The following is a 57,239-nucleotide window of genomic DNA, read 5'->3' as shown; positions in this document are numbered from 1 at the left end:
CAGCGGACCGCCCGCGGGTGGCGCACCTCCGCCGCAGCCGGGCGCCGTTCCACCGTCGATCGGCGGGCAGCCCGGCGGGTTCGGTCCGCAGCCGGCACCGCCACCGGCCGCCGGTCCCATGGCGGGTGGCGGCCCCGTGCCCGGTCCGGTCGCCGGTGGCGGCGCTGCAGCGGGCGGACCGGTGCCACCCGCGGCGGGCCAGCCGGGTGGCGCGGCCCCGTACAGGCAGCACGGCCAGGGCCAGAATCCGTACGGCAGGCCGCAGCCGGGCCAGCCGTATCAGGGGCAGCAGCCGCAGGGACAGCAGCCACAGGGACAGCAGCCACAGGGACAGAGCCCGTACGGCAGGCCGCCCGGGGGACAGCAGTACCCACCGCAGGCACCGGCGGGTCAGCCGCCGCAGCTGCGGAACGCACCACCGGGGCCGGGCGCCGGGCCCTACGCTGCCGCGCCGGGCGCACCGCAGCAGTACGCAGCGCCGCAGCAGTACGCACCGCAACCGGCCGCGCCGCCACACCAGGCGCCGGCACCGCCGCCACAGCAGGCTCCGCAACAGCAGGCTCCGGCGTTGGGCTCGCCGCGGCAGGAGCGGGAGAGCGTCGTCGCGCTGTTCCTGGTGCACATGTTCCCGATCGGACACCTGCCGGTCGCCTCCGACCGTCCCGCGCGGCAGCTGCCCGCGCCCGAGCCGGACCCCGCTGTTCCCGCCGTGGCACGGTTCGAACCGCACGACCATCCGAACTCGGACATCATCGAGCCGGACCAGGCCCTCGAACTGCTACGGCAGGGAGCCCGGCAACCTGCGCCGCCGCCCGTGTCCGTGCTGCCGTGCCCGCCACCCGGTGTCCGCGACGGCTACGATCCGCTCGGCGGGATGCACGAGCGCGAATGGGACGCCCGGTTCCTGGCTCCCGAAGCAGCCGCCGGTGAGGCCGCCGCTGTTGGTGAGACCGACGCCGGTGGTGTCGCCGACGGCGATGCCGGGGCCGCGGCTGCGGCGGGGTTCGACGGTCCGGCAGGGGACGGTCGCGGCCCTGCCGACGGCGATCCGGCCGGTGACGACGCGACGTCCGGCGCCGCGACCTCCGAGGGTGCGACCTCCGAGGGTGAGGCGACGTCCGAGGGTGAAGCGACGTCTGAGGGTGAGGCGACGTCCGAGGGTGAGGCGACCGGGGACGACGACGGTTCCGCCGGTGACAACCGGGCTGTCGGCGCTCCGGCCGGTGACGCGGTACCTGCGTACGTGTGGCCACCCGCCGACGAATTCCCCGAAGGCTGCTCCGCCGAGGGAGAGCCGGAACTGCTCGCGGCCGGCACGATGCTGGACCGGTTCGGCACCGCTCACGGGCGAGTGTTCGCCGCCGCAGGCACCCCGTTCGAGCAGCGCTCGCAGCCGCCGTCCGATCTGGACGCGGGCTACCGGCGCTACCGCGTGCTGCGGGAGGTGCCGATGTGGCGCGGCGTGTCGGCCCCCTGGTTCGGACAACCCGGTGGCGGCGCGCGGTATCGGGCCGTCTGCAATGCCGCCGAACTCGTGACTCTCGGATACCTGGCCGACGCGACGTTCGAAGCCGTCGACTCCACCCCTGCCGTCCCGGACGGGGATACCCCGGCGGTAGCCGACGGCCTGGCCGCTCCGGACGCGACAGTCACCGCCACATCGGACACCGAGGATTTTCGGGACACATCGGACGGTGGTGCCACCGTCAGCGCCGTACTCGACGGCCGCGACAGTGACAGCGACAGCCCGGCCAGCGACAGCCCGGCCAGCGACAGCTCGGACAGCGCTGCCGGCACCGACGGCCGCGACAGCCCCGACACCGACACCGACACCGACGGCCACGGCGGTGCGGCCGCCGAGCGTGCAGGCAGGAACCCGAGGGAGGACGCGCCGTGAACACCGAGTCGATCATGCGCTGGCTCGAGTCCGTCGGCGTGCCGCCCGAGGTGGTGTCGCTGGGCACCGAGGTCGACAACGCCTGGTGTGTGTTGCGGGAAGAGGACGTCGACGACGCGGGCGGGGTCGCGTGGGAGGTGTTCTGGAGCGAGCGGGGCAACCGTTACGACTGGGCGAGGTTCACCAACGAACAGGTCGCCTGCTACTACCTCTTCGGCAGGCTGACCTGGGCGCAGGTCGCCAGGGGAGCGGTCGGCGTGCTGCCCTGAACCCTCCCGCGTGTCCTGCACTCAGACCCGCGTGTCCTGCGTTCAGACCCGCGTGTCCTGCACTCGGTCCCGCGTGTTCTGCGCTCAGGCCGGTCGTGATGCGACCCCGGCCGCACGAATGCATGACACGCGCGGGAGTTGTCGCGCGGCGGCGTGCCAGTACGTGCACGAATGCAGGACACGCGTGCGCGGGTGCAGGACACGCGAGAAGGTGCAGTCGCGCGTCGGCGCGTCGATGAGGGATGGCGATCGGGCGGGTGGGTGCAGGACACGCGTGCACGAATGCAGGACACGCGTGCACCGGTGCAGGACATGCGCGGGTGCAGGACATGCACGGGTGCAGGACACGCGTGCGCGGGTGCAGGACATGCGCGCACGCGTGACGGTCAGCGGCGGCGGAGGTGGGCCAGCGCGGCGTCGTGGACCAGGCCGTTGGTCGACAGTGCCGAACCGCGGTCGAACCGGGCCGCACCGTCGAGGTCGGTGAATCGCCCGCCCGCCTCGGTGACGAGCACCTGAGCCGCGGCGACGTCCCACGGGTTCACCACGGGCTCGGCCGCGACTTCCAGCGCACCCTCGGCCACGAGACAGTGCTGCCAGAAGTCGCCGAACGCGCGGGTCTCCCAGCACGCCCTGGTCAGCGACAGGTAGGCCTCCTGGGTGCGGTGCTCGGACCAGCTGTTCAGGTCCGTTGTGGACACGTAGGCGTCGGCGAGCTGCGGCACCTGCGAGACGGCAAGCCTGCGCTCACCGGCCGAGTCCCGCAGCCACGCGCCGCCGCCCTGGCTCGCCCACCAGCGGCGGCCCAGCAGCGGAGCGGTGATCATGCCGACGACCGGGACACCGCCGTCGAGCAGTGCGATCAGGGTCGCCCAGATCGGTACACCGCGGAGGAAGTTCTTCGTGCCGTCGATCGGATCCAGCACCCACACGCGGCCGGGGGCGGCGATCGACCCGCCGCGTTCCTCGCCCGCCACGCCGTCGCCGGGTCGCCTGGCGGTGAGGACGCGACGGATCGCGTCCTCGACGTCGGTATCGGCGTCGGTCACGGGCGTACGGTCGGGCTTGGCCGTCACCTGCAGATTCTGGGTGCGGAAGCGTTCGACGGTGATCGCATCGGCCGCGTCGGCGAGCTCGGCCGCCAACGCTGCATCGTCGGAGTAACGGGACACATAACGATGGTTCCACGTGCCCCCGCCGTAAGGTTGACCAGGTGAGCATGGTCCTACTCGCCGAAGACGATCCAGCGATCGCGCAGCCGCTGTCTCGCGCGCTGGAACGTGAGGGGTACGAGGTCGTCGCCGTCGCGGACGGTTCGGCGGCGCTCGAAGCCACGGCGTCCGAACGTGTCGACCTGCTGGTACTCGATCTCGGTCTGCCCGAGATGGACGGACTGGAGGTGTGCCGCAGACTGCGGGCGTCGGGCGCACAGACACCGGTGCTGATGCTGACGGCCCGCACCGACGAGGTCGACTTCGTCGTCGGTCTCGACGCGGGCGCCGACGACTACGTCGCGAAGCCGTTCCGTCTCGCCGAGCTGCTCGCACGGATCCGCGCGCTGCTGCGCAGGCGGTCGCCGGGCGCGCTCGACGCCAGTGGCGTGCGCATGGACGTCGCCGCGCGGCTGGTGACCGTCGAAGGTGAGGAGGTGCAGCTCGCGAACAAGGAGTTCGAGCTGCTGCGGGTGCTGATGAGCAGGGCCGGTCAGGTCGTGAGCCGCGAGGAGATCCTCGCCGAGGTGTGGAACGACCTGGACACCGAGGCGCTCAAGACGTCGAAGACGCTCGACATGCACATGTCGTGGTTGCGCAGGAAACTCGCGGTGGCGGCGGGCCGGGATCCGCGGAAGTCGAACGAGGAGCACATCGCGACGGTGCGCGGCGTCGGATTCCGGTTCAACGTCGAATGACGGCGAGCCGGGCGACGGCGGCGCCTCCCGGCAACGCCCGCGGGGTGCGGTGCCACCGGCAGGCGCGGACTCCGGCCGCACCCGGCCGCGACCCGGCGCGCTGCGGGGCGGAACCGCGGGGCGGAACCGCGACCCGGCGCGCTGCGGGGCGGAACCGCGGGGCGGAACCGCTGGGCACCGGTACAGGCAGCCACCGGCACGGTGGGCGACGGTATAGGCAGGGCGAGGGCATAGGCGGCGTATGCGGCGGCGAATACTCCTGGCGATCCTGTTGGCCGTGCTGGTCACCGGGGTGGCGCTGGGCGCACCGCTCGGGGTGACGGGCGTGCTGCTGGTGGAGAACTTCCACCGGGAGGAACTGACCAACAGCGCGCAGCGGATCGCCGCTGCCCTCGACAACCAGCTCGCCAACCGGCACAACCTCAACCTGCGGCACATCCGCTCCGCGATGCCGCGGGACGCGCACCTGGTCGTTCACCACGACTCGGCGGCGATCATGGAGGCGGGACCGTCGACGGGCGACGACGTGATCAGCGAGCAGCAGCCGATAGCGGGCGGGCACATCGTGATGACGCAACCCGCCGGCGAGATGCGGACGCAGCAGACCCAGGTCGCCGTGGCCGTGGTGTTCGTCGTCGTACTGTCGGTCGGCATCGGCACGTTCGTCGCCACCGTCACGGCGAACCGGCTGGCACGGCCGCTGCGGCACGTCGCCGACCGCGCGGCCCGGCTCGGCGCCGGCGACTTCCGCCCCGACAACAGGCGGTACGCGGTCGCCGAGCTGGACATGGTGGCCGACGCGCTCGACTCGTCGGGCACCGCGCTCGCGCAGTTGGTGCAGCGCGAGCGGCAGCTCGTCGGCGACGTGTCGCACCAGCTACGCAGCAGGCTCACGGCGCTGCAGCTGCGACTGGAGGCGCTGGGACTGCACCAGGACCCCGAGGTCGCCGAGGAGGCGCACGCGGCGCTGGAGCAGTCCGACCGGCTCGCCGGGGCACTCGACGAACTGCTCGCCGCTGCCCGCGCCGCCAGCGAGGTCGGCACCGAACCGGTGTCGCTGACGACGATGCTGCCCGAGGTCAGCGACGAGTGGCGGGACGTACTCAAAGCCGAGGGACGGACGCTCCGGCTGCGGATCGCCGACGGCCTCATGGTGCGCGTCACGCCCGCACGCCTGCGCGAGATCATCAGCGTGCTGCTGGACAACGCGATGCGGCACGGCGCGGGCACGGTCACGCTGGCGGCTCGGCGCGGCGACACCGACGGCACCGTCGTCGTGGAGGTCAGCGACGCGGGACCGGGGGTGCCGGACGAACTGGCTCCGCACGTGTTCGACCGCGGGTTCTCAGGAGCCGGATCGACGGGTGTGGGGCTCGCGCTCGCGCGGGCGCTGGCCGAGGCCGACGGCGGCAGGCTGGAGTTGTCGACCAGGGCGCCCGCGACGTTCAGCCTGTTCCTCCGCGTGCCGACCGCGGGCGACGTCCCCGCCGTCGAGTGGCCCACGGAACGAGTGCCTAGATAGAGAGCCTGTTTCGGGAAGGTTGATCGCCGGGCCGTGTGATGTTGACTGGGTGGCAGGTGCACCGCTGTGTTGGGTGGTGGCGGGCGACGGGTGGGCGAGTGCCTAGGTAGCGGGTTCCGTTTCGGGAGGTTCGACTGCCTGGTCGGGTGGCGCCGGCCGGTCGTGCCTGCCTCCCTGGGCTTGGCGGAGGGTGACGGGTGGGCGTCAGCGGCGGGCGAGGGTTTCGCGCCGGATTCCGCCGAGCTCGTCGGGGAAGACCCACTTCCGGAACCCCCAGAAGCGGAACACCATCGCGAGCAGCATGCCGATCACCGAGCCGCTGATGAAGTCCGCCGTCTCCTGCACGAACAGTGACACTTCCGGTCGCTGCAGGTGGAGTACGTAGCGTGAGATGAGCAGCGGCACCAGGTTCACGGCGACCGCGACGCCGCTGATCACGAAGAACAGCGTCGCCTCGTGGCCGGTCTCCCGGCCGCCGCGGGTGCGGAACGACCATTCGCGGTTCAGCACGTACGACACGATCGTCGCCACCAGGATCGCGATGGCCTTCGCCGTCGTCGGCTTGTCCATCAGGACCGTGAACTTCAGCAGGTACCAGACGCCGTTGTCGACGAGGAAGGTCGTGCCGCCGACGACAGCGAACTTGAGCAGTTCGCGGTGTTTCAGCAGCAGCGAGCGCAGCGGCCCGGGTACGCGCTCCAGCACGGTTTCGACGACGGACACACATCGCAGTGTAGCCATCCGCGTCGGGTGAGTCCGCCGAACGGTGGAACGCCACTCGTCGGACGTCTACACCACAGGACCGCCCACGCGCCGTCGAGAGTGCAGCTCAGCGCAAGTTCGGTGCACCGCACCCGCGACGTACACGTGGGCCGCGGCACATCCGCGATGCGTGGGTCCCGAGACGGGCGTCACGTTCCGGGCAGGGGCGACGCGGTGCGGCTGATCCGTGCTGATCGGCGCGGCTGATCGGCGCGGCTGATCACTGCGGATCGCGGTGCCGCGCGCCCTTGTCGCGGTCCTTGTCGTCGTGCTTGTCGTCGTCGTGCTTGTCGCCGTGGTCCCTGCCGTTCCCGTGCCCCGGCGGCCCGGGCCACGGGTCGGACGGTGGGGCTGGCAGATCCGTGGACTCGGGCTCCGTCGTGGCGGTCGCCGACCCCGATGCCGGGTCCGACGTGGGGTGCGTGGCGGTCGCCGAACCACTCGGCCGCGACCCCGGAGGTGCGGTCGCCGAACCGGAGCCGGTCGGTGGCTCGGTCACCGACGCCGAGCCCGAGGCGGGCGGGGGCGTCGTCGCCTCCGCGGATCCGGATCCGCCGGGCGCCTCGGTGGACGCGCCGCCGAGGCACAGGAACGACGGCGGCCAGCAGTCCGGGAACGACACGGTCGCGCTGTCTGCCGCGTCCCCGAGGGTCGCGGTGAACGTGACGTCGTCGCCGTTGCCCTGGCCGAAGCCATGGCCCTCGCCGCCACCGTTGCCGTTGCCCTGGCCGTTGCCGTTGCCGGGGCCACTGCGGTCGTACACGGTGACGTACACGGTCCTGTCCTCGCCGGGTTTGAGCGCGTCGGTCGAGGTGCACGACAGCGGTTCGGCCCAGCGGTCGGTGCAGTCCATGCCGTGGCCCACACCCGCCGCGGGCCGGTCGGACGTGAGCGTGACGTTGTCGGTGGTGTCGCCGGTGTTACGGATCTCGACGGACGCGGTCGTGCCGAAACCGTTCGCCTGAACCCGGACGCCGTCCTCGGCGGGCGGCGGGGGCGGGGTGGGCTTCGGCTCGACCCTGACCGGCACCTGGAGCGACACGTTGACGGCCCCTCCGCCGCTCAGGTGGCCTGTGACCTGCCCGGATTCGGCGTCGGCGGACGCCTGCAGCCGGAACACGAGCGTCATGGACTCGCCGGGCTGCAGTCCCCGGCCCGTGGAGCACGTGACGGTGCCCGAGCCGCCGGGGCAGGTGATGCGCTCGCCGCCACCGGCCTGGCGGAGCGCCCCGCCGGACGGTGACGCGCCGCCACCCTGCGGCGCCGTGGCAGGGCTCGACTGGTCGGTGCTGCGCGGGGCGCCGGCCGCTCCTGCGGTCGTTCCGCCGCCACCGCCGCCGAGGGCGCTCACGCCGCGTGGCAGGTTCAGCGTCACGTCGATGGGGTCGGACAGCGTCCCGCCGTTGTTGCGCACGGTGATCGGCAGGTCGGCGGGGCCGCCGCCGGCGACGAGCTCGACGTCGTCCTGGGCCACGGTAGCTCCGACCGAGGCCGGTTCCGGCGATTCGGGCTGCGTCACGTCCGGTGCGGGCGGCGGCTGTTGTGGTGCCGGTTCGTTCTGCGCAGGCGGGTTGTCCGGCGCCGATTGCCCGGGAGGCGGGTCGGCGGGTTCGTTCGGCGCCTGCGCGGCCGGTGGCTGCTGCTGCGGCTGCTCGGCGGCCGTCGGGATCTGCTGTCCGCCGCCACCGGCGGTGAGCGCCAGTGCGACGGCCGCGGCCATCGCGACACCGGAGCCCGCCACGCCGACGAACTCCCGGGGCGCGCCCGCCGCGGCTCCCGCGGCGCCTCCGGAACCGCCGGCACCGGCGGCGGCACCTGCGGAACCGGCCGCGGTGCCGGCACCGATCGCGGTCGCCGCCGCGGCCTTGCCCCCGCCCGCGACCGCGAGGTAGCCCAGTACCCCGCCGCCGAGGACGAGCGGAGCGATGACGGCCCGCAACGCACCGTTGACGTCGGCCAGCTCGGCGGCGAGCGCCTGGCAGTCGGAGCAGTCGTCGAGGTGCGCCTCGACCTGCGCGCGTTCCCGTTTCGACAGTCCGTCGCGGGTCCAGGCGCCCAGCTTGTCGGCCGTCGCGTGGCACGTGCTCGCGCTGACCTCGGCGAGATGCACCTGCAGATACGCCTGGCGCAGACCTTCCCTGGCGCGGTAGGCCAGTGCGGACACGCTGTTGGCCGTCAGCCCCAGCAGTGGTGCCACCTCGGCAGGCGTGGCGCCTTCGATCTCGGTGTGCCACAGCACGGCCTGCCAGCGTTCCGGCAGCTTCGCGAACGCCTTCGCGGCGAGCGTGCGCTCCAGCCCCTCGAGTGCCGTATCGGAGAACTCCACGGTCAGTGCCTCGGCGCCGGCGCCGCCGACCGTCGTGACGGTGGTCATGTCCTCGGCGAGGTCGAGCTTCTTGTCGCGCCGCGTCTTGTCGTAGGCGCCGTGGCGCACGGCCGTCAGCAGGTACGCCCGGAACGCGCTGTCGGGGCCCTTCCCGCCGCGGAGTGTGTCGAGGACCTTCGAGAAGGCGTCCGAGACGAGGTCGTCGGCTTCCATCGACGTGCGCGCGAGTTGCCGCGCAAGGTTGTACGCAGCGGATACGTGACGTTCGTACAGCGTCCCGTAGCACTCGAGCTGGCCCGCGCGTACCGAGGCGATGAGTTCGGCGTCGCTCATGCCCTGCGGGTCGGTGGGTGCGGTGCTCACGGCTCTCCTCTCAGGTCGTCCCGGATGGGGGACGCACTGCGGAGCAAAGTGTGACGGACATTCGGGGAAGCGTCACGCCGAGGGTCGCCACTTCACCCGGTTCACTCGCACCGCAACTTTTCGTGTCCGTCACCGTCATGCAGGGCGGCTCCGCACGTCTCACCTCCGACGAGCCGACAAGGAGGCGCGAGTGGACGTGAGTGCTGGCGACATGGAAGGTGTGCCGTTCGCTCTGTCGGACGAACAGGGCGGCGGATCGCCCCCGGGCCGGCAGCCGCACGCCGTGCGGGAGGCGCAGGCCGTGCGGGACCCCCGCGCGGTGCTCCGGCGGCGGTGGCGGACGGCGAGCCTGGCCTGCGGCTGGCGGTTCCCCGACGACTGGGACGTCGCGGAGGTCGACCTCGTGTGCTCGGCCGTGGTGCGCTCCGGTGGCCTCGACGGTGCGGGTGCGGCGCTCGTGGCGTTGGCACACGCCCGCGCGGCCGCGGGCACGGGACTCGAGGAGACCCTCGGCGATCTGGCCGCGCTGCACGCTGTGCTGCAGGTTCCGGCCGGTGAGGCGAGCCATGCCGATGCGCTCGACGCCATCGCCGAGGCCGCCGACGCCGACGCGCTGCCCACGCGGCTGCTGCGGATCACCGCCGTGGCGTGGGCCGAGGTCGCGCTCAACCACGTCGGGGCGACCGAGGTGCACGATTCGCTCACGGGACTGCCGACCCAGGCATACCTGCGGACCCGGCTGTCCGAGCTGTACCGGCAGGCGGCGCGGGACGGCGTGAGCGTGGCCGGCCGGCAGGTGCTGGTGGTGATCTCGCTCGGCTTCGACGACACTGCCGTCTACCTGCGGCCCGCGGGCATGATCCTGGCCGCCGACGTGCTGCGGCAGGTGTTCGACGGCGGTGAGAGTCACGCCGTCCTCGGCGCCTCGACGGTGGTGGCCGTCGTCGCGCGATCCGACGACGTGGCCCACCGCGCGGTGCGGCTGCGACGTGAGCTCACCGAGCGGTTCGCCGTCGACCCGCAGCTGGTCGAGTCCGGATCGGCGCGGGTGAACGTCGTGCGGCTGCCCGCCACCCACGACGACGCGTGCGTGCTGCTCGAGTCGCTCGCGGCGCGTTAGTGGCGCCGCCGTGCGGCGCGGCAGGGGAGTGGCCGACGCCGAACTCACACCCGGTCATGGTTTCCTAGAAAGAGTGAGCACCCCAGACCTGCGCGAGGCCGAGACGCCGGCAGGCTCCCGTCCGGAGCCCGCCGGGGCGGCGGCGTTGCAGCTGCGTGCCTCGGCCGAACGCCTGCTCGCGCGGCCGAGGTCGCTGGCGCTGGTGCTGGCACTGCCGGCGCTGATGATCGTGGCAGGCGTCGTGGGCTGGCTGCTGGACCTGCAGCTCGGCGTCGACTCCGCGGTCTACCGCGCCGGTGCTGTCACGCTGCTGCAGGGCGATCCGCTCTACGAGAGCAACACCCTGGCGCCGGAACCGTTCTGGGCGCTGCTGCCGTTCACCTACCCGCCGACCGCTGCGCTGCTGTTCGTGCCGCTGGCCGTGTTCCCGGTGCAGGTGGCATGGGGCGTGCTGTCGGCGGTGTCGCTGCTGGCGATGACGGTCGTCATCCGGGTGGCGCTCGGTGCGCTGCCGCGCCCGAAGGGTGAGCTGCCCGTGTGGGCCTCGCCCGCGCGCGTCACGCTGTTGTCGGCCGTCCTGTTCTTCGCGCTCGAGCCCGTGTGGCGGACGATCTTCCTCGGCCAGATCAACCTCATCCTGATGGCGTTGATCGTGCTGGACGTGCTGGTGATCAGCGCCCGCGGCAGCCGGTGGGGCGGCATCATGGTGGGCGTCGCGGCCGCGGTGAAGCTGACCCCGCTGATCTTCATCCCGCACCTGCTGTTCACCGGGCGCCGGATGGACGCACTGCGCGCGATGGCCACGTTCTTCGCCCTGCAGGCGCTGCTGTTCGCGCTGATCCCGTCGGACGCGTGGCGGTTCTGGACGCACACCGTGTTCAACGCGGGCCGCATCGGGCCGATGCACTGGGCCGGGAACCAGTCGCTCAACGGCCTGTTCAACCGCATGACCGATCTGGCTCCGTGGGCGTCGAACGCGGCGATCGTCGTCGGGTTGGCACTGGCGCCGCTGGCGGTCTGGCTGATGCTGCGGTTCCACCGCAGTGGCCGCCCGCTCGAAGCGCTACTGGTGACGGCGTTCTACGCGCTGTTGCTCTCTCCGGTGTCGTGGTCGCACCACTGGGTGTGGGCCGTGCCGCTGATCATGGTGCTCGTGTCGAAGCTGCCGCACGCCGATCCGGTGAAGACGCGGAAGCGGTGGATCGCGGCGGGCGCGGTGTTCGTCGTGTTCGTCAGCTGTGTGCTGCTGGTGCTGCCGAACGGCCGCAACCTGGAGCTGCACTGGGCGTTCTGGCAGTACATCCTCGGCAGCGCCTACCTGATGGTGCCGATCGTGCTCGTCGCCGTGCTCGCCGGCCGCTGGCTGTGGCGCAACCGCGAGCCCCTGCGCGGGGCGTTGCACGACCGAGACACGCTGATCGCCGTATTGCGCGGCAGGACTGTGGTGACGGCGCGCGACGACGCTCAGCCGCCGGCGGCCGACTCCGCCGAGTCCAGCCAGGTCGGTTCCGACCAGCGGTAGACCGGAGCCTCGGCGAGGCCGGGATACGCCACGGCCATCCCGCGTTCGGGAAGCATCGACCACAGACGGAGGCGGTCCGACGTCGCGTGCTCCCGCCAGAATGCCGACCACGCGGGTACGTAACGCTCGTAGATCCGGTGGACCCGGGTGAGGTCGCGGGATGCGAGAGCGGCGGGACCGGTCGCTCGGAACTGTCGTACGTCGTGCGGCGGCGAGAACGTGGCGATGAGTACGGACACCTCGCGACCTGCGGCAGCCGCGGCGAGGAACGGTGCCGGCTTGTCGACGGGGCTGTGGAACCACAGGCAACCGTCGGCGAACAGGAACCACATCGTCGCGAGCGCGGGGCGCCCTCGTTCGGTGACCGTCGAGACGGCCGCGGGCCGCCCCGGTTCGTCGAGGAACGAGTGAATGTCGAAGTTCGGCATGCGAGTGGATGCTGCGACCTCGACCGCGATCGAGGTCAAGCGCGAGAGCGGAATGTGTTAATATGCTTTTATGCGCACGACGGTGGAGTTGCCTCCGGAGCTCATGCGGGCGATGAAATCCGAAGCCGCGGCCCGCGGGGAGACTGTGAAAGAGTTCTTGACTCGGGCAGTAAGTCATGAGTTGGGCACAGCGGAGAGCGGTCGGTCGCGTAAACGGGTGAAACTCCCGCTGGTCCCGGCAACGAAGTCGCGCAAAGTCGACATCACGAACGACGACATCGAAGCGATCTTCGCGGCCGAAGATGCCGAGAAGTACCGGGCACAGTAGATGCTGCTGGATGTCAACGTCTGGTTCGCGTCGGTGTGGGAAGAGCACAAGCACTATGCCGAGGTGTCCTCGTGGTTCGATGAACAGGACGGCGAACTCAGGTTGTGCCGAGTGACGCAGATGGGGTTGCTCCGCTTGTTGTCGAACCAGCCGGTTATGGGAGAGGCCGCGTTGAGTCGCGCAGAAGCGTGGCGGGTTCTCGATGAGCTTCGCTCGGACGAACGTGTGGTCTGGACTGCCGAGCCGGCTCACCTTGAGCAGGTCTGGCGAGTGATATCCGCCCGTGAGGACCGAAGTCACAAACTGTGGACCGACGACTATCTGGCAGCGTTCGCCCAGGCCCTCGGGTGCCCTCTCGTGACACTGGATCGCGGTTTCGTCACGCGGTATCCGTCAGTGGCGGCGGTGACACTCGGGGGCGGTTCGTGATGCGGCCGGAACGGGTCCGCTTAGGCTGAGCGCGCTATGGATACGCGTACCGGACTTCCCATCGTCGGCATGGTCGGCGGCGGCCAGCTCGCCAGGATGACGCATCAGGCCGCGATCGCACTCGGCCAGTCGCTGCGAGTGTTGGCCGTCGGCGAGGGCGAATCCGCCGGCCTCGTCGCCGCCGACGTCACCCACGGCCACCACACCGACCTCGACGCGCTGCGCACCTTCGCGCGCGGCGTGGACGTGCTGACGTTCGACCACGAGCACGTGCCCGGCGAGCACCTGCGGGCCCTCGCCGACGAGGGTGTCGTCGTCCGCCCCGGGCCCGGAGCGCTGGCGCATGCCCAGAACAAGCTCCTCATGCGCGAGCGGATGGCCTCGCTCGGCCTGCCGAACCCCGCGTTCGTCGAGGTCAAACAGGTCTCCGACGCCGTGAAGTTCGGCGACGACCACGGCTGGCCCGCGATCCTCAAGGCCGCGACGGGCGGCTACGACGGCAAGGGCGTGTGGCAGCTCGACTCCGCCGACGAGGCGCGCGCGCAAATCCCCGAACTCCTCGACGCGGGCATGTCGCTGCTGATCGAGGAGCGCGTCCCCATGGCCCGCGAACTGTCGGCAATGGTGGCGCGGTCACCGTTCGGGCAGGGCGCCGCGTGGCCGGTCGTGGAGACCGTGCAGTCCGACGGCATCAACACCGAGGTCCTCGCGCCCGCACCGGGACTGTCCGAAGCCGGCACGCAGCGGGCACAGGGCCTGGCCCTGCGCATCGCCGAACAGCTCGACGTCGCCGGGGTCATGGCCGTCGAACTGTTCGAGACCCACGAGGGCGGGCTGGTCATCAACGAGCTGGCGATGCGCCCGCACAACTCCGGGCACTGGACGATGGACGGCAGCCGCACGTCCCAGTTCGAACAACACATGCGCGCCGTCCTCGACTACCCCCTCGGCACGACCGACCTGCTGTCGCCGACCGTCATGGCCAACGTCCTCGGCGCTCCCGAGACGCCGACGATGAGCGTGGACGAACGCCTGCACCACCTGTACGCGCGCTATCCCGACGTCAAGGTGCACCTGTACGGCAAGAGCGAACGTCCGGGGCGCAAGCTGGGACACGTCAACGTGGGCGGCCCGATCGACGAGTCGACGCGGGCGAAGGCGCGGATGGCGGCGCACTGGCTGTCGGCCGCCGAATGGCCGGACGGCTACAGCATCCACTGACGTACCGGATCGACTGCGACGGCAGCATCCACTGAGGCACCGGATCCACCGGGCACCCGGCCCCGGCCGGACTCAACCGCCACGACGAACCTTGCGGGAGGCAGGACGTGAGCACACCGGACGTCGGCGTGATCATGGGTAGCGATTCGGACTGGCCGACGCTGGAAGCGGCGGGCCAGGCGCTCGACGAGTTCGACGTCGGCTACGAGGTCGGCGTCTACTCGGCGCACCGGACGCCGCAGCGGATGCTCGACTACGCCCGCGAGGCCGCGGGGCGCGGACTGAAGGTGATCATCGCGGGAGCCGGCGGCGCGGCGCACCTGCCCGGCATGGTCGCGTCGGCGACGCCGCTGCCGGTGATCGGCGTTCCCGTACCGCTCAAACATCTCGACGGGCTCGACTCGCTGCTGTCGATCGTGCAGATGCCTGCCGGGGTCCCCGTGGCGACCGTGTCGGTCGGCGGCGCCCGCAACGCGGGCCTGCTCGCCGTCCGCATGCTGGCCGCGAGTGATCCCGAGTTGCAGCAGCGGATGACGGCGTTCCAGGCCGACCTCGAACAGCTCGTCCACGACAAGGACGCCGCCCTGCGCGCCAAACTGGCCGACTGACCCCGGCCGACCGCCCCTGGTGACCGGCCGCGTGTCCTGCGCTCGGGCACGCGTGTCCTGCACTCAGACACGCGTGTTCTGCACTCGGGCACGAATGTTGTGCGTGGTGCCGCGTTGTGATGCCCTCACAGGTGCCCAAGGGCACCTGTGAGGGCATCACAACGCGGCGGATCTTCCCTTGATCATGGTGCAGGATCAGCGATCGCATCACGCGGCAGCGATAACGGGACAGGGACGCCACGAACCGCGACCACGCGGCAGCGTCACCACAGGGCAGCGTCACCACAGGGCAGTGCCACCACAGAGCAGTGCCACCACCAGGGCAGCGCCACCACAGAGCAGTGCCAGCACGCTGCAGCACGCTGCGGCGACGTCACGGTCCCGCGACGGTTCGCAGCACCTCGAGGGCGCGGACTGCGGCCGGGTGGTCGGCGACGGTCTTCTTCACCGACACCGCGATGTTGCGCACCGGCTGCGGCGAGACGAGCCGTACGGTCGTCAGCCCTGGCGGCAGGTCGCCGATGCCGAGCCGGGGAACCACGGTGATGCCGATTCCCGTGGCCACGAACGGGATCGCGGTCTGGTAGTCGTGTGTCTCGACGGCGAACTGCGGCGAGAATCCGGCCTCCGCGCAGGCATCCAACAGGACGCGTCGGCAGGCGCCGCGCTGCAGGTCGTTGTCGACCCAGCGCCGGTCGGCGAGCTCGGCGAGCGGTACCTCGCCGCGGGCCGCGAGGGGATCGGTGGCCTGGACGACGGCGAGGAACGGATCGTCGACGACCGGGTGAACGTCGGCGTGCGTGGCGTGTTCGATGCCGGGTGCGTCGACGAACAGGTCGATGTCCGGTAGTTCCAGGCCGTCGCGCTGTTCGGTCATGCGCAGGTCGAGCCGGAGCTCGGGGAACTCGGTCTGCAGTACGGCCGCCACCGGCGGCAGCCAGGTGGCGCCCGCCGAGGCGAAGTAGCCGATCGACAGGCTGCCGACCCGTCCCGCGCGCAGGTCGTCGACCACACCGTCCAGCGCCGACAGGGCGCTGAACACTTGTTCCGCCTCACCGGCCAATGTGCGGCCGGCCGACGTCGGTTCGATACCTCTGCCGACCCGGTCGAACAGCCGGAGGCCCGTGTCGCGTTGCAGCGCGGCGAGCTGTTGGCTGACGGCCGATGGCGTGTACCCGAGTCGTGCTGCCGTCGCGCGGATCGACCCGGTCGCGATGACTGCCCGCAGCAGCCGCAGTTTCGCCACGTCCAGCATGGGACAACTGTATGTCGCTGCTGAACACTACGGCGCGAACATTTCCCTGAGCTGTCGTGTTCGCCCGGTCACACGGGCCCCTACGCGCGGGTAACATTCGTGGGGGTCGATACTGCGGTCAACGACTACTGCGGCCAACGACACAGACAGGCGACGTGAACGACGCCTAACATCGGTGCGAGAACGGACGCAGAAGGTTTCGGACGAAAGGTGACGCACGTGAGCGAGGGCCCAGGCCTCTACCAGCTGGCGGAGGAGCACGAGGAACTGCGCGCGGCCGTGCGGGCGCTGGCCGAGAAGGAGGTCGCTCCCTACGCCACGGAGGTGGACGAGCAGGAGCGGTACCCGACGGAGGCGCTGGACGCACTCAACAAGGCCGGTTTCAACGCGGTGCACATTCCCGAGGCCTACGACGGCCAGGGGGCGGACGCCCTCGCGGCGTGCATCGTCATCGAGGAGGTCTCGCGCGTCGACGCGTCGGCCGGCCTCATTCCGGCGGTGAACAAGCTGGGCACCCAGCCGATCATCCTGTCGGCATCGGACGAGCTGAAGAAGCAGGTGCTGCCCGACATTGCTGCAGGCAAGGGGGCCTCGTACGCGCTGTCCGAACGCGAGGCCGGTTCCGACACGGCGTCCATGCGCACGCGTGCGAAGCAGGACGGTGACGACTGGGTCCTCAACGGCACCAAGTGCTGGATCACCAACGCGGGCGAGTCGACCTGGTACACGGTCATGGCCGTCAGCAATCCGGACGCGGCGAAGCCGTCGCAGGGCATCTCGGCGTTCGCGGTCCACGTCGACGATCCGGGATTCTCGGTGGGCCCGAAGGAGAAGAAGCTCGGCATCAAGGGATCGCCGACGCGGGAGATCTACTTCGAGGACTGCCGCATCCCGGGCAATCGCATCATCGGCGAGCCGGGCACGGGTCTGAAGACCGCGCTCCTGACGCTGGAGCACACGCGCCCGACGATCGGCGCCCAGGCACTCGGCATCGCCCAGGGTGCGCTCGACGCGACGGTCGACTACGTCAAGGAGCGCAAGCAGTTCGGTCAGGCCATCGGCGAGTTCCAGGGCGTGCAGTTCATGCTCGCCGACATGGGCATGAAGGTCGAAACGGCCCGTCACATGGTGTACGCGTCGGCAGCGGCCAGTGAACGCGGCGACGAGCGGGCCTCGTTCATGGCGTCGGCGGCGAAGAAGTACGCCTCCGACATCGCCATGGAGGTCACGACCGACGCCGTGCAGCTGTTCGGCGGCGCCGGCTACACGCGTGACTTCCCCGTGGAGCGCATGATGCGCGACGCCAAGATCACCCAGATCTACGAGGGCACGAACCAGATTCAGCAGCTCGTGATGGCACGGAGCCTGCTCAAGGGCTGAGTTCGACGGCCGAGCTTGCGACGGGTGGGGCCACCGGTGACGACATCGCCGGTGGCCCCATCCGTCTCGCGTGTGTCCTGCGCCCGCCCGTCGCCCGACGGCCACCCCACAACGGCGCGCTGACGCGCAGCTGCGCTCTCCTGCGTGTTCTGCACCCGGGCCCGCGTGTCCTGCGTTCAGCCCCGCGTGTCCTGCATGCACGACGTCGGCGTCCATGTTCGACCGCCGGGTCGAACGACGCGCGACCACGTCCCGTCGGGGCCTCTCGCCGAGCGGGTCATCGGTGGCCGGTGACCAACCGGTGGAGCACGTCTGCCACAGTGCCGACGTATGGACCGCGAAGCATCAGCCGAGGCGTCCGAGTCGACCACCCACGGCACGCGTAGGCCGTCGTATCACGTGCTGGCCATCGCGGCGGCCTGCGTGATGCCGGTGCTCGCCGTGCTGCTGCGGGTGCCGATCGCGCAAGGACTGTGGGCGCTGGGCGGTGGCAACGTCCGTGGGCTGATCGTCGTCGTGGGTGTCCTGGCCGCGATAACGCTTCCGATGGTGTACGGCATCCACCTGCTCGCGACGCGACTCGGCGCCCAGTGGTGGCTGCTCGGCGTGGTGCCCGCAGGGATCGCCAGCGTGCTCGTGCTGTTGGTGCCCGAACGCACGCATGTCGAGGACGTGGTGCGCGACATGCAGATCGGACCGTCGGCGGGGGCGGCGAACGCGCTGATGCCGACGTGCCTCATCGCCGTCGCGGTCGTGTTCGTGTCCGCGGTGTACGTGTTCGGCATCCTCCGCGGCGACCGCGACACCCCGCGTGGCGGCTGGCGCACCCTCGGCATCGTCCACGTCGTCGGCTGGGCGGTGCTCACCACGGCACTGGCGTTCACCATGGTCTGAGTGCCGGCGGGTTTCTACTCGAGTTCGCCCTCGAGGAGGCTCATCAGGACCATGTCGTACCAGCAGCCGTCGCGACGGAACGCATCGCGGCCCCGGCCATCGGTGCGGAATCCGACCTTCTGATACGCCCGGATGGCCGCGTCGTTGTCGGCCACGACCCACAGCCGGATCGAGTGCAGTCGCATCGCGGCGAATCCGTAGCGGCAGATCGCGGCCACGGTGTCGGTGCCGTAGCCGTGGCCGCGATACCGTTCCTCGCCGATGTAGACGTCCAGCTCGGCGAGCGCGGTCTCGGGTGTCGCATCGCGGAGCGCCACCGTTCCGATCAGCGTGCGGTCGGCGAGCGTTTCCACGGCGAAGGCAGTCGACGAGTACGAATTGACCGGCCGCTCGGCGAAACGTTTGCGGATCTGCGCCAGCGATTCGTCGTAGTCGTGTGCGAGCCACCGGGTGACAGCTGGGTCGCGATGCCAACGCCAATACGTGTCCGCGTCCTCGGGTTCGATCGGCCGCAGCGTGACGAGGTCGCCAGTGATCATGTCTGCGATTCTGCGGTGGCCGACCACTCGGCGGAAGGTGTTTCCACAGCGTCGGCTGGGCTGCGCTCACCACGGGACGGGCGCCCACCATGCTGTGACTGCGGTGGATGCACCTCTGGTACCCGGCCCGCTGCCTTGTCTCGATGCAGGACACGCGTGCCCGAACGCAGGACACGCGGCATGGGGGTCACTCGGCATGGGGGTCACGCCGGGATCGGGTGCTGCCACGGTGGGCTGCGGCGCGATGGCAAGATCGACTTATGCCCGCCCCGATGTCACCGCAACCGCCCACGCCGCCGAAACCGTCGTTCACGATCACTCCCGCGGCTGTCGACGCCGCCGATGCGGTGCCGGTGCTGCGTGCGTACTTCACCGAGCTGTGCCGCCGCTACTACTCCCGGCCGATCACCGACGAGGACGTCGACGCCGCCATGGCCGACGAGCCAGGTGCCGACCTGCGCCCGCCGACCGGCGTGTTCCTGCTCGCCCGGCAGAGCGGCGTCGTCGCGGGGTGTGTCGGTGTGCGGCTGTTGGATGCCTACGCCGAGCTGACGAAGATGTTCGTGCTGCCGGAGTTCCGCGGCACGGGCCTGGCACCGCGGCTGCTGACGGCCGCCGAGGACCACGCCCGCGCGCACCGCAGCCCGGAGATGCGCCTGGGCACGCGCCTGGATCTCGTCGAGGCACGGAGCTTCTACGCGCGCAGTGGGTATCGCGACATCGACCGATACGGCGACGACCCGTACGCCGAATGCTGGTTCGCTAAGCCGCTGGTCGCAGCGTAGGCGTGACGGCCAAGGATGATCCGCATCGCGGGCGGACGCATGCGACCTCCCGTCCCGCCGGTCGAGGCCAGACAGGCAACGCGGATCCCGAGTCGCAGCCCGGCCCTGGGATCCGCAACACGGTCTCCGCAAAAACGCAACACGGGCCCTGGAATCCGCAACACGGGCCCAGCAGGCAGGTCGGGGTGAGTGACGGGTGGGAGCACCAGGCGTCCGGAGTGCAGGACACGCGGTGCTGAGTGCAGGACACGCGGTGCTGAGTGCAGGACACGCGACGTGTGCTCGTGGGGCGTGTGTCGGGTTATTCGGGTTTTACACGACCCCTGTCATTATCGTTGAAATTTCAACAGTATCGTGGTCGTCACGGTAACGCGCGCTCAGGCAGCACGGTGAGCGCGGGCAACAGGTATGGCTGTGCGGTCGTTGGGCCCACGGCCGGTCAACCAACTGGCGGAGGTCAGGCATGTACGCACGCATTCAGGACGTCGCGGCGCTGATCGGGCGCATCGCGGTCGGCGTCGTGTTCCTCGCCCACGGGCTCGACAAGTGGAACGCCGGCGTCGACGGGACGGCTCAGATGTTCGAGGCCGTCGGAATTCCACTGCCCACCGTCGCCGCGGTGTTCGTCATCGCCGTCGAGGTCATCGGCGCGATCATGTTCATCGTCGGCTTCGCGACGCCGCTGGTCGGCATCGGCTTCGCGGTCGTCGGGATCGGCGCGACGTTCGCGGTCCACCTCGACGCGGGGCTCACCGGCGAAGGCGGTTACGAACTCGTCCTCGTGCTGGCGCTCGCCGGCCTCGCACTGGGCTTCAACAGCGGCAGGCTGGCACTCGACCACGTGCTCGTCGGCCGCCGTCGCAGCAGCGACAAGGCGGCCGAACCGGTCAGCTGAGGTCGACGGTCGCGGCCTCGGCGGCGCGGTGCGCGTCCAGCTTCGCCGGGTTGGACACCTGCACCACGTGCGCACCCGCCGCCAGCGGCGCGACCAGCGCGTCGAGCACCCCATCCGGCAGGGTCCACGCGCGCGTCGACAACACCCGGTCGCCCGATCCGATGCCGAGCTCGCCGGCTCGCACCCGGGCGGCCGCCAGTACGTCGTCGGCCGTATCGCCCAGCAGCGCGGCGGTGTCGCCGGGCACGGGGATCAGCGGCGTGAAGTCGTCGCCCGCGGTGCGCGCGTCCGACAGGTAGTCGAACGCTCCGTTCGGCGCCCCCTGCGGTCCGAGGCCGCGGCCGAGCGGGTCGAGCGCGACGACGGCCGTGTCATCGGCGATCCCCGTCGGACCGTCCGGGCCGGTGAACGCGACCCGTGCCCCGTCGGGGTCGGAGACCACGTGTCCGCCGCACCACCACGTGCCCAGTAGCACGCCCGCGGTCTGCCAGTGCGCGGGCAGGTCGACGGCCACCGGACCGCCCGGCTCGACGTCGAACTCCTCGACCAGCCAGTTCGCCGTCTTCGCCGCCCAGTTGGTCAGCGTCGCCACGGACAGTTCCACGCGGCTGCCCACGGCGTCGTCGTAGTGCGTCACCGCCGGGCGCGCGGCCGATGACAGCAATGGGCGCAGCAGCTGATCGGTGAGATTCACGCCCGTGATTCTCCCTGCCGGACGCGTCAGTTGACGCAGGGGACCTGGTCGGGTGCCTGGCTGAGCGCGTCACCACCGGTGACACCGCGTGCCGAGCTGCCGGCACCCGCGGCGTCACCACCGGCGGCCGCGCCGCCACCGTTCGGCGCGGGGACGTCGTCGGCGGTGCTTGTCGCTTCCGGCGAGGAGCCCCCGCCGTCGCTCGACGACTCGCCATCCTCTCCGCCGGATCCGTGCGCCAGGTCGCGGATGAACGACCGCACCTGCTGCAGATCCACGGTGACGATGCTCTGCCCGTCCCCGCTGCGGGCGGCGATGTCGGCGACGGGGATCGTCTCGAATCCCATCCCGTCGCCCAACAGGTCCTTGGCCTGCTGGGCGAACCCGAGCACGTCCAGGTCCGGGTCGAGCACCAGCGAACGGCGGACCGTGTCGATCAGACCCGAGAGTTTGTCCGGATCCGTGAGCGTGCCCGTCGACATCGCCTTGTCCAGCGCAGACGAGAGGAACGTGTGCTGCCGGACGATGCGGTCCAGGTCACCGTTGGGGAGGTTCTTGCGCTGCCGGACGAACGACAGCGCCTCGCCGCCGGAGACGGTCTGCACCCCGGCCTCGAAGTCGGCGCCCGAGTCCTTGTCCTTCGTCGGTGCGTTCAGGCACACCTCGACGCCGCCGATCGACTCCGTGAGCAGGTAGAACCCGAGCAGGTTGATCTCGGCGTAGTGGTCGATGTGCACCTGGGTGAAGTCCTGCAGCGTGCGCACCAGCGCCCGCCTGCCCGCCTGGTTCGAGTCCCGTTCGAGCTGTGCCCCGTCGGTGACGCCTTCGGCCTTCAACCGTCCCCACTCGGCGTTCTTCGCCGCGCCGTACGCCGAGTTGACCTTGTCCTGGCCGCCGTGGGGCACGTCGACCCACGTGTCCCTCGGAATGGACACGCCGACGGGATCGCTGCCGTCCTTCGGGATGCGCAGGATGATCATCGTGTCGGTTTTGATGCCGTTGGTGCTCTCCGTGCGCAACGCCTTCAGTACCGACAGCGGCAGCGGATTGCCCTGCATGTCCGTGCGCGAATCGGCGCCGACCAGCAGGATGTCCGTCGCGCCGTCATCCTTCGGGGGCGGCGGCGGAGCCTCCTCGTCACCGCTCGACTCGTAGTGCCAGTCGTCGAGGGCGTCCGTGGTCTCGATCGCGTCGTGGAGCTGGTCGAGCCGCGCGTACGCATAGCCGGTGACGCCGAGCGCGATCACCGACAGCAGCGTGATGACCGTGCGCCCCGTCACGCGGCCCGTGCGGCGGAGCCTGCCTTGGCGAGTCGCCTCGGCGGGGGATGTGGCGGCGGCCGTAGCGGTCGCGGGCGAGGCCGCCGTGGACGACGAGGCCGCCGTGGACGACGAGGCCGAGGCTGTCGTGGTCCGCGTGCGGCGATGCGGTGTCGGCCGTGGTGCAGCCCTGTGCCGCGCCGTTCCGGCGGTCTTCTCGTCCGAACCGGTGTCGGCCGCCGCTCCGGCGTTGCTGCTTTCGCCGGTGTTGCCTTCGCCGGTGGTGGCGCTCCCGGCGGCGTCGTCCGCCACTGCGTCGTCGGCCACTGCGTCGTCGGCCACTGCGCCGTCCGAGTTGCCGTCGGCAGGAGCCCCAGCGTCACCAGACCCGTAGGGCGCGTCTCCGGCGGCTGCGCCGCCGTCGGCGTCCGCCACTGCGTCGTCGCCGCCCGTCCCGGTCGCTCCGGTGCCGGCTGCCCCCGTGCCGGAGCCCTGCCGGGTCCGCGGCGTGGTGTCGCTGTCCTCGGAGCCCTGGCGCTCGGCGTCCTGCTCCTCGCGCTCGTTCACGCGGCCCCTCCCCATCCGGCGTGTGCTGCTCAGGCCTGCCGTAAGCCTAGTTCACGCACGGGATGCCACCGGCGGTGATGGGTTCGGTCGGCTCATCGGATTCATCCGTTTGCGCCGGTGCGGGCTGCCGCGCTCCGTGTGGAGCTCCCTGGCCGGTCACCACGGGCTCCGACAGGGACGCGGGCGCCACCGAACGGGACGTCTCCGAGCCCCCGGCCGGTTGCCCGGGGACGAACCCGGCGTCGACGTGCACCTCGAGCTTGCCCTCCGGAAGCGCGGAATCCTCCTCGACGCCGACATCGGGTCCGAGCAGTGCCGCGGCGGCCTCGGCGGCGTCGTCTTCCCCCGGGGCGTGCCGGACCACAGGCTCGGTGACAGTGTCCACAATGGCTGAACCTTCACCCTGGAATCCGTTGTCCCGCAACAGCGATCGCACCGACTCGCCGTGCGCCGGATCCGTCGCCGCACTGTAGACGTCCACCGTGTACTCGCCGGCGTCCACGTCGGGTGCCGACGAGGAGTCCCGCTCCTCGTCACCGACGACCTCGTCGACGAACGAGCGCACCTCGTCGACGTCGATCTCCAGTGCCAAGGCGTTGCCGAACCACGCGTTGCCCTCCACCGGGATGGTGCGGAACTCGATGTTGCCACCCGACATGTTCCGCATCTGCGCGGCGAACTGCATCAGGTCCCAGTCCTCCGACAGCACGACCGACGACTGCACCGCCTTGACGACCTCGCCGATCTTGTTCGGGTCGAACAGCACGTCCGGTGACAGCATCTTGCGCACCAGGCCGGACAGGAACGCCTGCTGGCGCGCGATGCGATCCAGGTCGCCGTTCGGCAGGTTGTAGCGCTGGCGTACGAACGACAGTGCGTCCACGCCCTGCAGCGTGTGCCTGCCCGCGCTCAGGTCGAGGCCCGATCGCTTGTCCTTGACGTCGTTGTTCAAGCACACGTCCACGCCGCCGAGCGTCGAGGTGATCTCGTGGAAACTCGCGAGATTGACCTCGGCGTAGCGGTCGATCATGCCCGGCCGGTCGATGAGCTTCTCGATCGACGCGATCAGGTTCTTGCGGCCCGCGACCTGCGCGCGCTCCTCGATCTCCTCCTCGTCGAGGTCGTCGCGGGCGTGGAGCTGCTTCGACGTGTAGGTGTAGGCGCGGCCGAATGCGCTGTTGAGCTTGTGCGTGCCGTACTCGTTGGCGAGGTCGACCCAGGCGTCGCGAGGGAACGAGATCGCCGTGGCGCCGCGCCCGTCCTGCGGGATGTGCACCAGGATCATCGTGTCGGTCTGGCGCTCGCCGTCCGCGTCGCCCGCGTGCAGTTTGTCGAGGACCTTGCGGGGCAGCGGGTTACCGTGGGCGTCGGTGCGGCTGTCCTGGCCGACGAGGAGGATGTCGATCGCGCCGTCCATCGGTGCGGCCCCGGCCCGGTCCTCGTCGAAGACGTCGGTGGTCGACAGCCCGGAGTTGACGTCGCCGATGAACTGCCAGCCGTACCAGGAAACGACCATGACCACGGCCGATACGAGCGCGACGACGGTCTTGCCACCCCGCCGCGCCCACGCGGCCGTGCTGCCCCGCCGTGTGGCGCCGGTGTCATGCGGCGGCTCCTCGTCACCGTGACGGCTGTCCTGCCGCCTGCGGCGCCGTCCCCACAGGCTGCGCTTCCTCCACTGACTGCGCTTTCTTCGCTGACTGCGCTGTCGGCGGGAGCCGGCCACGACCGCTGTCCCCGGCCAGTCGGTCACCTCTAGCTCCTCCCGGATGGCTGCCTCTTCTCACCCTACTGATCGGTGTGTGTAACGCTTGTTCGGCCGCACAGCCGTTGCGACCTTGTTGTCGAGTTCCCTTCTTTCGGAGGGTTTGAATCGGCCGTCTGCGGTCCGCGGTGGCGGTCCGCGGTCCGAGGTGGCGGTCCGCGGTGGCGCTGGCGGGCACGCTCGCGCCGGTCACAGGTACGGGAGGACACATGCGGGTGCTCGTCACGGGCGGCGCCGGGTTCATCGGGTCGCACTTCGTGAGGCAGACGCTCGGCGGGGCCTATGCGGAGCTGGCCGACGCCGAGGTCGTCGTGCTGGACAAGCTGACGTACGCCGGCAACCGGGCCAATCTGGATCCGGTCGCCGACAACCCGCGGCTGCGGTTCGTGCGCGGCGACATCTGCGACCCGGGCGTGGTCACCGACGTCATGCGTGGTGTGGACCTCGTGGTGCACTTCGCGGCCGAGTCGCATGTGGATCGTTCGATCGCAGGGTCGGCCGACTTCGTGCTCACCAACGTCGCCGGGACGCAGACGCTGCTCCAGGCGGCCGTCGACGCCGGCGTCGGCCGGTTCGTCCACGTGTCCACCGACGAGGTGTACGGCTCGATCGAGGAAGGCTCGTGGCCCGAGGGCCACCCGTTGCTGCCGAACTCGCCGTACTCGGCGTCGAAGGCATCATCCGACCTGCTGGCCCGGTCCTTCCACCGCACCTACGACCTCGACGTGTGTATCACTCGGTGTTCGAACAACTACGGTCCGTATCAGTTCCCCGAGAAGGTCATCCCGCTGTTCGTGACCAACCTGCTCGACGGCAAGCAGGTGCCGCTGTACGGCGACGGGCTCAACGTGCGCGACTGGCTCCACATCGACGACCACTGCCGAGGCATCGCACTCGTGGCCGCCTCGGGACGGGCAGGCGAGATCTACAACATCGGCGGCGGCACCGAACTGACCAACCGTGAGCTCACCGAACGCCTGCTCACAGCGGTGGGGGCGGGCTGGGAAAAGGTACGGCCCGTCGAGGACCGCAAGGGTCACGACCGCAGGTATTCGGTCGACATCACCAAGATCAGCACCGAACTGGGTTATCGTCCCCGCATCGACTTCGAAACCGGACTCGCCGACACGGTGCGGTGGTATGCCGAGAACCGCTCGTGGTGGGAACCGCTGAAGAACCGGTGACGTGCGTCGCCCGCTGTCTGTCGTTGTATGAGGTGATCGGATGAGCCGCCTCGCGGTGCTGGTGCCCGGTGGATCGGGCCAGCTCGGGAAGGATCTGTCGGCCGTCGGTGCGGAACGCGGCGCCGCCGTGCACGCCCCCGGGTCCGCGGAACTGGACATCACCAAGCCGGGCGCCGTCCTGGAGGGCGTTTCTCGGCTGGTGGACGGGGCGCGGGCCGACGGCCGCGTGCCCGTGGTGATCAACGCGGCGGCCTACACGGCCGTCGACGCTGCCGAGGACGACGAACAGCGCGCGTTCGCCGTGAACGTCGACGGGCCGCGGGTGCTGTCCGCGGTGTGTGCGTCCCGTCGGGTGCCGCTGCTGCACGTGTCGACCGACTACGTCTTCAGCGGCGACGGCGAGACTCCCTACGAACCGGATGCGCCGCTGGGGCCCCGCAGTGCGTACGGCCGGACCAAGGCGGCGGGAGAGGACGCCGTGCTCGGCTCCGGTGTCACGGGGTGGATCGTACGCACGGCGTGGGTGTACGGCGCCGGTGGCGGAAACTTCGTCAAGACCATGGCGCGGCTGGCTTCGGAGGGGGTGAACCCGTCCGTCGTGGATGATCAGCGCGGGAGTCCGACATGGACGGTCGATCTCGCGTCGGGCCTGCTGGAGCTGGCGTCGGCGGTCGCCGGCGGTGCGGGTCCGCAGCGCCGGGTACTGCACTGCACGGGCGGCGGCGAGACCACCTGGTACGAGTTCGCACGCGCGGTGTTCGAGGAGGTCGGCGCCGACCCCGACCGCGTGTCACCGTGCACGACGGCGGATCACCCGCGCCCCGCCCCGAGGCCCGCGTACTCGGTGCTGTCGAACGCCGCGTGGCGCGAGGCGGGGCTGACCCCGTTGCGCCCGTGGCGCGAAGCCCTGCAGGCTTTCGTCGCCGACCACCGGAGCGCCCTGGCCGACTCGTAACCTCGCGTGTCCTGCACTCGAACGCGCGTGTTCTGCACTCGGGCACCGCGTGTTCTGCACTCGGGCACGTGTTGCCCCACCCGTCACCCGACCACCAACCCTCGTCGACGCGCTAGAGCGCGACGGTGCCTACTCGGGCCTGTGTTGCTCCCTCGCGCGCCGTCCAGTCACGCCTAACCATCGCCCGCGACGACACGTTGACGTGCGGCGGTTCCCGACGGGGCCGGTGTCGAGTTTTCGGCGCCGAGGTCTCCGTCGGTCGTCCACGGCAGCGACGCGCTGGCGGCGGTGGCCGAAGCGCACCGGCGCACGATGGAACGGTGTCCGCGACCGGACTTCGACGGGGCGGTGCTGACCCTGTCCGATCTCGCCGGTGGCCCCGGCTCCTGTCCCGACGTGCCGTGCGCCGAGAACGCAGAGTACGCGGTGCTGAGTGCGGAACACGCGGTGCTGAACGCAGGACACGCGGTGCTGAACGCAGAACGAGCGTCCGACTGCAGGACACCGGCGCCCGGAAGGCGCAACACGCGGGGTTGGTTGGTCAGGGGGTGCCCGCGGCGGTGCGGTAGGCGGCCAGGGTCGTTTCGGCGCAGCGGAGCCAAGTGAAGTTGCCGGCGTGGGCGCGGCGCGCGGCTGCGGTCGACGCGGCGTTGGGTTCGTCGACGGCGGCGCGCAGCTCCGCGGCGAGCGCGTCGACGTCGCCGTACGGCGCGAGGTGCGCCAACCCGCCCGCGACCTCGCGGAGTGCGGGTACGTCCGTGCACACCACCGGAGTGTCGCACGCCATGGCCTCGAGCACCGGCAGTCCGAAGCCCTCGTCGCGGGAGGGCAGCACGAGCGCGGACGCCCCGGCGACCACGCGTTGCAGGTCCACATCGGACAGGTAGCCGACGTGGTGCCGCCGTTCGCCGCGCGGAAAGCGGCCAGGGCCAGCGAACACCAGCGGCGGCAGCGAGGGGTCGGCGGCGTGTGCCTTCAGCAGCCAGTTCAGCCCCTTGCGTGGCCCCGGCGCGCCGGCGAACAGCAGATACCGCGACGGCAGCCCGAGCCGTTGCCGCGTCCGCGAACTCGGCGGGCGCCCGGTGAACCAACCGGCGTCGACCCCGAGCGGCGTCACGACGATCTTGTCGCGGTCCACGTCGAGCCGCTCCGCGACGGCGTCGGCGACGGCCTCGGTCGGAGTGCAGATCACGTGCGCCCGTGCGGCGCCGCGGCGTACGAGCTCCGGCAGTTCGGCGTCGCTCGGCGCCAGCTCCTCCGGGGCGTCGAGGAACGCCAGGTCGTGGATCGTCAGCACGCCCGCACCGCGGATGCTGGCCGGCAGCACGAAGTTCGTGCCGTGGACGACGTCGTAACGGCCCGCGAACAGGCCCACCGGCGGCAGCGGCGAGCGCACCCACAGCTTGCGCAGTATCCGTGCGGGGACCGGCATGCCGCGTGCCGCCACGTCGTGCGGCAGCACCGTGCGCAGTTTCCGCCAGCCTCGGAGGGTGAACGCGACGGCGCGCAGGTCGACGTCGTCGGCCAGCGAGGCGAGTTCCTCGGAGAGCGATGCGGTGTACCGGCCGATTCCCGTGCGGTTGCCCAGCAGCGGGGTGCCGTCGAGTAGCACTCGCAACGGCTTCCCGCTCGACGTCCTGTCCGGTTCAGCCACGGCCCAGCCTCGTCCGTACGATCTTGCGCACCCGGCCCGCGGCCCTGCGAGTCAGCTCGGCGGGGCCGCCGTCGGAGAGATATTCCTTGACCAGCGCCACGTCGCGGCGCACCTTCTGCGCCCGGTTCAGCGGCGGTTCCCTCGTGAGGTCGGCCGCTCCCGCCAGGCGGTCGGCGGCCGGCCGCGGATCGCGTACGAACTTCACCAGCGGGTCGAGCACGTTCGGCCAGGTGTACCGCTGGGCGACCACGGCGATGCGCTCGCGGCAGCCGTCGACGAAATCCGTGTCGTACAGGCACTTCTCGAGCGCGTCGGCAAGCGCCTCGGTGTCCTCGGCGGGAACGACGACGCCGAGTTGCTCGCGGCGCACCAGGTCGGCGAACGCGTCGCCGTCGGTCGTGATGATGGGCAGCCCCGCCCACAGGTAGTCCAGCACGCGGGTGCGGAACGCGAACGTCGTCTCGATGTGCTCGAAGTGCGTGGTGACACCGCAATCGGCGTCGAGCAACCAGTTCTGACGGTCGTCGTAGGCGACCCATTCCTGGTTGAAGAACACGTGTTTCCCGGTCAGGCCGAGAGTGTCGGACAGCCGCATGGTCCGTGCGCCGATGTCCATCTCGGTCACCTCGGGATTGGGGTGCTTCATGCCGAGGAACACCAACCGTGCGTCGCCGCGGCGGTCGCTGAGACGTTCCACCGCGCGCACGAGCGTCAGCGGGTCGAACCAGCTGTAGACACCGCCGGCCCACAGCACCACCCGGTCGCTTTCGGACAGTCCGAGCGAGGAGCGCAGGCCCGCGCCGGTGCGCTGCGGCGGCCGGTCCGACAGTCCGAACGGGACGACCGACAACAACGACTGCGTCGTCGGGTCCGAGTCGTAGAGCCGCGGGGTGAGCCTGCCCGTTGCGGCGAGATGGCCGAGCCACAGGTGCCGCTGTCGCTCGGATGCGCACAGGAAGAAGTCGCCGCGCTGCAGCTGGGCGTCCAGCACGCGCGTGACGCCGTCGAGGTCGGCCGCGCGGCGGTCGTCGGGTACGTCCTTGGTCTGCTCGAGCAGTTCGAGGTGCATCGGGTCGTACAGGTCGCACACGACGATCTTGTGTGCGTACTCGTCTTTCAGCGCAGGCGCCATCTCCAGCACGTGCCCCTGCAGGATGACGACGTCGGCCCACTCGACGGGTTCGGCCAGGTCACGCCTGCGGGCGGCGCTCACGGGGAACGGCGCGGGCGGCGGCTCGGCGAGCGGGTTGACCGTCACGAGGCGGACGTCGTGTTCGCCGGAGAGGACCTCGGCGATGTTCCACGCCCTGATCGCCGGGCCGGCCATGCGCTCGGTGATCGCGTCGCCGGTGAGCACGAGCACCTTGCGGCGGGTGCCGAACGCCCGCTCGAGGCCGAAGGCCTCGACGAGGATGTCGTGTGCGGCGAGGTATCGGGGGAGGGGATAGGCCGGTTCGAAGGCGTTGCGCAGCAGCGGCAGCAGGTCGGCGTCGGTGCGGACGCGCGCGGCCTGTTCGACGGCGCGGGAGCGTGCCAGCGACGGCAGTTGCTCGACGAACTGATCGACCGCCAGGACGCCGGCGAGCGTGCTGCGCGGCACCGCCACGGGCGAGGTGTCGGCGGGGCCGGTGCCGTGTTCTAGGTCGAGTTGTGTCGGGTCGAGCTCGCCCCGCGCGGTGGCCCGGCGCACGGTGAGCGCCAGCGCCGCGGGCAGCGCGGCAGCGAGTGTCTCGTCGGAGACGTTCTTGTACAGCGCGGCCAGGGCGTTGCGCTCCAGCAGAAACGTCTCCCGGCCACCGTCCGGCGAGTCCACTTCGGACATCGTGGCGTGGTGCCGGTGATAGGTCAGCGACTCCGGCACGTAGCGCACGCGCCAGCCGCGCAGGTTCAGCCGCCAGCCGAGATCGACGTCCTCGTAGAACATGAAGAAGCGCTCGTCGAAGCCGCCGAGCTCGGCGAACACCGACGAGCGCACGAACATCGCCGACCCGGTGGCGAACAGCACGTCCTTGGTGACCTCGTGCTCGGCGCGTGGCACGTCGGCGATCGGACCCCCGGCGCGGGGCTTGTAGCCCATGCCGAACCAGGTGAGTCCCGCGTCGACGAAGTCGGTGCCCGTGCCCTCCCAGTCGAGGACCTTGCTCGCGACCGCGCCGACGGTGGGCTCGGCCCGCAGCGTCGCCACGGCGGTCCCGACCCAGCCGGGCGCCGGCCGGGCGTCGTTGTTGAGCAGCGCCAGCACGGTGCCGTTCGCCTCGCGTGCGCCGAGGTTGCAGCCGCCCGCGAATCCGCGGTTCGTCTCCGAGGTGACGAGCCGGACCCCCGGCACCGCGTTGCGGATGCGCGCCACGTCGTCGCCGCCCGAGGCGTTGTCGACGCAGATGACCTCGAGGTTCGGGTAGTCGTGCTCGGCCAGCGCGCGCAGGCACGCGATCGTTTCGTCGGCGCCGCGATAGTTCACCACGACGACCGAGACCAGCGGTACTGCCGGGTCCTGCTGCGGCACGGGCACTCCTTCCCCTCAGTCGCCCCAGCTTATCCGCCGGCCCAGCGCCGCCAGAGGGAGCCTCGGCCGACCGTCGAGCGGCGCGTGACGTCCCGTCGGGTGCGCCGCACCCAGCCCGACCTGCGGGTGAGGTCGGCCAGCACGCGCAGGCGCAGTCGCGGGTCGAAGTTCGCCGCGTCGGGCACGTCCGGGTGGCGGGGTCGGAGCTGCGCGGTCAGGCTGCGCAGCGGCAGCAGCGCGGTGAGGGCGGCGAACCGGGCGAGTTCGCGCAGCGCGACCCCGGTGGGAGCGCAACGAAGGAGCATCAGCAGGCGGTTGCGCTCGTTCCACCGGTGGAAGGCAGCCGAGCCCGGCCGCGTGCTGGCGCCGTGGCGGTGGTGGACGTCGGTCTCGGCCACCGCGATGTCCCAGCCCGCGAGGCGCAGTCGCCAGGACGTGTCGGTGTCCTCGTAGTAGCAGAAGAATTCGGTGGGCACGCCGCCGACGTCGCGGAGCGCGCGGGTGCGCACGAGCGCGGCGCCGCCGCAGAAGCCGAACGGCGCGGTGGTGGTGCGGTCGGTGAGGTCGTGGCCGTGCCCGTCGGCGGTGAGGCCGACGCCGGTGGACTGCACCGTGCCGTCGGGGCGGATCAGCCGGGAGGTGACGGCGCCCGTGGTGGGGCCCACGGCGGCTTCCAGGTCGGCGAGCCAGCCAGGCTGCGGCACCGCGTCGTCGTTCAGCCACGCGACGAACTCGGTGTCGACCACCTCGAGCGCGGCCGCGATGCCGCCCGCGTAGCCCGTGTTGGCGCCGAGTCGCAGCACCTCGGGGGCGCTCGGGTGCTCGGCGAGGATCCGCCGGGTGGCGTCGTCGGCTGCGTTGTCGACCACGAGTGTCCGATGTGGACGTGTCTGTGCGGCGAGCCCGTCGAGGCAGTCGCCGAGGTGGGCAGCACCGCGCCAGGTCACGACGACGACGGTGGTGGCGGGCATGGGTAGCACCGTAGCGACCACGGCGGCCGCACGGCGGGCGGGAGGTCACCGTGGGCGGGAGGTCACCGTGGGTGGGAGTGCACTGCGGGCGAGCATGATCAGGGAAGAATCGGGGCTCCCGCCCGCCGGTCCGGCCACCGCCCCTCAAGGGCACGCAGCCGCGTGACTGTGTTCAACGCCCACGGGCACCTTCGGGGGCACTCAACGCCCCGAAGGTGCCCTTGGGGGCAGAATGGCCGCGTGCGGGAGTTGACGGTCGTCGCCGAGCAGATGTTGGCGCCGGTGCCCGGCGGAACGGGCCGGTACACGGCGGAGCTGCTCCGTGCGCTGGCCGAGACCACGCCTGACGGCTGGCGGGTGGGCGGCGTCGTGGCACGGCACCGCGACGTCGAGGCCGCGCGCGTGGCCGGTGTCGCGGGCCCGCGGGTGCTGCCGGTGTCTCGGCGCGTGCTGACCGAACTGTGGCGACGGGGAATCCCGTGGTGGCCAGGTGGTGACGCCGTCCACGCACCGACGCCCCTCGCGCCGCCCCGTGCGCCCCGCGGCCGCACGTTGTCGGTGACCGTGCACGACACCGTCCCGTGGACGCACCCCGAGACGCTGACCCCGCGCGGCGTCTCCTGGCACCGCGCCGCGATCACGACGGCGCTGCGCCGCGCGGACGCCGTGGCCGTGCCCACCCGCGCGGTCGCCGACGACCTCGCGCGCCACGTCAGCGGCCCCGCTCCCGTGCACGTCGTCGGCCACGGCACGACCACCTGGCCCGAACCGGCACAGCCCGAACCGGCACGGCCGGCATCGACACGGCCCGCATCGGCGGAGCCCGCATTGGCGGAGCCCGCATTGGCGGACCGCGTATCGGCGGACCCCGTATCGACGGGGTCCGAACCGGCAGGGTCCGCACCCCGACCGGCCGGCCTGCCGGAGCGGTACGTGCTCGCCGTCGGCACCGTCGAACCGCGCAAGGGCATCGACGTCCTGATCCGCGCGATGACCGGAGTCGGCGACGCGGCGCTCGTCCTGGCGGGCCAGCCCGGCTGGGGTGGCCTGGACCCACGCCGCGTCGCCGCCGATGCCGGCCTGCCGCCCGAGCGCATGCGCGTGCTCGGGCGACTCACCGACGCCGAACTGATCACCGTGCTACGTGGCGCGAGCGCCCTCGCCGCACCGAGTCTCGCCGAGGGTTTCGGTCTGCCTGTGCTGGAGGCGATGGCCGAAGGCGTGCCCGTGGTGCACTCGGACGCGCCCGCGCTGGTCGAGGTCGCAGGCGGTGCGGGCCGGTGCGTGCGCCGCGGCGACGCCGATGCGCTGGCCGCGGCCTTGCGGGAGGTCTTGGTCGGCGGCGAACACGCGAGGACGCTGGTGCGGGCGGGGCGTACGCGTGCGCGGGCGTTCACGTGGCGCGCCGCCGCGCAGGCGATCTGGCGGCTGCACACCGCGTCCCGCGACGAACTCACCGCGACGGCGGACGCCTGATCGGGGTCCCGCGGTCGCCGCCGACGTGGCCGACACGTCGCTGACCGGCTGTAATACCCCCGTGACCCCGTCGTGATTTTGGTGAACACCCGACACGCGCCGGTCGCGGAGTCGTACCCTGCTCGGGTGGCCGATCCCAGAGTGCTGATCGACGCCACCGCTGTGCCTGCCGACCGCGGTGGCGTCGGCAGATATGTCGACTCCCTGGTCGCCGCCCTCGACACCGACGGGGCGGCGATTTCCGTGGTGTGTCAGCCACGGGACACCGAGCTCTACGGCCGGCTCGCCCCGCACGCCGAGGTCGTGCCCGCCGCCGAGTCGACCGCCACCCGTACCGCCCGGCTCACGTGGGAGCAGACCACGCTCCCGCGCCTCGCCGGCAGGCTCGGCGCCGACGTCGTCCACTCCCCGCACTACACGATGCCGCTGGCCAGCCGCGCCGCCTCGGTGGTGACGCTGCACGACGCGACGTTCTTCACCGACGCCGTCCTGCACTCGTCGGTCAAGGCACGGTTCTTCCGCACGTGGACGTCGACCGCGCTGCGGCGGGCCGACGTCTGTGTCGTCCCCAGCGACGCCACCGCTCACGAACTCGCCCGCGTCACTCCGGCGGCGAGTGCCCGGGTGGAGGTCATCCACCACGGTGTCGACGAGGAGCGGTTCCACGTCCCCTCGCCGGACGAGACCAGGGCCGCACGCGAGGCGATCGGCATCGGCACCACTCCCTACGTGGCGTTCCTCGGCGCACTCGAACCGCGCAAGAACGTGCCCGCCCTGGTCCGCGGGTTCGCCCACGCCGTCGCGGACATGGCCGAGCCGCCCGCGCTCGTACTCGCCGGACAACCCGGCTGGGACCGGCAGGTCGAGTCCGCGCTCGATTCCGTGCCGCACCGGCTGCGGGTGATCCGCGCCGGTTACCTGCCGTTCGACGCCCTGGCCGGATTCCTCGGCGGCAGCGAACTCGTCGCGTATCCGAGCCTCGGGGAGGGGTTCGGGCTGCCGGTGCTCGAAGCGATGGCGTCCGGCGCCTGCGTCCTGACGACGCGGCGGTTGGCATTGCCCGAGGTCGGCGGCGACGCCGTGGCCTACTGCGGCGTCGGGGCCGGCGATGTCGCGGCCTCGCTGCGGGAGCTGCTCGACGACCCGGCGCGCCGTTCGCGGCTCGCATCGGCCGCACAGCGCCGGGCGAAGGACTTCTCGTGGTGTTCCACCGCCGAACGTCACCGGGAGGCCTACGACAAGGCGGCCCACGCCGCGGGCCTGCGGATCTGACGAGGCCGTCCCTCCGCGCGTGTCCTGCGTTCTTGCGCCGTGTTGAGTTTTCCAGGGCCCGTGTTGCGCCTTCCGGGGCCGTGTAGCTCGCGCATAGTTGCCCGGCCGGCAATGTCGTGGTGCCGAGCGCGGGGAGGTTCGTGGCGTTGAACACCCCGAAGGTGCCCTTGGGGGGGCATCGGGGGCATCGGGGGCATCGCAGAGCGGCGGGTGCAGAATGTGCGCGTGACCGAGCCGAAGACCTACGGTGACGGCGTCGCGGTGGTGACCGTGACGTACTCCCCGGGTGCGACCCTCGAACGTTTCCTCGACACGCTCGCCACGGCGACCGACCGTGACGTGCAGGTCGTCCTCGCCGACAACGGATCCGTCGACGGGGCGCCGGAGAAGGCCGCCGAGCGGGCGAACGTGCGGCTCGTTCCGATGGGCGAGAACCTCGGCTACGGCGCCGCTGCCAACCGCGGTGTCGCCGAACTCGCCGACGACGTCGGCTGGGTCGTCGTCGCCAACCCCGACCTCGAATGGGACGCCGGTTCCCTCGATGCGCTGCTCGACGTCACGCGGCGCTGGCCCCGCGGCGGTGCGTTCGGCCCGCTGATCCGCGAACCCGACGGCTCGGTGTATCCGTCGGCGCGGTTGCTGCCGTCGCCGGGCCGCGGGATCGGCCACGCCGTGTTCGGCAAGGTCTGGCCGTCCAACCCGTGGACCCGTGCCTACCGCCAGGAGAGCGGCGAGCCCACCGAACGCACCGCGGGCTGGCTGTCCGGGTCGTGCCAGCTGATCCGCCGCGAGGCGTTCGACTCGGTCGACGGGTTCGATCCGCGCTACTTCATGTACTTCGAGGACGTCGACCTCGGCGACCGCATCGCGAGGGCGGGTTGGCTCAACGTGTACGCCCCGTCGGCGGCCGTGATGCACATCGGCGGGGAGTCGACGTCGAAGGCGTCGGCGACGATGCTCGCCGTGCACCACGACAGCGCGTACCGCTATCTCGCGGACCGGCACCGCGGGCCCCAGTGGAAGCCGTTCCTCGCCGCCGTCAAACTCGGCCTGAAACTGCGGCTCAAACTGGAGACCCGCCGCGCCTGATCACTCCCAGCGGAACAGCCGCGCCGACACCGCCGCGGCGACCGCGGTGACGCCCGCGAGCGCTGCCAGCTGCGTGATGTCGAGCGGCCCGCCCGTCCATGCGGCCATCAGCGTGTCGAGCCCGGCACCGAACGGCAGGTACTCGCCGACCGCCGCGACGCCGTCGGGCAGGTTGCCGCGCGGGCCGAAGCCGCCGCCCAGCGCCATCATGGCGAAGAACGACACCAACCCGATCGCCAGCGCGGCATTCGGGGTCGGCGACACGGCAGCGACCAGCATGCCCAGCGCGAACATCGCCGCCGTCGTCAGCGTGAGGGCGAGTGCGAGGCCGAGCGGGTCCGCGGGCGCGGACAGTCCGAACAGCAGCGCTGCGACCACGACGACCAGCACGATCCCCGCCGCGGCCTGAGCCAGGCCGACCACGGCCTGTGCGACCAGCACCATCGCGGGTCTCGCCGGGGTGACGGCCAGCCGCCGGAGGATCTTGTACCGGCGGTAGGTCGCCAGGAACGACGGCATGTTGATCACGCCGACGGTCGCGATCGTCAGCACGATCACCATCGGCAGCACGTAGGCCAGCTGTTGCGACATGCCGCCGAGTCCGGGCACCGGCGGGGAATCGCCGTTGCCGTTCATCACCAGGAGCAGCAGCGGCAGACCGAGCGGGATCACCAGCCCTGCGGTGTCCCGGCGGACCATGCGTCCCTCGTGCGCGATGAGCGCCCGCCACGCCCGCAGGCCAGGTCCTCGCGACGTCGTCTCGGTGCCGGTCATGACCGCACCTGCCCGTCCGTGCCGTCGGTGCCTGCACTGCCGAGGACGTCGTCGAGCGCGATACGGCTGATTTCGGCACCGTCGTCGTCCAGCGAGTCGGAATCGGTCACCGCGAGGAACGCCTCGTCGAGGGTCGCGCCGGTGGCGTGGGTGCGTGCGACGAGCCCGTCCGGTGTGTCCAGTGCCGCGATCCGCCCACGGTCGAACACGGCGATGCGGTCGCACAGCCGCTGCGCCTCGTCCATGAAATGGGTGACCAGCAGGATCGTCACGCCCGCGGCCCGCACCTGCTCGATCAGGTCCCAGGTGTCACGCCGGGCGCGCGGGTCGAGCCCGCTGGTGAGCTCGTCCAGTACGGCCACGCGCGGTCTGCCGACGAGCGCCAGTGCGATCGACAGGCGCTGTAGCTGCCCTCCGGAGAGCTCGTCGACGAACGTGTCCCGCTTGTCGTCGATGCCGAGTTCTCCGAGCAGCCGTTCCGGATCGGCTCCGTCGGCGTAGAACGAGCGGTACAGCCGCACCAGTTCGCCCGCCGTGGCCTTGTCCGGCAGCGTCCCCTCCTGGAGCTGGACGCCGAGCACGGTGCGCACCGCCCTGCGGTCGCGCACCGGGTCGAGTCCGAGTACGCGCACCGTGCCCGTGTCGGGCGTGCGCAGGCCCTCGATGATCTCGACCGTCGTCGTCTTGCCCGCGCCGTTCCTGCCGAGGACGCCGAAGATCTCGCCCTGTTCGACGTCGAAGTCGACCCCGTCGACCGCGATCGTCTCGCCGTAGCGCTTGTGGATGTCTCTGACCTCGATGACGGCCATGCCGCCCGCCTTTCGTGAGCCGGGATCGCCCGGTCGGCCTGCTGTCACCGGTGAACGTAGGGGCGGCACCGGGTCGTCGTCTGCTGCCGAAGGTCACGGTCGGCGAGCATGACTTTCGGCAGGTGTCCGCGCGCGGGCGTACTTCTAGACTCGGCGAATGGGCAAGGAACGCCTCGAAGTGGCGGTAGCGACGGCGGGCCTGGCGATCTACCTCGTCATCGGGCTGCCGATCATCGTCGTCGCGGTCTCGGGAGACGCGGCGGAGCCGGTCACGCGTGGCCCGTTCTGGCTGTGGCTGGTGTGTTATGCCGGGTTCCTCGTCGCGTTCGCGGCGACGGCGGTCACGGGTGAGCGCGGACACCGGGGCGGAGCCGCCGGGGGTGCCCTGCTCACCATGGTGTGCGGCGCCGGTGTCGTGCTGCTGTCCGGGGATCGTGGGGTGACGCCGATCCTGCTCGTGTTCGCCGCCGCGATCGCGGCGCAGTACGTCTCGGCGCGGATGGCCGTGGGGATCGTCGCGGGCAACACCGTGGTCGTGGCCGCCGCGGGACTGTGGCACGGGACCGGCGCACTCGACCTGCTGCTGACCACCTGCCTGTACGGCGTGCTGCAGGTGCTGTACCTGTTCACGACCTGGGCAGCGCAGCGTGAGCAGGAGGCCAACGAACGCCTCGCCGTCGCCCACGCCGAGCTGCGCAGCGCCACCGCGTTGCTCGCCGAGTCGAGCCAGTCCCAGGAGCGGCTGCGTATCGCGCGCGAGCTGCACGACCTGCTGGGGCACAAGCTCTCCGCGCTGGCACTGCAGCTGGAGACCGCGTCGCACCGCGTGACCGGGCCCGCGGGCGAGGACGTGGAGCGGGCGCGGTTGCTGGCGAAGGAACTGCTCACCGACGTCCGGTCGACGGTGGGGGAACTGCGGTCACGCCCGCCGGAACTGCGCGCGGCGTTGGAGACCGTCGTCCGCGAACTGCCGCGCCCCCGCGGTCACCTGACGGTCGCCGAGGACATCGAGGTGGACGAGCAGCGGATCACCGTGCTCGTCCGCTGCACACAGGAGATCGTCACCAACGCCATCCGCCACTCCGACGCGGACAACCTGTGGCTCGACGTACGCGCCCGCCCCGGCGGCGGCGTGCTGCTCCGCGCCCGTGACGACGGGCGCGGCACCTCCGCGTTGCGGCTCGGCCACGGGCTCACCGGACTGACCGAACGGGCCGAGGAACTCGGAGGCTCGGTGACGTTCGACGGCCTCGACGGCTTCGCCGTCGAGGTCGACCTGCCGTCCTCGGCGGTGCCGGTGGCCGCCTCGTGATCGGGGTCTGCGTCGTCGACGACCAGACGCTCGTCCGGCAGGGCATCCGCAGCCTGCTGGGCCTCGCCGACGACGTCGCGGTCGTGGCCGAGGCGAGTGACGGCGACGAGGCCCTCGACGTGCTCGTCCGCGAACCTCCCGACGTACTGCTGCTCGACCTGCGTATGCCCCGGCGTGACGGCATCGCCACGCTCGAAGCGATGCGACGGCACGGGATCGACGTTCCCGCGCTGATCCTGACGACCTTCGACGACGACGAACTCGTGCTGAAGGCACTCCGCGCGGGAGCACGCGGCTACCTGCTGAAGGACGTCACGCTCGACCGGCTCGTGCACGCGATCCGCACCCTGGCCAGCGGCGGCTCGCTGGTGCAGCCCGCGCTCACCGAACGGCTCGTCCGCGCCGTCGAGGCCTCGGGCGAGGTCCCCGACTTCGCCGACCTGCCCGCCCCCGAACCACTGACCGAACGGGAACTGGAGATCCTGCGGCTGCTCGCGGGCGGTTTCAACAACCGCGAGATCGCCGACGCCGCCGGGCTCGCCGAGGGGACCGTGAAGAACCACGTGTCGAACGTGCTGATGAAGCTCTACGTCCGCGACCGCACCCGCGCCGTCCTCCGAGCCCTCGACCTCGGCCTGCTCACCGGCGGTGACGGCTGACGGTCCGGAACCCGCAGCCGGGCCGGGTGGTGCAGATCGGGCCGTGCACGCCGGGCGAAGCCGGTACGGACGGCCGCCGCGGCGGTAGCGGCACCGGCACGCGCCGGCCCGTTGTCACAGGCCTTCGAGCCGGCGGGCGAGTTCGGACGTGCCGGTGCCCGGTTCGACCTTCGTGGTGGGCACGAACCCGCCTCCGGCGTCGCCGGACCCGCTTCCCGCGTCATCGCCCGTGGAATCGGCGGTGTCCGGCCCGTCGCCCGGCGTCCGGGAGGCGTTCGGGGCCACAGGGGTCACCGGAGCGCCGGTGAACGTCATGTCCGGTGGCGCGTCCGCGGTGTCGACCGGCTGGGCTCCCTGCGTGGCCAGCGGCTGGGTTCGCGCGGTCTCCGACAGTGCCGGCGCCGGGTCGCCCGGCCGCGCGTTCTGGGGAGCGGTGTTCTGGGTCGCGGCGTTCCCGGCAGCGGGGCCGGCGGTCCCGGCAGGCGACTCCGCGGCGGCCGCCGCGGCCTCCCGCTGGTTCAGCGGCACGGTCGGCGACGGCCGGGAGAGGTGACTCTCGTCGTTGCGCTCGATCACCGACGCGGGCACCTTGGCCGTGGCGTCGGGGTCCTGTTCGGCGGCGCTGCGGACGACCGAGGACGGGATGACCTGAGTGTCGGACGAGTCCATCGGCGACTGCATGTTGTCCGGCGTCACCACGCCCGAGCGCCGCTGCGCCCGAGCCAGTACGGCGTCCGCTCGATCGCGGGGGTCCATGCCCTCGCCCTCCCCGATGGTCGACCAGGCCCTCTCGGTGAAAGGGCCGCCGGATTCTGCCACTAGGGTAGGCCCTCCGGTTCGATACCGTCAGCGTTTCCCCCGGTTTGTCGCCGGCTGGCACGAGAAAGGGTAGGTGCAGGCTCGAATGGGGTCCTCGTCCGGAGGCGGTGCGGTCGACGCCGTGGTGCTCGTCGGCGGCAAAGGCACCAGGTTGCGCCCGCTGACCCTCTCCGCGCCGAAGCCGATGCTGCCGACGGCGGGTGTGCCGTTCCTGTCGCACCTGCTCTCACGGATCCGCGCGGCGGGGATCACACATGTGGTTCTCGGCACGTCGTACCAGGCCGAGGTGTTCGAGGAGCACTTCGGTGACGGCGGCGCGCTCGGCCTGGACCTCGAATACGTCGTCGAGGACGAACCGCTCGACACCGGCGGGGCGATCCGCAACGTCCACGAGCGGCTGCGCGGCGACGACGTCGTGATCTTCAACGGTGACATCCTGTCCGGGACCGACATCGGCGCGCTCGTCGGCACGCACCGCGACGCGGGCGCCGACGTCACTCTGCACCTGCAGCGCGTCGCCGACCCGAGCCGGTTCGGCTCCGTTCCCACCGACGCCGACGGCCGGGTGAAGGCATTCCTCGAGAAGACAACGAATCCGCCGACGGACCAGGTCAACGCCGGGTGCTACGTGTTCCGGCGCGAGATCGTCGGCGGGATCCCGGCGGGCAGGCGGGTGTCGGTCGAGCGGGAGACGTTCCCCGGGCTGCTCGAGGCGGGCGCCCACGTGCACGGGTTCGTCGACGATTCGTACTGGCTCGACGTCGGCACCCCCGAGACGTTCGTGCAGGGAAGCGCCGACCTCGTGCGCGGTGTCGCGCCGACGTCGGCACTGGCGGGGCCGACGGGGGAGTCGCTCCGGCTCGCGGGCGCGTCCGTGGCGGCCGACGCGGAGGTCACGGGCGGGTCCACGCTCGGTGCGGATTCCGTCGTGGGCACCGGTGCGCGGGTCGAGGGGTCTGTCCTGTTCGACGGCGCCGTGGTCGAGGCGGGAGCGGTGGTGGAGCGGTCCGTGCTGGGCGCGGGTTCCCGCGTGGGCGAGGGTGCGGTGTTGCGCGGTGTCGCCGTCGGCGACGGTGCGGGCGTCGGCGCGGGCTGTGAACTCCTCGACGGCGCGCGCGTGTGGCCGAAGATGGACCTGCCACCCGGTGCGATCCGGTTCTCCAGCGATGCGTGAACGCCGGTGGCGGCCCGAATTCGACGTCGACCTCGACGCCGTGCTGGCGCCGCTGCGGCGCGGACATGCCGACCCGTGTTTCCGGCGTGACGGCGGAGTTTGGCTGACGGCGAACACCGCGGGCGGTCCCGCGACGCTGCGCCTGTCGCGATCCGATGTGGACATAGTCGGCATCGCGTGGGGTGACGGTGCCGAGACGGTCCTTGACGGACTGCCCGCCTTGCTGGGCGCCGACGACGATGACTCCGGTTTCGTGTCCCATCACGACGCGGTCGCGCGGGCGCGGCGGGCACTTCCGCGGCTGCGACTGGGTGCGACGCGGCGGGTGTGGGACGTGCTAGTGCCCGCGGTGCTGGAGCAGAAGGTGACCGGATACGAGGCGCGCCGGTCGTGGCGTGAGCTGTGCCGCCGGTTCGGGGATCCCGCTCCGGGGCCTGCGCCGGACGGTATGCGCGTACCGCCGACGCCTGCAGCTGTTTTGTCCATTGTGGATTGGAATTGGCACCGGTCCGGTGTGGATTCGGCGCGCAGGAGGGCGCTGCGTGCTGCGGCGACCGTCGCGGGGCGTCTGGAAGAGGCCGTGTCACTGGGCGGTGCGGAGGGCCGGCGCCTGTTGCGGACCGTGCCGGGTATCGGCGTCTGGACGGCCGCAGAGGTGGCGCAGCGGGCGTGGGGCGACGCCGACGCGGTCAGCTTCGGCGACTTCCACATCCCTGCGGTCGTCGGCCACGCCCTGCTCGGCCGCGAACTCGACGATGCCGGTATGCACGAGGTCCTCGCCCCGTACGCCCCGCATCGCCACCGCGTGGTGCGCTACCTCGAAGCGGCGGGGCACACGCGCCCGCGTTACGGCCCCCGTTATCCGATCCGCGACTATCGAGCCATCTGACGCGCGTGTCCTGCACCCAGCACCGCGTGTCCTGCGTTCAGTACCGCATGTCCTGCGTTCAGACTGCCCGTGGTGCCCCGCCCGTCGCCAGGCTGCCGGCCCCTCATCGACGCGTGCCCGCGCGATGTGCCCAACGGTCCGTGTTGTCTTCTCCAGGGGCCGTGTTGCGTTTCCCGGGGCACGGACTGTCCTCCATGCCTGCACTGGGCCGCGATGGCGGCGGGCATCGCGGATCGCGTGTGGGATGTCGGCGACGACATCATGACCTCGGCGCGCTCCTTGCATCGGTTCCGGAACAGCACGGGCCCGCGTTCTCGGCGGCACTCGAGACGCGGGCGGAGTACCTTGCATCCCGCCCGCGGCCGGACGTATCCCTCGCGTATTCGGCCGCAGAACACGTGTGCCTGAATGCAGAACACGTGTGCCTGAATGCAGGACACGGGCGTCTGAGTGCAGAACACGCGGGTCCGAATGCAGGACACGCGGGAGAGCGTCAGGCGAAGGCGTCCAGGAGTTGCCGCTGGGCCGTGGTGAGGTAGTCGTCCAGGGCGTGGGCGGCGGCGTCGAGGTCGCCGTCGGCCAGCAGGCGAGCGATGCGGCGGTTCAGCTCGATGTACGGCTCGTGGAACCTGCGCAGCGCCGACGTCGCGTGGAAAGCCAATCGCAGTTCCGCCGTCAGCTGCTGCATGATCTCGTCGGCCCGCGGGCTGCCGGCGAGCGCCGTGATCGCCTGGTGGAAGCGCATGTTCGCGGTGCCCACGTCCAGCCAGCGCTCCTCGGCGGCGGCCTCCTCGGCCGCCGTGATCGCCGAGGTGATCGCCGCCAACCGCTCCTGCGGGATGTCCGATGCCGCTCTGATCGCTCCCGTCTCCAGTAGGCGGCGGGTGCGGTACAGGTCGGTCACGTCGTCGGCGTCCAGCACGCGGACGAACACGCCGCGGTGAAATTCGTGCACCAGGAGCCGTTCGTGCACCAGCAGCCGGAACGCCTCGCGCAGTGTGTTCCGTGACACCCCGAGTGCCTTGCCCGCGCTGTGCTCGGACAGTCGGGTGCCCGGGCGCAGCCGCCCGTCGATGATCCACTGCCGTAGCGCATCGGCGACCCGCTCGGCCGTGCTGGTTCGGTCGAGCACCGAGCGGTTATCCGCGAGCAGGTCGGACCAGGGGTCGGGGTCGGCCTGGTCGGGTGTGCTGGGGCTGCCCATCGGCGGGTGTCGACCTCCGTGTGTCGGGACCACGAAGTGTACCAATCAAATTGCCCCCTTGTCGGATTGTTGAACAACTCGCTACCGTTTTGCGAAACCCCTCGACCCCGGGAGACCGATATGGCCGACCACGTGGGCAGCGGCGAAGACCGCAACAACGTCGGCGACAACGACGACAACGGCGACCGCGACGACGGCACCACCAGCGGGAACAGCGCCGGCACCGACGAGCAGACAGGAGCCGGCGCGCCGGCCGGAACGGACGCGAAGACCGGCAAGGGCGCGCTGGCAGGCGCCACTTCGCGTGGCGCACTGGCCGGTGCGATCTTCTTGATGGCCACGAGCGCCATCGGGCCCGGCTTCATCACCCAGACCACCGAGTTCACCGCGCAGCTCGGCGCAGCGTTCGCGTTCGCGATCCTCATCTCGATCGTCGTCGACATCGCGGTGCAGCTGAACGTCTGGCGCGTCATCGGCGTCTCCGGGCTGCGCGCGCAGGAGCTCGGCAACAAGGTGCTGCCCGGCATCGGCTATCTGATGGCTGCGCTCGTCGTGGTCGGCGGGCTCGTGTTCAACATCGGCAACGTCGCGGGCACCTCGCTCGGGCTCGACGCGCTGTTCGGGCTCGACGTGAAGATCGGCGGGACGATTTCCGCGGTCATCGCGATCGCCATCTTCGCGAGCAAACGCGCGGGCGTCGCGATGGACCGGCTCGTCGTCGTGCTCGGCTTCGTGATGATCGCGCTGACGACGTACGTCGCGGTCGTCTCGTCCCCGCCCGTGGGCGAGGCCATGACGCAGGCGGTCGTGCCCGACACGATCGACGTCCTGGTGATCACCACCTTGATCGGAGGGACCGTCGGCGGCTACATCACGTATGCGGGCGCCCACCGGCTCATCGACTCGGGCGTCAGCGGCCCCGACGAGGTCGCGCGCGTGTCCCGCAGTTCCGTGACGGCGTTGCTGGTCACGGGTGTCATGCGGGTGGTGCTGTTCCTGGCGATCCTCGGTGTCGTCGCCGGAGGCGCGACGCTGGCGGGCGGAAACCCGACCGCGGAGGCGTTCGGCCACGCGGCGGGTGAGGTCGGCATGCGCCTGTTCGGCATGGTGCTGTGGGCGGCCGGCATCACGTCGGTCATCGGGGCGTCCTACACGTCGGTATCGTTCCTCGTGTCGTTCTCGCCTGCGTTGAAGCGGCGGCAGAATTGGCTCGTCGCCGGGTTCATCGTCGTCTCGGCGGTGGGCTTCGTCCTGCTCGACCAGGCACCGACGACGCTGCTGATCCTCGCGGGCGCGCTCAACGGGTTGATCCTGCCCGTCGGGTTCGGCGTGGTGATGTGGGTCGCGGGGCGGCGCAGCGATCTGCTCGGCGGCTACCGGTATCCACGCTGGCTGCTGGTCATCGGTGTGGCGGCCTGGCTGTTGACGTTGTATCTCGGGTGGCATTCGCTCAGCGGCATCGCGGACCTGTGGAGCTGACGCGACCGGGCGCCGGGCTGGAGGAGCCGATGGACACGACCACGCTGCGGGTGCTGCCGTGCGGGGACACGGCGCTGCTCGTCGAGGCGGCCGGACTCGACGACGTCCTGGCACTGCACGCGGCGCTCGACGCCGACCGGCCCGCCGGTGTCGTCGACCTCGTCCCGGCGGCCCGGACGTTGCTGTTGCGGTTCGATCCCGGCCGCACCGACGCCGCCGCCGTGGAACGGGCCGTACGAGAGGCGAAACCCGTTGCGGTGGCGCGGTCCGACGGCGAGCTGCTGGAGATTCCCGTCGTCTACGACGGTCCCGACCTCGCCGACGTCGCCCACCACACCGGACTGTCCGAACGCGACGTGATCGCCGAACACACCGGACACGACTGGACGGTCGCCTTCGGCGGGTTCGCACCCGGCTTCGGCTACCTGACCGGCGGGTCGCCGAGGCTCGAGGTGCCGCGCCGCGCCGAGTCACGCACCCGCGTGCCCACCGGATCCGTCGCGCTGGCCGGCACGTTCAGCGGCGTCTACCCGCGCTCCTCACCCGGCGGGTGGCAGCTCATCGGCCACACCGACCTCGTGACCTGGGACGTCGACCGCGACCCGCCGGCACTGCTGCGGCCCGGCGTGCGCGTGCGGTTCGTGGCGGTCGAACCCGGACAGCCCGCGGACTTGCGAACGGCTCGGACGGCAGGAGGTGACGCGTGACGGGTCTCGACGTCCTCGCCCCCGGTCCACTGGCGACGGTGCAGGATCTGGGCAGGCCGGGAAACGCGGGCATCGGCGTCGGTGTCTCGGGCGCCGCCGACCGCGGATCGCTGCGGCTGGCGAACCGGCTCGTCGGCAACGACGAGGACGCGGCCTGCGTCGAAGTCACCTTCGGCGGATTCGCCGCCAGAGCGCAGGGGCCGCTGACGGTCGCGGTGACGGGGGCGCCGTGCCCGGTCACCGTGGCGGGCCGCGGCGCGGCGCCGGACAGCGTGCTGCGCGTACCCGCAGGGGCGGAGATCCGCCTCGGTGCGCCCCCGCGTGGCCTGCGCAGCTACCTCGCCGTGCGCGGGGGACTGGCCCCGGCGGCCGTGCTCGGATCGCGGTCGACCGACCTGCTGTCCGGCCTCGGCCCGCAGCTGCTGCGCGAAGGCGACGTGCTGCCCGTCGGACCCGCGCCCGCGCGGTTCCCCGTCGTCGACGGTGCCCCGGGACGTCCGATCGCGGAGGCCGAAGCGACGCTGCGGGTCGTCACCGGCCCGCGCGACGACTGGTTCACCTCCCGTGCCTTGCAGACGTTGCTGACCGAGCCCTACACCGTGACGTCGGAATGCGACCGGGTCGGCGCGCGGCTCGACGGTCCCGAACTGGCGCGCGCGGGCGTGGGCGAACTGCCGAGCGAAGGCATGGTGCCGGGCGCATTGCAGGTGCCGCCCTCGGGGAAGCCGACCCTGTTTCTCGCCGACCATCCCGTCACCGGTGGTTATCCGGTGATCGCCGTGGTCGTCGCCTCCGATGTGGACGCCGCGGCCCAGCTGCGGCCCGGGACGCGGGTGCGATTCGTCCGGGCCCGCACATCGCACCCCGCCACACCGCGATCAGGCGCCGTGTGGCCGTCCGCGAACCGGTCTGCACCGTCGAGCTCAGGGAGGCCGTCATGACCGCATCACGCACCCCGGACGCGTTCACCGATCCGCGCGAGGCACGGGGCGCCTACCGTGACGGCCTGCGGACGCCAACGGCCGGTCACTGTCCGGGATGGACACAGGCGAACCTGATCTCGCTGCCGCAGCCGATCGCCGAGGACTTCCACCGCTTCGCCACGCGCAACCCGCAGGCGTGCCCGGTCCTCGGGGTCACCGAGCCCGGCGAGGTGTCGCTGCCGATCTTCGACGGTGACCTGCGCCGCGACCTGCCCGCCTACCGGGTGTACGAACACGGCGAGCTCGTCGGCGAACGCACCGACGTCGTCGACCTGTGGCGCACCGATCTCGTCACGTTCCTCATCGGCTGCAGCTTCACGTTCGAAGCCGCGCTGCTGGAGACCGGTGTGCCCGTACGGCACATCGAGGACGGCGGCAACGTGCCGATGTACACCACGTCGGTGGCGTGCCGCCCGGCAGGTCGTATGGCGGGGCCGCTGGTGGTGTCGATGCGCCCGATCCCGGCAGGCCTGGTCGAGCGGGCTGTCCGGGTGACGGCGCGTTACCCGCGGGTGCACGGTGCGCCCGTCCACGTCGGACAGCCCGGGCTCATCGGGATCGACGACCTCGCGCGGCCCGATTTCGGCGATCCGGTGCGCATCGAACCCGGCGAGGTGCCCGTGTTCTGGGCCTGCGGGGTGACCCCGCAGGCGGCGGTGATGCGTTCGAAGCCGCCGTTGGCGATCGGCCACGCGCCCGGGCACATGGCGATCACCGACGCCCGCGACACGGACTACCTCGTCGGCGGCTGACCCGCCGGACGCCGCTCCGGCGGCGCGGCCGGGCTCGGGAATCCGCAACCCGCAACCCGGTCCCCGGGAACCGCAACACGAGCTCCGGAAAGCGCAACCCGGTCCCCGGGAACCGCAACCCGGTCCCCGCAACCCGGTCCCCGCAACCCGCAACCCGGTCCCCGGGAACCGCAACACGAGCTCCGGAAAGCGCAACACGACGGTTGCCGCCTACGGGTCACCCGCGACTTGTTCGCGGCTGCCTCGTCGGGGTGGGCGACGGGTGGGAACAACCCGGGGTTCCGGGGGAGGACAAGAGCGTCAGTGGGAGCGGATGGCGGCGGTGACGATGGCGATGGCCTCGTCGTCGCTCAACCCGAGCTTGTGTGCCGTGTCGGCGTACCGCCGGGCGGCATCGCGGGCGCGGATCCGCGTGCGGTCACCGGTGGCGGCGACGAACGTGCCCGAACGGCCCTTGGTCTCGATCAGGCCCGCTTCTTCGAGTTCGCGGTAGGCGCGGGCGATCGTGTTCGCGGCGATGCCGACCTCGGCGGCGAGGCTGCGCACGGTGGGCAGTTTCGTGCCGACGGCGAGCGCGCCGTCGTTGATCTTCGTGGCGATCTCGGTGCGCACCTGTTCGTACGGCGGCACCTTGGACTCCGGGTCGACGCCGACCAGCGGCTCCGTCTCGCTCATCGCCGGAAACCCTCGCATGCCCTGGTTGACGCGGGCAAACTCGTCACGTCCTGTCGAGCGCGGCGGCCACGAGCTCGGTGAGGTCCTCGGTGCCGGGCGGCAGCGCGCGCACCGGCCACCAGCGCAGGTCGTCGGACTCGTCGCTGGCCACCGGCTCGGCGCCCGCGGGTGCACGCACGAGGAACTGCACGTCGAAATGCCGTGTGGGTACGCCGAGTGAGCAGGTGATCGGGTGGACGTCGAGCCGCAGCGGGTCGTCCTCGATCGTCAGCCCGGACATGCCCGATTCCTCGGTCGCCTCCCGCAGCGCCGCCGCGGTCAGCGACGGGTCCTCGGGTTCACAGTGCCCGCCGAGCTGCAGCCATCGGCCGACCCGCGGATGCAACGTCAGCAGGACGTGCTCGCCTGCGGCGTCCAGCACGATCGCCGACGCCGTCAGGTGGCCCGCTTCGCACGAGCGCGCACACGCGTCCGGGCGTGCGGCGAGAAGGCCGAGGTAGGCCTGCCGCAGCGATTCCTGGGCGGCCGTGTCGGGTTTCCAGGTGTCCAGTGTGGACGTCGCGGCGGTGTGCAGGGCGTCCATTCACAGCTCCAGGTATCCGTCGTCGAGATCACGGGGTGGGCGCGGGGCGAGCGGTTCGGGCGGATGTCCGACGGCGACGGCGCCCAGCGGCCGCCACGACGGGTCGATCCCGAGGCTCGTGTGGACGACGTCGGCGGCGAAGATGGTCGAACCGATCCAGCACGAGCCGAGTCCCTCGGCGGCCAGCGCGACCAGCAGGGCCTGTACGGCCGCGCCGCCCGCGACCGTGAACATCGTGTTCTCGCAGGCGCCCCGCCGCTCGTCGGGATACGTGTGGGCGCCGTCCGGCACGAGGAAGGGAACGATCACCTCGGGCGCTTCGAAGAGGATGTCCCCGCGCTGCAGGCGTTTCTCGATCTGTTCGTCGGTGAAGCCGTCCGCCGTCAGGTCGCTGCGCCACGCCTCGCGCATCGCTTCGAGCAGTTTCGTCCGCGTGCCCGTCTCGCGCAGCCGGACGAACCGCACCGGGCGGGTGTGGTGCGGTGCGGGCGCCGTGAGTGCCGCGCCGACGGCACGCCGCAGCGCCTCGGGGTCCACGGTGTCGCCGGTGAACTCGCGCACCGACCGCCGTGTCAGCACCGCTTCCCGCCTGCCCTGGGCGATCGCCTCGTTGGTGCCGAGCCGGAACAGGTCGTAGTCGGCGGGCCGCACCAGGTCGCGTGCCGTCGACTGCTCGTCGCCGACCTCCAGGCCGCGCACCACCGCGACCGGTAGTCCGCCGAGCTTGCCCTTGACCAGGTCGGCGGCCGAGGCGATCTCGTCGGCCACGGCGATCTCGGTGACCGCTAGCTCGTTGCCGTGGTCGTCGACCTCGCCCTCGTAGGCGTGCAGGACGCGCAGCCCGGAGGCACCGATCGTCTCGTCGGTCTGGCCGTTGCGCCATGCCCGGCCCATCGTGTCGGTGATGAGCACGGCGACCTCGACCCCGAGACGCTCGCGCAGGCCGCGTCGCAGTGCGAGCGCCGAGGCGTCCGGGTCGTAGGGCAGGAGCGCGATCTCGTCGAGGTTCACGTTGGACGCGTCGACGCCCGCGGCGGCCTGCACGATCCCGTTGCGGTTCTGGGTGATGAGTGTCCGCCCGATCCGCGCCAGGACGCGTTCGGACTCGGCGTCGATCAGCTCGCGCCGGGCGGCGTCGCGCTCGTCCGGATCGGACGGCACCCTGACCAGCCTGCCCTCCGCCTTGGACACGATCTTGCTCGTGACCACCACGACGTCGCCCGAGCGCAGCCAGGGCGCGGCGGCGGCGATCGCACCCGTGAGGTCGTCGCCGGGGCGGAACTCCGGCAGTCCCTCGACGGGCAGGATCTCGACGCGCCCGCCCGCGTGGTCAGTCAAAATGCACCCCGGCCAGTTCGAGCGCGTCTCGCGCCATCTGCGCTGTGGCGTCCACATCGGACATCATGATCGGCACCGCGCGCACCGCGACGCCCGGCACGTCGACCCGCTCGCCCGAGTGCACCAGCCAGCCGTCGAGCAGGCCCTCGTCGGAGGTCTGCCGCGAGCCGTAGTGCGCACCCACGGCCTCGGCGGAGGTCTCCACCCCGATCGCGGACAGGCACGCGTCGCCCATGCCGCGCAGCACCTTCCCGCCGATGATCGGGGACACGCCGACCACACCCGCCTCGGTCTTGCGCAGTGCCTCACGGATGCCGGGCACGGCCAGCACCGACCCGATCGACACCACGGGGTTGGACGGCGCGAACAACACCGCGTCCGCCTCGGCGATCGCCTCGAGCACCCCCGGCGCCGGAGCGGCCTCCTCCGCGCCGACCGGCACGATCGAATGCGCCGGCGGCTCGGCCCGGTGCCGCACCCACCACTCCTGGAAGTGGATGGCCTTCCGCTTCGTCGCGTCCTCGGGGTCGTCGATGACGATGTGCGTCTCCACCCGGTCGTCCGACATCGGCAGCAGCCGCACGCCGGGCTGCCAACGGGCGCACAGCGCCTCGGTGACCGCCGACAGCGGATAGCCCGCGCGGATCATCCGCGAGCGCACCAGGTGTGTGGCGATGTCCTTGTCGCCGAGCGAGAACCACGTCGGATCCGCGTTGTAGGCCTCCAGCTCGGCCTTCACCGACCACGTCTCGTCGGCGTGACCCCAGCCACGCTCGGTGTCGACACCACCACCGAGCGTGTACATGCACGTGTCGAGGTCGGGGCAGATCCGCAGCCCGTGCATCCACACGTCGTCGCCGGTGTTCACCAGCGCCGTGACCTCGTGTTCCGACCCCGCGTCCGGTTCTCCCGTCGGCGGCAGCCCCAGCGCGGCTTTGACCCCCAGCAGGAAGCGGGCACCGCCCACTCCGCCGACCACGACCACGACCTTCACGACCCTGCCTCTTTCGTCGCCTGTGCCTGACCCCTCGTCTTCCCTACAGCGCTCGATCCTCGCACGGCACCCAGTAGCGATATCGGTGGTGTTCGCGGAAACCGAGCCGGTCGTAGAGGGCCAGCGCGCCGGCGTTGTCGGCGGCGACCTGGAGCACGCACGCGGAGGCGCCGTGGCGCCCGCCCCAGGTGCCGATCGCGGCCATCAGTGCCCGCGCCAGGCCCCGCCTGCGGTGCTCAGGGCGCACGGCGAGGCGCGCGACGAGCAGCAGCCCGTCGGCGACGGCTCCTCGCACGGCCGCGCGGGCTCCGTCGGGACCGTGCACCAGCCCGTAGCCGACCGCGTCGCCGCCGGTGAGGACGGCCCGTTCGGCGTCGGTGGGCCCGGACCTGCCGATCGTCAGCTCCCACCAGCCGGGCAGCGGCTCGGCGAGTACCTCGACGCGGTGGTCCGCGGGCTCCGCGTCCGGCCTGGCCTCGGTGGTCGGCGGTCGCCCGGTGCCGCGGGGGTCGCCGCCCCGGGGGTCGCCGCCCCGCGGGACGGCCGGGCCGAGCAGCACCGCGACGTCATTGCCCGCGGCGTGGTCCTCGCACGGTCGCCACCCGAACCGAGGCAGGTCACGTTCCACGGGCGAGTTCTGCACGGCCTGCAACATCGGAGGGATGGCATGCTGGTGGGCGAAGTCACACACTGAGGCCAGTGCGTCGGGCAGGGGCAGGCCGGGATCGTCGACGGCGAGGGCGCTGTTGGCACGGCCGGTGAAACCGCCGGCAGCCCGCAGTCGCCACTCGCCGAGCGGCTCGTCGACCTGGGCCGGCCACGCGTCGGCACAGGCCCGTTCGATGCGCATTGCACTGATCACACCGACATGGGTACCGCGCACGGGCGAGAGGAGAGGCATGAATATCTCGCGCAGGGACGACCGTCACAACGCCGACCTCGCGAAGGAGATCTCCGACAGCTTCAACCGCGCCATCGGGCAGCGCAGGACCGACGACCCCGAGACCGGCGAGAACCCGGACGACACGGAGAGTGCCGGCGCCGAAACCCAGGAGCAGCCGTCACCACAGTTCGTGATCACCGGTGACCGCCGCGATACCGGACGTAAGCGACGCTCGTGAGCGTTGTTCGTCACGTCGTCGTTGTCGCCCGGATAAGGGTGGCCTGGCCGTAGGATGCCTGCCGACACCACGTAATGTCCGAAGGTGGCCGCCATGATGCGGACCGGCCGAGGCTGCTAAAGGAACACAGCAACAGCAGGAGAACGCAGTGACCTACGTTATCGCCGAGCCGTGCGTCGACTTGCTCGACAAGGCATGCATCGACGAATGCCCCGTCGACTGCATCTACGAGGGCGACCGGATGCTCTACATCCACCCCGACGAGTGCGTCGATTGCGGTGCCTGCGAGCCGGTGTGCCCCGTGGAAGCGATCTACTACGAGGACGACGTCCCCGACGAGTGGGCCAGCTACACCAAGGCGAACGTGGACTTCTTCGACGAGCTCGGTTCGCCGGGAGGGGCGTCCAAGGTCGGCAAGACCTCGCACGACCCGCAGTGGATCAAGGACCTGCCGCCGCAGTCGCACGAATGACCCGGCTCCAGCTGCCCGGCTTCCCCTGGGACTCGCTGGCCGGACACACCGCACGGGCGAAAGCGCACCCGGACGGCATCGTCGACCTGTCGGTCGGCACACCGGTCGACCCGGTGCCCGGTGCCGTGCGGGACGCGCTCGCGTCCGTGTCGGACCTGCCCGGCTATCCGACCACGCACGGCACGCCGGAGCTGCGGGAAGCGGCCGTCGCGGCGCTGAGCCGCAGGCACGGCGTCACCGGTGTGGAGCCGGACTCGGTGTTGCCCACGATCGGTTCGAAGGAACTGGTCGCATGGCTGCCGACGCTGCTGGGAGCGGCCGCGGGCGACGTCGTCGTCATCCCGGAACTCGCGTACCCGACGTACGAGGTCGGGGCGCTGATCGCCGGTGCGGCCGCCCGCCGCGCCGACAGCCTGACCGCGCTCGGGCCCGAAACGCCCGCGATGGTCTGGCTGAACTCCCCGTCGAACCCGACCGGCCGCGTGCTGGGCGTCGATCACCTGCGCAAGGTCGTCGACTGGGCCCGTGAACGCGGTGTCGTCGTGGTCTCCGACGAGTGCTACCTCGCGCTCGGCTGGGACGCCGAGCCCGTGTCGATCCTGCACCCCGACGTGTGCGGCGGCAGCCACGAGGGGCTGCTCGCGGTGCACTCGCTGTCGAAGTCGGCCAACCTCGCGAGCTACCGCGCCGGCTTCGTCACCGGAGACCCCGCGTTGGTCGCCGACCTGCTGGCCGTCCGCAAACACGCGGGCATGATCGTGCCGCGGCCCGTGCAGGAGGCCATGCGCGTGGCGCTCGCCGACGACGCGCTGCTGGACCGGCAGCGCGAGCTGTACCTCTCCCGGCGTGAGCTGCTGCGCGAGGCACTGACCGGTGCGGGCTTCCGCATCGACCACTCCGAAGCGGGGCTGTACCTCTGGGCCACGCGGGGCGAATCGGCCGACGACACGGTCGCGTGGCTCGCCGAGCGCGGCATCCTCGTCGCTCCCGGCACGTTCTACGGCCCCGGCGGCGGTTCACACGTGCGGGTCGCCCTGACCGCCACCGACGAACGCGTCGCCACCGCCGCGAAACGCCTCTCGGAGTAGTCCGCCGTACCGGCTGCGGCCGGGTAGCGCGCACCTGTCGCGCCCGCCCCTGTTGCGCCCCCCCCGGGCCCCGTGTTGCGCTTTCCGGTGACCGTGTTGTCGTTTCCGGGGACACGCGCGGAAACGACAACGCCGCCGGGCTCGCAAGCCCGGCGGCGTCCTCGTTCGCGGTTCCGGTCAGTCGTTGGCGTGCAGAGCCTCGTTGAGTTCGATGCCCGTGCCGTTGCGCGGCACCACTTCGACGGCGCCGGTGGCCGAGTTGCGGCGGAACAGCACGTTCGAGATGCCCGACAGCTCGCCTGCCTTCACGGCCTTGCCGTCGACGAGCACCTTCGTGCCCGCCGTGACGTACAGGCCCGCTTCCACCACCGAGTCGTCCCCGAGCGAGATGCCCACGCCGCCGTTGGCGCCCAGCAGGCAGCGCTCACCGATGGAGATGACCTCCTTGCCACCGCCGGACAGCGTGCCCATGATCGACGCGCCGCCGCCGACGTCGGAGCCGTCGCCCACGACGACACCCGCCGAGATGCGGCCCTCGACCATCGACGCACCGAGCGTGCCGGCGTTGAAGTTCACGAAGCCCTCGTGCATCACGGTCGTGCCGCTGGCGAGGTGCGCGCCGAGGCGCACACGGTCGGCGTCACCGATCCGCACGCCGCTCGGCGTCACGTAGTCGACCATGCGCGGGAACTTGTCGACGCTGTACACGGTCACCGGGCCACGTGCGCGCAAGCGCATGCGCGTCGCCTCGAAGCCCTCCACCGGGCACGGCCCGTGATTGGTCCACACCACATTGGACAGGAAGCCGAACTGCCCGTCCAGGCTCACCCCGTGCGGCCGCACGAGCCGGTGGGAGAGCAGGTGCAGGCGCAGGTAGACGTCGTGCCCGTCGACGGGGGCCGTCGCGAGGTTCGCCGCCGTGGTGCGCACGGCCACGACTTCGACGCCCCGGGCGTCGTCCGTGCCCAACAGCGAGGCGACCTCGGGGCCGAGCGACTCCGCGGCCTCCTCGGTCGACAGCCGTACCGTGCCGGACTCGGCGGCGGGTTCGGTCAGCCGCGGGTGCGGGAACCACGTGTCCAGCACCGTGCCGGACGCCGTGACGGTGGCCAGGCCGACGCCGCTCGCGCCGGTCGTTTCGGGATCAGGGGTCTGCTCACTCACGCCGTAACGGTAACCCGCACGTCAGCCGCCCTGCCCGGACACCTCGGGCAGGCTCTGCATCTCGGACTGCACGTCTCCGAGGGCGCTGGCGATGTCCTGCAACGTCTGCGTGCACGCCTCGTCGTCGGTGCTGCCGCCCGCGCTGCGCCCGCACTGCGCGCTGTTGTACGTCGACAGGGCCTCGTCGAGGGTCTTCGCGGCCTCGGTCAGCCCCGCGTGGTCTTCGCGGCCGTGCTCGCCCCGCGCGACGTCCCGCGCCGAGCCGGCGATGCTGCCCAGCTGGGTGACGTACTTCTCGCACGCCGTCGGTTCGATGTCGGCGGGCGAGCGGTAGCAGACGTCCTCGGTCAGCGCCCGCACCTTCGTCGCCAGGGCCGCGGGCCCGGGATCCTCGCCGCCGCCTCCGCTCGGCATCGGACCGGCCTCGCGGGAACACGCCGATGCCAGCACCACGAGTACGCCTGCCACGGCCACGAGCAATGTCCGGATACGCACGTGTTCACCGTACGCATCTCCCGCATGTGACCGCCGCCACCCGTGCCGTCGCTTCCGCCGGTCGCCCACGGCCGCCACGCCGTCGGCGACGTACGCCGCACGACTAGTGTGCTCACCATGGCCACGCTCGATCTGCACGCCGACCCCGTCGACCTGACCGCCGCTCTGGTGGACATCCCGTCCGAATCCACCCACGAGCAGACGATCGCGGACGCGGTCGAGGCGGCGCTGCGCAGTCAGGCGCCGCACCTCGAGGTCGTCCGGAACGGCGATGCAGTGTTGGCCAGGACGAACCTGGGCAGGCCGTCCCGGGTCGTGCTGGCGGGCCACCTGGACACGGTGCCCGAGAACGCGAACCTGCCCAGCCGCCGCAGCGACGACGGCACGACCATGTACGGCCTCGGCACGGTCGACATGAAGGGCGGCGACGCGGTGTTCCTGCACCTGGCTGCGACGCTCACCGAACCGGAGCGCGACATCACGTTCGTCTTCTACGACTGCGAGGAGATCGACGCCAGCCGCAACGGCCTCGGCCGCATCCAGCGGGAGGCGCCCGAGTGGCTGCGCGGAGACCTCGCGATCGTGGGGGAGCCGTCGAACGCGTCGATCGAGGCGGGTTGCCAGGGCACGATGCGGGTCGACGTGACGACCTCGGGCGAGCGGGCGCACACCGCGCGTGCCTGGATGGGCGTCAACGCCATTCACGCGCTCGGCGAACCGCTGCGCAGGCTCGAACGGTACGAACCGCGGGTGGTCGACATCGACGGGCTGACCTATCGCGAGGGTCTGCAGGCCGTGCGGGTCGGCGGCGGCGTGGCGGGCAACGTCGTGCCGGACGCCGCGGTGCTGGGCGTCAACCACCGGTTCGCCCCGGACCGCACCACCGAGGAGGCCGAAGCGCACCTGCGCGAGGTGTTCGAGGGCTACGAGGTGACGGTCGTCGACGTCTCACCGAGCGCGCGGCCCGGGCTGTCGGAGCCGGCGGCGAAGGAACTCGTCGCGGCGGCCGGCGGCACGGCGACCGCCAAGCTCGGCTGGACCGACGTCGCCCGGTTCTCCGCACTCGGCATGCCCGCGGTCAACTTCGGCCCCGGCGACCCGACGTTCGCGCACACACAGGCCGAACAGGTCGCCGTCGCCGACATCACACGGCACGCCGACGTGCTGCGGCGGTTCCTCACCGGCGGCTGACGAGCGGCTCGCCCGAACACCAGCGCACCCGCGGCGCCTCGTAGGCTTTGAGGGGTGACCGACGTCGTGAACAACCCCGGTGACCCGGGCGAGAACGAATACCCGTCCGAAGCGTTCCGCGGGCCGATCGTGCTGCGCCGCGAGCAGAAGACCGGCCCTGGTTCGACCACCGACCAGCGCCTGCTCGACTCGCGCGGGCCGAGCGACTGGGTGCACACCGACCCGTGGCGGGTGCTGCGGATCCAGGCGGAGTTCGTCGAGGGTTTCGGCGCGCTCGCCGAGGTGCCGCGGGCCGTGACCGTGTTCGGCTCGGCGCGCACGGACCGCGAATCCCCCGAGTACGCCGCGGGCGTGGAGATCGGTGCGCAACTGGCCCGTTGCGGGTTCGCCGCGATCACCGGTGGCGGTCCGGGTGCGATGGAAGCCGTCAATCGGGGCGCCTCCGAGGCCGGCGGGCTGTCGATCGGTCTCGGCATCGAGCTGCCGTTCGAGCAGGGCCTGAATCCGTGGGTCGACCTGGGCGTGAACTTCCGGTACTTCTTCGCCCGCAAGACGATGTTCATCAAGTACTCGCAGGCGTTCATCTGCCTGCCGGGTGGGTTCGGCACGCTGGACGAGCTGTTCGAAGCGCTGACGCTCGTGCAGACGAAGAAGGTGACCAAGTTCCCCGTGGTGCTGTTCGGTACCGAGTACTGGGGCGGGCTGTACAACTG

55 protein-coding genes (2 of these 55 cut by a window edge) are annotated in these 57,239 nt (G+C 71.4%); 32 read left to right on the top strand and 23 right to left on the bottom strand.

Going from position 1 to position 57,239, the window contains the following annotated elements; all coding sequences use genetic code 11:
* Window positions 1-1,897, top strand: the 3' portion of a protein-coding gene (locus tag FB384_RS26715) for a TNT domain-containing protein (RefSeq protein WP_228725959.1). The gene continues 1,292 nt to the left of window position 1, outside the view; 1,897 of the gene's 3,189 nt are visible here — the last part of the coding sequence; its start codon lies off the left edge, out of view; it ends in the stop codon at window positions 1,895-1,897.
* Window positions 1,894-2,166, top strand: coding sequence for a hypothetical protein (locus tag FB384_RS04180; protein WP_183779303.1), 273 nt, complete (start codon window positions 1,894-1,896; stop codon window positions 2,164-2,166). Before FB384_RS26715 ends, FB384_RS04180 begins: the two co-directional genes overlap by 4 nt.
* 386 nt (window positions 2,167-2,552) lie before the next feature.
* On the opposite strand, the gene hisN is transcribed toward FB384_RS04180, so the two are convergent.
* Window positions 2,553-3,338, bottom strand: a complete 786-nt coding sequence (gene hisN / locus FB384_RS04175) for a histidinol-phosphatase (protein WP_183779301.1) — start codon at window positions 3,336-3,338, stop codon at window positions 2,553-2,555.
* Between the two features lie 47 nt (window positions 3,339-3,385).
* Between hisN and FB384_RS04170 the strand changes: the two genes are divergently transcribed.
* Entirely contained in the window at window positions 3,386-4,075 is a 690-nt protein-coding gene (locus tag FB384_RS04170; RefSeq protein ID WP_183784944.1) for a response regulator transcription factor, read from the top strand.
* 241 nt (window positions 4,076-4,316) lie between these two features.
* Window positions 4,317-5,597, top strand: coding sequence for an ATP-binding protein (locus tag FB384_RS04165; RefSeq protein WP_183779299.1), 1,281 nt, complete (start codon window positions 4,317-4,319; stop codon window positions 5,595-5,597).
* A 204-nt stretch (window positions 5,598-5,801) separates the two neighbouring features.
* On the opposite strand, the gene FB384_RS04160 is transcribed toward FB384_RS04165, so the two are convergent.
* Window positions 5,802-6,320 (bottom strand): GtrA family protein, encoded by a 519-nt coding sequence (locus FB384_RS04160; RefSeq protein WP_258938323.1) that lies wholly within the window; start codon window positions 6,318-6,320, stop codon window positions 5,802-5,804.
* A gap of 259 nt (window positions 6,321-6,579) precedes the next feature.
* Window positions 6,580-9,048 (bottom strand): sigma-70 family RNA polymerase sigma factor, encoded by a 2,469-nt coding sequence (locus FB384_RS04155; protein ID WP_183779295.1) that lies wholly within the window; start codon window positions 9,046-9,048, stop codon window positions 6,580-6,582.
* Window positions 9,049-9,238: 190 nt separating this feature from the next.
* Between FB384_RS04155 and FB384_RS04150 the strand changes: the two genes are divergently transcribed.
* On the top strand, window positions 9,239-10,168 hold the full coding sequence (locus FB384_RS04150) for a nucleotidyl cyclase domain-containing protein (RefSeq protein ID WP_221212640.1): 930 nt from the start codon (window positions 9,239-9,241) through the stop codon (window positions 10,166-10,168).
* An 88-nt stretch (window positions 10,169-10,256) separates the two neighbouring features.
* The gene (locus tag FB384_RS04145; protein WP_372497784.1) at window positions 10,257-11,690 is read left to right on the top strand and encodes a glycosyltransferase 87 family protein; all 1,434 of its coding nucleotides are present in this window, start codon (window positions 10,257-10,259) and stop codon (window positions 11,688-11,690) included.
* Here FB384_RS04145 and FB384_RS04140 read toward each other — a convergent pair.
* Window positions 11,633-12,157, bottom strand: coding sequence for a pyridoxamine 5'-phosphate oxidase family protein (locus FB384_RS04140; protein ID WP_228725958.1), 525 nt, complete (start codon window positions 12,155-12,157; stop codon window positions 11,633-11,635). The genes FB384_RS04145 and FB384_RS04140 overlap by 58 nt on opposite strands.
* A gap of 31 nt (window positions 12,158-12,188) precedes the next feature.
* On the opposite strand from FB384_RS04140, the gene FB384_RS04135 reads away from it, so the two are divergent.
* The 4 genes from FB384_RS04135 (at window position 12,189) to purE (ending at window position 14,704) form a co-directional block, all read left to right on the top strand.
* Window positions 12,189-12,446 (top strand): hypothetical protein, encoded by a 258-nt coding sequence (locus FB384_RS04135; protein ID WP_183779293.1) that lies wholly within the window; start codon window positions 12,189-12,191, stop codon window positions 12,444-12,446.
* Window positions 12,447-12,875, top strand: a complete 429-nt coding sequence (locus FB384_RS04130; RefSeq protein ID WP_183779292.1) for a TA system VapC family ribonuclease toxin — start codon at window positions 12,447-12,449, stop codon at window positions 12,873-12,875. It abuts the gene before it with no gap.
* A 36-nt stretch (window positions 12,876-12,911) separates the two neighbouring features.
* Complete coding sequence (locus FB384_RS04125) at window positions 12,912-14,096, top strand: 5-(carboxyamino)imidazole ribonucleotide synthase (RefSeq protein ID WP_183779290.1); 1,185 nt, start codon at window positions 12,912-12,914, stop codon at window positions 14,094-14,096.
* Window positions 14,097-14,203: 107 nt separating this feature from the next.
* The gene (gene purE, locus FB384_RS04120; RefSeq protein WP_183779288.1) at window positions 14,204-14,704 is read left to right on the top strand and encodes a 5-(carboxyamino)imidazole ribonucleotide mutase; all 501 of its coding nucleotides are present in this window, start codon (window positions 14,204-14,206) and stop codon (window positions 14,702-14,704) included.
* 373 nt (window positions 14,705-15,077) lie between these two features.
* Here the strand turns inward: purE and FB384_RS04115 are convergent, their stop codons facing one another.
* Window positions 15,078-15,959, bottom strand: coding sequence for a LysR family transcriptional regulator (locus tag FB384_RS04115; RefSeq protein WP_183779286.1), 882 nt, complete (start codon window positions 15,957-15,959; stop codon window positions 15,078-15,080).
* Window positions 15,960-16,169: 210 nt separating this feature from the next.
* Here FB384_RS04115 and FB384_RS04110 point away from each other — a divergent pair, with 210 nt between their 5' ends.
* Both FB384_RS04110 and FB384_RS04105 read left to right on the top strand, forming a co-directional pair.
* Window positions 16,170-17,339 (top strand): acyl-CoA dehydrogenase family protein, encoded by a 1,170-nt coding sequence (locus FB384_RS04110; protein ID WP_183779283.1) that lies wholly within the window; start codon window positions 16,170-16,172, stop codon window positions 17,337-17,339.
* A gap of 330 nt (window positions 17,340-17,669) precedes the next feature.
* A complete protein-coding gene (locus tag FB384_RS04105) occupies window positions 17,670-18,233 on the top strand; it encodes a hypothetical protein (RefSeq protein WP_183779281.1) in 564 nt (187 codons plus the stop codon).
* Window positions 18,234-18,247: 14 nt separating this feature from the next.
* On the opposite strand, the gene FB384_RS04100 is transcribed toward FB384_RS04105, so the two are convergent.
* Complete coding sequence (locus FB384_RS04100; RefSeq protein WP_183779279.1) at window positions 18,248-18,772, bottom strand: GNAT family N-acetyltransferase; 525 nt, start codon at window positions 18,770-18,772, stop codon at window positions 18,248-18,250.
* A gap of 272 nt (window positions 18,773-19,044) precedes the next feature.
* Between FB384_RS04100 and FB384_RS04095 the strand changes: the two genes are divergently transcribed.
* Window positions 19,045-19,557 carry a GNAT family N-acetyltransferase gene (locus tag FB384_RS04095; protein ID WP_183779277.1) on the top strand — a complete coding sequence of 171 codons (513 nt, stop codon included), beginning with the start codon at window positions 19,045-19,047 and terminating at the stop codon, window positions 19,555-19,557.
* Between the two features lie 463 nt (window positions 19,558-20,020).
* Window positions 20,021-20,452, top strand: a complete 432-nt coding sequence (locus FB384_RS04090; RefSeq protein ID WP_183779276.1) for a DoxX family protein — start codon at window positions 20,021-20,023, stop codon at window positions 20,450-20,452.
* On the opposite strand, the gene FB384_RS04085 is transcribed toward FB384_RS04090, so the two are convergent.
* Genes FB384_RS04085 through FB384_RS04075 form a run of 3 tightly spaced genes read right to left on the bottom strand, consistent with a single transcriptional unit; the run spans window position 20,445 to window position 24,725 of the window.
* The gene (locus FB384_RS04085) at window positions 20,445-21,146 is read right to left on the bottom strand and encodes a TIGR03089 family protein (RefSeq protein WP_183779274.1); all 702 of its coding nucleotides are present in this window, start codon (window positions 21,144-21,146) and stop codon (window positions 20,445-20,447) included. The two genes, FB384_RS04090 and FB384_RS04085, sit on opposite strands and share 8 nt — an antisense overlap.
* 26 nt (window positions 21,147-21,172) lie before the next feature.
* On the bottom strand, window positions 21,173-22,972 hold the full coding sequence (locus FB384_RS04080) for an LCP family protein (RefSeq protein WP_407676061.1): 1,800 nt from the start codon (window positions 22,970-22,972) through the stop codon (window positions 21,173-21,175).
* Window positions 22,973-23,018: 46 nt separating this feature from the next.
* Window positions 23,019-24,725: an LCP family protein gene (locus FB384_RS04075; protein WP_323985114.1), complete on the bottom strand. Its 1,707-nt coding sequence runs from the start codon at window positions 24,723-24,725 to the stop codon at window positions 23,019-23,021.
* 221 nt (window positions 24,726-24,946) lie between these two features.
* Between FB384_RS04075 and rfbB the strand changes: the two genes are divergently transcribed.
* Window positions 24,947-25,921, top strand: coding sequence for a dTDP-glucose 4,6-dehydratase (rfbB, locus tag FB384_RS04070; protein ID WP_183779270.1), 975 nt, complete (start codon window positions 24,947-24,949; stop codon window positions 25,919-25,921).
* A 40-nt stretch (window positions 25,922-25,961) separates the two neighbouring features.
* A complete protein-coding gene (rfbD, locus tag FB384_RS04065; RefSeq protein WP_183779268.1) occupies window positions 25,962-26,876 on the top strand; it encodes a dTDP-4-dehydrorhamnose reductase in 915 nt (304 codons plus the stop codon).
* 541 nt (window positions 26,877-27,417) lie between these two features.
* Here rfbD and FB384_RS04060 read toward each other — a convergent pair.
* Genes FB384_RS04060 through FB384_RS04050 form a run of 3 tightly spaced genes read right to left on the bottom strand, consistent with a single transcriptional unit; the run spans window position 27,418 to window position 32,007 of the window.
* Window positions 27,418-28,530 carry a glycosyltransferase family 4 protein gene (locus FB384_RS04060; RefSeq protein ID WP_258938312.1) on the bottom strand — a complete coding sequence of 371 codons (1,113 nt, stop codon included), beginning with the start codon at window positions 28,528-28,530 and terminating at the stop codon, window positions 27,418-27,420.
* Window positions 28,523-31,036, bottom strand: a complete 2,514-nt coding sequence (locus FB384_RS04055) for a glycosyltransferase (protein WP_183779266.1) — start codon at window positions 31,034-31,036, stop codon at window positions 28,523-28,525. Before FB384_RS04055 ends, FB384_RS04060 begins: the two co-directional genes overlap by 8 nt.
* A 29-nt stretch (window positions 31,037-31,065) precedes the next feature.
* Window positions 31,066-32,007, bottom strand: a complete 942-nt coding sequence (locus tag FB384_RS04050; RefSeq protein ID WP_183779264.1) for a glycosyltransferase family 2 protein — start codon at window positions 32,005-32,007, stop codon at window positions 31,066-31,068.
* A gap of 240 nt (window positions 32,008-32,247) precedes the next feature.
* Between FB384_RS04050 and FB384_RS04045 the strand changes: the two genes are divergently transcribed.
* The 3 genes from FB384_RS04045 (at window position 32,248) to FB384_RS04035 (ending at window position 35,844) form a co-directional block, all read left to right on the top strand.
* Window positions 32,248-33,483, top strand: a complete 1,236-nt coding sequence (locus FB384_RS04045) for a glycosyltransferase family 4 protein (RefSeq protein WP_183779262.1) — start codon at window positions 32,248-32,250, stop codon at window positions 33,481-33,483.
* A gap of 141 nt (window positions 33,484-33,624) precedes the next feature.
* Entirely contained in the window at window positions 33,625-34,755 is a 1,131-nt protein-coding gene (locus FB384_RS04040) for a glycosyltransferase family 4 protein (RefSeq protein ID WP_183784934.1), read from the top strand.
* A gap of 225 nt (window positions 34,756-34,980) precedes the next feature.
* Entirely contained in the window at window positions 34,981-35,844 is an 864-nt protein-coding gene (locus FB384_RS04035; protein ID WP_183779260.1) for a glycosyltransferase family 2 protein, read from the top strand.
* Here the strand turns inward: FB384_RS04035 and FB384_RS04030 are convergent, their stop codons facing one another.
* Both FB384_RS04030 and FB384_RS04025 read right to left on the bottom strand, forming a co-directional pair.
* Window positions 35,845-36,618, bottom strand: a complete 774-nt coding sequence (locus FB384_RS04030; RefSeq protein WP_183779258.1) for an ABC transporter permease — start codon at window positions 36,616-36,618, stop codon at window positions 35,845-35,847.
* Window positions 36,615-37,427, bottom strand: coding sequence for an ABC transporter ATP-binding protein (locus tag FB384_RS04025; protein WP_183779256.1), 813 nt, complete (start codon window positions 37,425-37,427; stop codon window positions 36,615-36,617). Before FB384_RS04025 ends, FB384_RS04030 begins: the two co-directional genes overlap by 4 nt.
* Before the next feature lie 157 nt (window positions 37,428-37,584).
* Here FB384_RS04025 and FB384_RS04020 point away from each other — a divergent pair, with 157 nt between their 5' ends.
* On the top strand, window positions 37,585-38,739 hold the full coding sequence (locus FB384_RS04020) for a sensor histidine kinase (protein ID WP_183779254.1): 1,155 nt from the start codon (window positions 37,585-37,587) through the stop codon (window positions 38,737-38,739).
* A complete protein-coding gene (locus FB384_RS04015) occupies window positions 38,736-39,398 on the top strand; it encodes a response regulator (protein WP_183779252.1) in 663 nt (220 codons plus the stop codon). The genes FB384_RS04020 and FB384_RS04015 overlap by 4 nt, the downstream gene beginning before the upstream one ends.
* Window positions 39,399-39,512: 114 nt before the next feature.
* Here FB384_RS04015 and FB384_RS27440 read toward each other — a convergent pair whose 3' ends face one another.
* Window positions 39,513-40,154 (bottom strand): hypothetical protein, encoded by a 642-nt coding sequence (locus FB384_RS27440; RefSeq protein ID WP_407676060.1) that lies wholly within the window; start codon window positions 40,152-40,154, stop codon window positions 39,513-39,515.
* A gap of 148 nt (window positions 40,155-40,302) precedes the next feature.
* Here FB384_RS27440 and manB point away from each other — a divergent pair, with 148 nt between their 5' ends.
* Window positions 40,303-41,391, top strand: coding sequence for a mannose-1-phosphate guanylyltransferase (gene manB / locus FB384_RS04005; RefSeq protein WP_183779250.1), 1,089 nt, complete (start codon window positions 40,303-40,305; stop codon window positions 41,389-41,391).
* On the top strand, window positions 41,384-42,280 hold the full coding sequence (locus FB384_RS04000; protein ID WP_183779249.1) for a DNA-3-methyladenine glycosylase family protein: 897 nt from the start codon (window positions 41,384-41,386) through the stop codon (window positions 42,278-42,280). Before manB ends, FB384_RS04000 begins: the two co-directional genes overlap by 8 nt.
* A gap of 493 nt (window positions 42,281-42,773) precedes the next feature.
* Here FB384_RS04000 and FB384_RS03995 read toward each other — a convergent pair whose 3' ends face one another.
* Window positions 42,774-43,484: a GntR family transcriptional regulator gene (locus FB384_RS03995; RefSeq protein ID WP_183779247.1), complete on the bottom strand. Its 711-nt coding sequence runs from the start codon at window positions 43,482-43,484 to the stop codon at window positions 42,774-42,776.
* Between the two features lie 120 nt (window positions 43,485-43,604).
* On the opposite strand from FB384_RS03995, the gene FB384_RS03990 reads away from it, so the two are divergent.
* From FB384_RS03990 to FB384_RS03975, 4 genes are read left to right on the top strand one after another with little or no spacing between them, the layout of a single operon-like run.
* The gene (locus tag FB384_RS03990) at window positions 43,605-44,963 is read left to right on the top strand and encodes an NRAMP family divalent metal transporter (protein WP_228725957.1); all 1,359 of its coding nucleotides are present in this window, start codon (window positions 43,605-43,607) and stop codon (window positions 44,961-44,963) included.
* Between the two features lie 44 nt (window positions 44,964-45,007).
* Window positions 45,008-45,670, top strand: a complete 663-nt coding sequence (gene pxpB / locus FB384_RS03985; RefSeq protein WP_183784930.1) for a 5-oxoprolinase subunit PxpB — start codon at window positions 45,008-45,010, stop codon at window positions 45,668-45,670.
* A complete protein-coding gene (locus tag FB384_RS03980) occupies window positions 45,667-46,611 on the top strand; it encodes a 5-oxoprolinase subunit C family protein (RefSeq protein ID WP_183779245.1) in 945 nt (314 codons plus the stop codon). Before pxpB ends, FB384_RS03980 begins: the two co-directional genes overlap by 4 nt.
* Complete coding sequence (locus tag FB384_RS03975; RefSeq protein WP_183779243.1) at window positions 46,608-47,405, top strand: putative hydro-lyase; 798 nt, start codon at window positions 46,608-46,610, stop codon at window positions 47,403-47,405. Before FB384_RS03980 ends, FB384_RS03975 begins: the two co-directional genes overlap by 4 nt.
* 300 nt (window positions 47,406-47,705) lie before the next feature.
* Here FB384_RS03975 and FB384_RS03970 read toward each other — a convergent pair whose 3' ends face one another.
* Genes FB384_RS03970 through FB384_RS03950 form a run of 5 tightly spaced genes read right to left on the bottom strand, consistent with a single transcriptional unit; the run spans window position 47,706 to window position 51,857 of the window.
* A complete protein-coding gene (locus FB384_RS03970; protein ID WP_183779241.1) occupies window positions 47,706-48,080 on the bottom strand; it encodes a GntR family transcriptional regulator in 375 nt (124 codons plus the stop codon).
* Between the two features lie 43 nt (window positions 48,081-48,123).
* Window positions 48,124-48,663 (bottom strand): NUDIX hydrolase, encoded by a 540-nt coding sequence (locus FB384_RS03965; RefSeq protein WP_183779239.1) that lies wholly within the window; start codon window positions 48,661-48,663, stop codon window positions 48,124-48,126.
* Complete coding sequence (locus FB384_RS03960) at window positions 48,664-50,001, bottom strand: coenzyme F420-0:L-glutamate ligase (RefSeq protein WP_183779237.1); 1,338 nt, start codon at window positions 49,999-50,001, stop codon at window positions 48,664-48,666.
* Window positions 49,994-50,995: a 2-phospho-L-lactate transferase gene (gene cofD / locus FB384_RS03955; protein WP_183779235.1), complete on the bottom strand. Its 1,002-nt coding sequence runs from the start codon at window positions 50,993-50,995 to the stop codon at window positions 49,994-49,996. The genes FB384_RS03960 and cofD overlap by 8 nt, the downstream gene beginning before the upstream one ends.
* A 43-nt stretch (window positions 50,996-51,038) precedes the next feature.
* A complete protein-coding gene (locus FB384_RS03950; protein ID WP_183779233.1) occupies window positions 51,039-51,857 on the bottom strand; it encodes a GNAT family N-acetyltransferase in 819 nt (272 codons plus the stop codon).
* A 37-nt stretch (window positions 51,858-51,894) separates the two neighbouring features.
* Between FB384_RS03950 and FB384_RS03945 the strand changes: the two genes are divergently transcribed.
* From FB384_RS03945 to dapC, 3 genes are all read left to right on the top strand, one after another.
* Window positions 51,895-52,116, top strand: a complete 222-nt coding sequence (locus FB384_RS03945; RefSeq protein WP_183779231.1) for a hypothetical protein — start codon at window positions 51,895-51,897, stop codon at window positions 52,114-52,116.
* A 148-nt stretch (window positions 52,117-52,264) separates the two neighbouring features.
* Complete coding sequence (fdxA, locus tag FB384_RS03940; protein WP_183779230.1) at window positions 52,265-52,588, top strand: ferredoxin; 324 nt, start codon at window positions 52,265-52,267, stop codon at window positions 52,586-52,588.
* Entirely contained in the window at window positions 52,585-53,676 is a 1,092-nt protein-coding gene (dapC, locus tag FB384_RS03935; RefSeq protein WP_183779228.1) for a succinyldiaminopimelate transaminase, read from the top strand. Before fdxA ends, dapC begins: the two co-directional genes overlap by 4 nt.
* Before the next feature lie 177 nt (window positions 53,677-53,853).
* Here dapC and dapD read toward each other — a convergent pair whose 3' ends face one another.
* Together dapD and FB384_RS03925 are read right to left on the bottom strand one after the other, a co-directional pair.
* Window positions 53,854-54,840, bottom strand: coding sequence for a 2,3,4,5-tetrahydropyridine-2,6-dicarboxylate N-succinyltransferase (dapD, locus tag FB384_RS03930; RefSeq protein ID WP_183779226.1), 987 nt, complete (start codon window positions 54,838-54,840; stop codon window positions 53,854-53,856).
* A 21-nt stretch (window positions 54,841-54,861) separates the two neighbouring features.
* The gene (locus tag FB384_RS03925) at window positions 54,862-55,335 is read right to left on the bottom strand and encodes a hypothetical protein (protein ID WP_183779224.1); all 474 of its coding nucleotides are present in this window, start codon (window positions 55,333-55,335) and stop codon (window positions 54,862-54,864) included.
* 117 nt (window positions 55,336-55,452) lie between these two features.
* Here FB384_RS03925 and dapE point away from each other — a divergent pair, with 117 nt between their 5' ends.
* Both dapE and FB384_RS03915 read left to right on the top strand, forming a co-directional pair.
* Complete coding sequence (gene dapE, locus FB384_RS03920; RefSeq protein WP_183779222.1) at window positions 55,453-56,526, top strand: succinyl-diaminopimelate desuccinylase; 1,074 nt, start codon at window positions 55,453-55,455, stop codon at window positions 56,524-56,526.
* A gap of 54 nt (window positions 56,527-56,580) precedes the next feature.
* A protein-coding gene (locus FB384_RS03915) for an LOG family protein (protein WP_183779220.1) crosses the window boundary here: on the top strand, window positions 56,581-57,239 show its 5' portion. Its footprint extends 133 nt past the window's final position; only the first 659 of its 792 coding nucleotides appear in the window; it begins with the start codon at window positions 56,581-56,583; the stop codon falls past the right edge of the window.

It is taken from the genome of Prauserella sediminis (assembly GCF_014195435.1).
Taxonomy (GTDB): Bacteria; Actinomycetota; Actinomycetes; order Mycobacteriales; family Pseudonocardiaceae; genus Prauserella; species Prauserella salsuginis.
Note: the sequence above shows the minus strand (reverse complement) of the source record. Positions and strands in the feature narration are given on the sequence as shown.

Bases quoted from the DNA above. Each gene is read 5' to 3' on its own strand.
- FB384_RS04170 (WP_183784944.1), top strand. From the start codon at position 3,386: ATGGTCCTACTCGCCGAAGACGATCCAGCGATCGCGCAGCCGCTGTCT.
- FB384_RS04165 (WP_183779299.1), top strand. From the start codon at position 4,317: ATGCGGCGGCGAATACTCCTGGCGATCCTGTTGGCCGTGCTGGTCACC.
- FB384_RS04135 (WP_183779293.1), top strand. From the start codon at position 12,189: ATGCGCACGACGGTGGAGTTGCCTCCGGAGCTCATGCGGGCGATGAAA.
- FB384_RS04130 (WP_183779292.1), top strand. From the start codon at position 12,447: ATGCTGCTGGATGTCAACGTCTGGTTCGCGTCGGTGTGGGAAGAGCAC.
- FB384_RS04125 (WP_183779290.1), top strand. From the start codon at position 12,912: ATGGATACGCGTACCGGACTTCCCATCGTCGGCATGGTCGGCGGCGGC.
- FB384_RS04115 (WP_183779286.1), bottom strand. From the start codon at position 15,959: ATGCTGGACGTGGCGAAACTGCGGCTGCTGCGGGCAGTCATCGCGACC.
- FB384_RS04105 (WP_183779281.1), top strand. From the start codon at position 17,670: ATGGACCGCGAAGCATCAGCCGAGGCGTCCGAGTCGACCACCCACGGC.
- FB384_RS04100 (WP_183779279.1), bottom strand. From the start codon at position 18,772: ATGATCACTGGCGACCTCGTCACGCTGCGGCCGATCGAACCCGAGGAC.
- FB384_RS04095 (WP_183779277.1), top strand. From the start codon at position 19,045: ATGTCACCGCAACCGCCCACGCCGCCGAAACCGTCGTTCACGATCACT.
- FB384_RS04090 (WP_183779276.1), top strand. From the start codon at position 20,021: ATGTACGCACGCATTCAGGACGTCGCGGCGCTGATCGGGCGCATCGCG.
- rfbB (WP_183779270.1), top strand. From the start codon at position 24,947: ATGCGGGTGCTCGTCACGGGCGGCGCCGGGTTCATCGGGTCGCACTTC.
- rfbD (WP_183779268.1), top strand. From the start codon at position 25,962: ATGAGCCGCCTCGCGGTGCTGGTGCCCGGTGGATCGGGCCAGCTCGGG.
- FB384_RS04050 (WP_183779264.1), bottom strand. From the start codon at position 32,007: ATGCCCGCCACCACCGTCGTCGTCGTGACCTGGCGCGGTGCTGCCCAC.
- FB384_RS04030 (WP_183779258.1), bottom strand. From the start codon at position 36,618: ATGACCGGCACCGAGACGACGTCGCGAGGACCTGGCCTGCGGGCGTGG.
- FB384_RS04025 (WP_183779256.1), bottom strand. From the start codon at position 37,427: ATGGCCGTCATCGAGGTCAGAGACATCCACAAGCGCTACGGCGAGACG.
- FB384_RS04020 (WP_183779254.1), top strand. From the start codon at position 37,585: ATGGGCAAGGAACGCCTCGAAGTGGCGGTAGCGACGGCGGGCCTGGCG.
- FB384_RS27440 (WP_407676060.1), bottom strand. From the start codon at position 40,154: ATGGACCCCCGCGATCGAGCGGACGCCGTACTGGCTCGGGCGCAGCGG.
- manB (WP_183779250.1), top strand. From the start codon at position 40,303: ATGGGGTCCTCGTCCGGAGGCGGTGCGGTCGACGCCGTGGTGCTCGTC.
- FB384_RS04000 (WP_183779249.1), top strand. From the start codon at position 41,384: ATGCGTGAACGCCGGTGGCGGCCCGAATTCGACGTCGACCTCGACGCC.
- FB384_RS03995 (WP_183779247.1), bottom strand. From the start codon at position 43,484: ATGGGCAGCCCCAGCACACCCGACCAGGCCGACCCCGACCCCTGGTCC.
- FB384_RS03990 (WP_228725957.1), top strand. From the start codon at position 43,605: ATGGCCGACCACGTGGGCAGCGGCGAAGACCGCAACAACGTCGGCGAC.
- FB384_RS03975 (WP_183779243.1), top strand. From the start codon at position 46,608: ATGACCGCATCACGCACCCCGGACGCGTTCACCGATCCGCGCGAGGCA.
- FB384_RS03970 (WP_183779241.1), bottom strand. From the start codon at position 48,080: ATGAGCGAGACGGAGCCGCTGGTCGGCGTCGACCCGGAGTCCAAGGTG.
- FB384_RS03965 (WP_183779239.1), bottom strand. From the start codon at position 48,663: ATGGACGCCCTGCACACCGCCGCGACGTCCACACTGGACACCTGGAAA.
- FB384_RS03945 (WP_183779231.1), top strand. From the start codon at position 51,895: ATGAATATCTCGCGCAGGGACGACCGTCACAACGCCGACCTCGCGAAG.
- dapC (WP_183779228.1), top strand. From the start codon at position 52,585: ATGACCCGGCTCCAGCTGCCCGGCTTCCCCTGGGACTCGCTGGCCGGA.
- dapE (WP_183779222.1), top strand. From the start codon at position 55,453: ATGGCCACGCTCGATCTGCACGCCGACCCCGTCGACCTGACCGCCGCT.